Here is a 57,671-nt window from a genome sequence, read left to right on the forward strand (position 1 = left end):
GCCGTAGCGCACCTCGGCCAGGTCGCCCAGGCCCTGCTCGGCGATGGCGCGCTGGGCCCAAGACGACTGCTCACGCGACAGCGTCACGCCCGTGGCCGCGACACCGTGCCGCGCGGCGTAGCGCACCATGCCGCCCCACCCGCATCCGACATCGAGAAGCCGATCGCCGGGCTTCAGCCGCAGCTTCTCGAACACCAGTCGGTACTTGTTCTCCTGGGCGGCATCGAGCGAGGCGTCGGGTGTCGGATAGCACGCGCACGTGTAGGTCATCGAGGTGCCGAGCACCCACTCGTAGAAGGTGTTCGACACGTCGTAGTGGTGATGGATCGCCTCGGCGTCGCGGTGCTTGCTGTGGCGCAGGCCGCTCGTCACGCGGCGCAGACCGGACGGCGCCTCCTGCGGGGGCGGTGCGATCGGCCGCAGATGCTCGACGCCCATCGAACGGATGATGTCGACCATCACCCGCGCCGGCGGTCGCTCGAAGACGAGGTCGTCGGACAGTGCTTTGAGCAGCTCGTAGGGATCGCCGAGGTGCACTCCGTGGATGTCGAGGTCACCGGCGATGTACGCGCGGGCGAAGCCGAGGTCGCCGCGGGCGGTGGCGAGGTAGGTGGTGCCGCGCGGCGTCTTCAGATCCAGACCGTACGGAGCATCGGGGTCGCCGGCCGAGCTGCCGTCGTAGGCGGTGAATCTCAGGGGCAACCGACCGCCCGAGAGGATCTCGAGGATCTCGGCGAGGGTCAGCTTCCCGGATGCCGCGCCCGATGCCGCGCCCGAAGCCGTGGCATCCGCTGTCTTGTCCTTCGAGGTGGTCATCTGCGTTGCACCGCCTTCGCGTAGAGGTCGAGCAGGCGTGAATCGGGATCGTAGCGGCTCTTCACGGCGCGGTAGGCGTCGCCGCCGTAGAGGTCGTCGAACTCCTCGCGCGAGTAGAACGCGTCGGAGTAGAGCGACTTGTGCCCGGCGAGCTCGGTGACCTTGCGTTCGATCATCCGGTTCGTCTCGCCCTCGCCCTGACCGACCGGCACCGTCGACCAGAAGCCGACGTTGACATACGTGCGACCCGGCTGCAGCGGATACAGCGGCCAGTCGCGACCGTCGCGCACGCGCAGGGGGCACAGCCAGATCGGCTCGATCGGCACGGCGTCGAGGAACCAGTCCAGGAACTCGGCGCATCGCTCGACCGGCACCTCGACGTCCTGCACGACGCGCTCGCGGGGTGGGCGGCCCTTGAGCTTCTCGAGTCGATCGCCGATGTCGAACCTGCGCTCGAGTCGCATCAGCTTCCAGTAGAAGCTGCTGCGCCGGTAGCGCCGCGGCCAGAGCCGACGAAGAGCGGGATGCTGCGCGCCGAAGGCCTGGGAGCACCAGAACCAGTCGGCATCCCACCGCCACAGGTAGTCGTGGATCGTGAGTCGATCGGTCTCGGCGCCGTCGTCGTGCCGGATGGACCGGTAGTAGATGTGCTGTCCGGTGTAGTCGCTCGTCGGGCCGGCAGAGGCCGTCTGCGTGCCGAGGCACAGATAGCTCTCGTCGGCGCTGAACACGACCCCGTCGAGGTAGTCGACCCTCGAGCCTTCGTGCCGGCCGGTCTCGACGATGCGGTCCATTGCGGCGACCAGCTCGGCGACCGTGTGGAACCGCACATGGGTGAGCGCGACGAACGGTTCGACGGGCTCGAGCTCGATGCGCAGGCGCACGGCATAGCCGAGGGTCCCGTACGAGTTGGGGAAGGACCGGAAGAGATCGGCGTTCGCGTGAGGTGAGGCGGTGACGATCTCGCCCGTGCCGGTGAGGATGTCCATCTCGAGCACCGACTCGTGCGGCAGCCCGCGGCGGAACGAGGTCGACTCGATGCCGAGGCCGGTGACCGCCCCTCCGAGCGTGATGGTCTTCAGCTGCGGGACCACCAGCGGTGCCAGTCCGAACGACAGGGTCGCCGAGACGAGCTCCTCATACGTGCACATCCCCGCGACGTCGGCGGTGCGGGCGTCGGGATCGACGGAGATCACCGAGGTGAGTCCTGACGTGTCGAGACCGGGGGAAGGCGAGCTCGCCCGCGATCGGAACAGATTCGATGTGCTCTTGGCAAGCCGCACCGAGTCGGTCGGACCCAGGGCGCGGAAGCTCTCGAGAAGACGCTCGACGCCGTCGGCGTGAGCGGTCCGTGCGTCGATCACGGGAGCGGACACGCCTTCACGCTACCCGGGGCCGCCGGAGCCGGCCAGGGCATGCGCGGCACGTCGACGATCGTGATCTCGGAGCTCGGAACGCGACGACACTTCCGAGTGCAAGGGTGAGGACATGCCCACGGTACCTGCCCGTCACGCTCAAGGGGCCCTGAGGCGGCATCAGTGCCGAGTCGTCGCGCTCCACCGGTCGACCGACAGCGTGTGCCACGTCTCGAATGTCACTGCGGATGCCGCGGCGACGTCTCCCTCGCTCATGAGGTCGATGAGTCGGTCGTGCCGCTCATGCGATGCCCTGCCGTCCTCGAGGAATCGGTCACGCTCGGCGCGACGCACCACCGGACCGAACTGGTCGAGCACCGACTCGATCGCCCGGTTGCCGAGCGCCGCGACCGGAACGGCGTGCAGTTCCTCGTCGGCGTCGAGCGCGGCCGCGATGTCACCGGCGTCGAGCGCTGCGGCGAAGCGGCGGTTCGCCGCCCGCATCTGCTCGACGTGTGCGTCGGTCAGTTTGCCGGCCATCTCGCGTACGGCCAGCACATGCATCGCGGCGACGACATCGCGAGCATCCCGGACAGCGCGGGGGTCGATCTCGCTGACGGTCGTCGAACGGCCGGGTCTGGTCACCACCAGTCCGCTCGCGCTCAACCGCAGAAGCGCCTCGCGAACCGGTGTCCGACTCACACCGAGCCACTCGGCGAGCTCACCGTCCTTCAACTGCTCCCCGGGCAGGAAGGCGCCGGCGACGATGGCATCGCGCAGACGGTGGAAGACGTCGTCGCGAAGCAGGGTGCGATCTACGCCCGGGATGGAATCGGGAATCGGCATGCAATATGTTGCGCACACTGGCGTGGCTCGGACAAGTCGTGCGCGCTGTCACTCATGGTCGAGCAGCAGGCAATATATTGCGTATTGATTCGCGGGGCGGACCGCGCCGCCGGTCGACCCTCCGAGCCATCTCCAAGGAAGCCATCATGGACAGCATCGAGCAGCAGCTCACCGACGGTCGGACCGGTGCTCCGGGAGGTTCAGCGCGAGTCGTGGCCGTCGGTCAGCACTGCGATAATCGGAGCGATCTGCGCTCGCCGGGGGGACTGGACGAGTCGGCACGCCAATGGTCGTTCCTCAGCGACAGGCGTTCACCGTCGACCGTCGCTTCCACGACATCGCCCGCGGCCCAGAGCGTCTCACCGGAAAGGGGATCGATGTCGCGGAGCGGCCGCAGTGCCACCACAGCCATCGCCATCGCGGCATCCGTCGCACTGCTCGCGTCGCTCGGCGGCTGCGCGGCCGGCGCCCACGGCGCAGACGGCGGCGTCTATCGCGTGCCCATCTCGGCGCCCGGCAGCCAGATCGACCCTCTGACGGCCTCCGACCAGTACGCGCTCGCGATCACCGGTCTCGTGACGGAGCCCCTCGCGAGCCTCGACGCCGACGGAGTGCTCCACCCCCGACTGGCGACGCAGTGGTCGGCATCTGCCGACGGCCTCACGTGGACGGTGGAACTCCGCCCCGAAGCCCGCTTCAACGACGGCGAGCCGGTGACGGCCACGGACGTGGTGTGGACGTTCGAGTCCATCATCGACGAGGAGAGCCCTTCTCCGGGGCAGACGTCCTTCGCAGGCGTGCTCGAGGCGATCGAAGCGACCGATGAGTTGAGCGTCGACTTCGTGCTCTCCCGGCCCTTCTCCGACTTCCCGCTCCTGTTTACGGGGCCGAACACCGGCATCCTCCCCGACGGGTACACGCCCGGCAGCTGGCTGGAGGAGCCTGTCGGTGCGGGACAGTTCCTGCTCACCGACTACACCATCGGGCAGGGGGCGACCTACGTCAAGAACCCCGACTACTGGAACGCGGATGAGATCCTTCTCGACGGGGTGGAACTCAAGATCTACGCCGACGCCCAGGCGCAGCTGCTCGCGTTCCAGGCGGGAGACATCGATCGGATCGGCCTCACCGCGGAGGTGGCGTCGACGATCGACCTCGCGGACTACGACGTCATCTCGTCGGGCTTCAACCGGTTCGACGCCCTCGTCTTCGATGTGACCGCACCGCCGTTCGATGATGAGACTGCGCGCCAGGCCGTCGCCTGGGCCATCGATCGCCCGGCCCTGATCGAGGCGGTGTACTTCGGCAACGCCGATGTGGCCAACGACACGACGTTCTTCCCCGATTACGAGCCGAAGCCGCAGGGCCTGCAGCAGCGCACCCAGGACCTCGACCGTGTGGAGGAACTGCGTGCCGGACGCACCTTCCGTTTCACCATCACGACGTCGTACCAGCTCCTCGGCGAGGTGATCCAGCAGCAGCTGAACGCCGTACCCGGATTCGACGTCTCGCTCGATGTCATGACGACCGAGGAGTACTACGCCGACGGCGATGTCGTGCCGTGGTTGCAGGCGCCGGTGACGGCGACCAGCTGGGCGAAACGGGCGCCCACCCAGTACCTCGCCGCGATGTATGCGGCCGGATCGGACTGGAACGCGTCGCACTACGACAACCCCGAACTGGAGGAGCTCGCCGCTGGATTCGACGCGACGACCGACCCGGTCCAGCGGCAGGCGCTGGTCGACGAGATCGGACGAATCCAGTGGTCTGAGGTTCCCGCGATCATTCCGGCATACTCGAAGTCGCAGGCTGTCCAGTCGACGCGCGTCGAGGGGGAATTCGCCGGACCCCTGGACTTCTACACGGGGTACGACTTCTCGGGCATCTCGGTCGAGAGGTGATGCCACGGTGACGACGACGACCCGGCGGGTTCGGCCGGCGCCGACGCCCGCGCGAGGACGTCTCACCCGCACATTCGGGCTGCTCGGTCGGCGTGCTCTCCAGATCCCGGGCGTCTTGCTGATGGTCTCCGCCGCGCTGTTCTGGCTCATCCATGTCGTCCCGGGCGACCCGGGCCGCAATGCGCTGGGGCCCTATGCCACCGAGAGTCAGGTCGCTGCCTGGAACTCGGCTCATGGTGCGGAGGCCGGCCCGCTCGAGGGCTACGTGTCGTGGCTTGCGGGCTTCGCGACCGGCGACTGGGGTGTGAGCCTGGTCTACGACGTGCCCGTCCTCGGGCTGGTGATGGGCCGGTTCGTCAACTCGGTGGCCCTCGGCGTGCTGGCTTTCGCTCTGCTCGTGCCGCTCGCGATCGGGATCGGCGCGCTCCAGGCGCGTACCGAGGGGTCGCGCGGGGATCGCGCGACCACGGTGACGCTGATGACCCTCGCGTCCGTTCCCGAATTCGTGATCGGGGTCGTCTTCCTCATCGTGTTCGCGGTCGTGCTGCCGATCGCCCCGGTGCGAGCGACGGACGGACTCGGGAGCGGCGTCGTCTTGCATGTCGGGGCGATGCTCTTGCCGGCGCTGACCCTGGCGCTGGGCACCGTGTCGATCGTCGCGCGCACTGCGCGATCGAGCATCATCGACACCACGCGCGCGCCGTTCTACCGTGCTGCGGTCGTGAGGGGCCTCTCCGGCGGAGAACTGTTCCGCCGGCACGTCGCGCGCAACGCCCTCGGTCCCACGATCGCGGTCCTCGGGCTCTGCCTCGGCGTCTTCATCGGAGGCAGCGCGGTGGTGGAGACGCTCTTCGGCTATCCCGGACTCGGCGAGCTCCTCGTGACCGCGACACAGCGCAAGGATCTGCCCGTGCTGACGGCAGGTGTCATGGTGACGGGCTTCGTCTCGCTCGCAGCTCTTCTCGCGACCGACCTCGCCCTCGCGGCGGTCGATCCTCGCGTGCGGCTCTCGGAGGGGTCATGACCTCTGCCGATGCGGTCCTGCGCGAGCCGCGGCGCCCGCGGGCGCCCGCCGGAGCGGACTCGGCTCGCGAAGAACGTCGGGCGGCCGGCGGGGTGCTGATCCGCCGCCCGACGTTCGTGGTCAGCGCACTGATCGTGCTGGCGTGGATCCTCGCGGCCATCGGCTGGCGCTGGCTCGGGATCGATCCCTATGCCGATACGGGCGCGAGCCTGGCGGCACCCAGCGCCGACCACTGGTTCGGGACCGATCGCATCGGTCGAGACGTCTTCGCCCGCGTGCTCGCCGGATCCGAGTCCGTGCTGGTGGTCGCCCCCGCGGCGACCCTCGTCGCCACGGTGCTCGGCACCGTCGTCGGTCTCGTCGCCGGATACCGGCGCGGCTGGATCGACGCCGCGCTGATGCGGGTGCTCGATGTGCTCATCGTCGTTCCCGTGGTCGTCGTGCTCCTGGTCGTCGTCACGGCGTTCGGTCAGAGTCTTCCGGTGCTGATCCTGGCGATCGGCGTCCTGCTGTCGCCGCTGATCGCCCGGGTCGTCCGTGCGCAGACGCTGATGGAGACGGGCAAGGAGTACATCGAGAGTGCCCGTCTTCAGGGGGAGCGGCCGTCACGGATGCTGCTGCACGAGCTGCTGCCGAATGTGTGGCCGCAGGCACTCGTGCAGGCGACCCTCTGCGTGGGGATCGCCGTGTTCGTGACGGCGACGCTGTCCTTCCTCGGCTTGGCGGCGACGCCGCCGTCGCCGGACTGGGGGCTCGCCGTCAGCGAGAACCGCGCGTTCCTGCAGGGTGCGTGGTGGACGGTCGCGTTCCCGTGTGCGGCGATCGCGTCACTGGTCGTCTCGGTGAATCTCATCGGAGACAACGTCAAGGAGGTGCTCGCGCCGTGAGCGTCGTCCGCGTGCGGGGCCTGTCGATCGATCTGCGCTCGCCTCGGCGGTACCGTCGGGTCGTCGACGAGGTCGACTTCGACATCGATGACGGCGAGACGTTCGGGATCGTCGGCGCCTCGGGCTCGGGCAAGAGCACGATCGCGTGGGCGCTGGCCGGGCACTTCGCACGGCACGCGCGGGTATCGGCCGATCGCCTGGAGATCGACGGTCTCGACGTGCTGAGCCTCGACCGCGCAGCGTTGCGGCGTCACCGGCGTGCTGGCGTGGCGATCGTGCCGCAGGAGCCTCAGCGCGCACTCGACCCGACAGCGCGCATCGGCCCGCAGGTCGCGAGGGCGATCTCGAGCGCAGAGGACTCCGCGCGGCCATCGGTCATCGAGGTCCTCGCCGAGGTCGGCCTCGACGAGCCCGAATCCATCGCCCGCAGGTTTCCGCATGAGGTCTCGGGTGGACAAGCCCAGCGCATCGTGTTGGCGATGGCGCTTGCCCGCCGACCGGGGCTTCTCATCCTCGACGAGCCCACCGCCGGATTGGACGCGGTGTCGCGGGAAGCGGTGCTCTCGACCATCGGCCGGACGGTGCAGCGGCGGGGGAGCTCTGTGCTGCTGATCAGCCATGACCTGACGCTCGTCGCGGCGCACTCCGATCGGGTCGGCATCCTGGTCGATGGACGAGTGGTCGAGACGCGACCCGCCGAGTCGCTGTTCTCGGGCCCACGACACCCGTGGACGCGCGGTGCGGTCGCGATCGAGCGGAGCCGAGACGCCGCCGCGCGCCGAAATGCACGCTCCGCCGGCAGGACCGTGGTCGACGCGGACGGGGTCGGCGTGCGGTACGGAGGGCGGCCTGTCCTGGAAGGCATCCGCCTCCGCATCGAGCGCGGTGAGACGCTCGGGCTGGTCGGTGAGACGGGAAGCGGGAAGACCACGCTCGGGCGTGCGATCGCCGGCCTGATCCCGCACTCGGGCGAGGTGGTCATCGATGCGCCCGACGTGCCACCGCCGGTCCAGATCGTGTGGCAGAACGCCGACGCCTCGCTCAACCCTCGGCGAACCGTCGGCCAGACACTGAGCCGTGCCATCCGCCTGCTCGACGGGCAGACGACACCGTTGCTGCTCGCGGAGCGGACGGGTTTGACGGCCGATGCGCTCGACAAGCTGCCGCATCAGCTCTCCGGGGGCGAGAAGCAGCGGGTCGCTCTCGCTCGGGCCTTCGCGGGACGATCCGCCGTGGTGGTCTGCGATGAGCCCACGTCGGCGCTGGATCCGCACAACCGCGAGCTCATCCTCGATCTGATCGTCCAGCTGCAGGAGACCACGGGAGCCGCGTGCCTGTTCATCTCGCACGATCTCGCGGTGGTCCGGCGCGTCTCCCATCGTGTGGCCGTCCTCCGCGACGGACGGATGCTCGAGACCGTGTCCGCGGCGGGTATGGACGTGGATGCACGGCATGCTTATACCCGGAACCTCATCGCCGCGACGCGTCGCCTCGCGTCCGCGGGCGCAGCGAGCCCGCACGGGTCGAGCAACGGCGTCGATTCAGCGGCGATGGACGGTTCGGGGCCATCGTCGGTCAGCCCGGACACGGGAACGTCGACGTGCCGGTGAGCCGGCCGGGCGGGAAAGGATGACGACGCAGTGCACGACGCGACAGCGCGGATGAACCTCAGCGACTCCGACAGGGCGAGAGCCGAGCTGGAGCGGGCGGTGCAGGGCGGGGATGCCGAGCAGATCGCGCGCGCCGCGATGATCAACGTGTGGCCGCTGCTGACCTCGCATACGCAGCTGCTGGTGTCGACGGTCTCCGCGCTGGACGCGCACACCCTCCAGCGGTACCCGGTGCTGCGCATCGTGCATCCGATGACGGCTGTGCTGGCAGGCTCGTCCCGGTCGTTCAAGCCCGAGATGTACTCGGAGCACGCCCGCACGATGAGCGCGGAAGAGATCGACTTCGTCGTGCTCACCCAGATCATCGCGTATCGCACGAACGGCGACGTCGACGCCGCGTTGCTGTATGCGAAGCGTCTGTCGGATCGCATCCGCGACGTCCAGCACGAGTCACGCGACCGACTCGACGGACCGCGGTGGTACTTCCATCACCAGATCGCCGCAACCTATCTCGCCGCCGGCGACACCGGACGCGCGCTGCAGGAGCTCGGAACCACACGCCATCTCGCACGGTTGTCTGCGCAGCCCGACGCGGAGCGTGCCGCTTTGGGACGCATCGCGCTCGCCCATGCGGCGCGGGGGGCGCTGGGTGAGGCGGAGCTCGCCCTGCGGGAGGCGCAGGGCCGCCCCGACCCCACGCCGGCGCACGCATCGTCGTGCATCTCGACCGAGAACGTGGCCGCCGCGATCATCTCGGTCGATCGGCTGGCCGACGACGTCGAAGAGCGATTGACAGCGCTGCCGGCATACGAGTCCATCGAGTTGGCGTGGCCGTTGGCGCTTCTGGCCAAGACGCGGATGCTGCTCGCCTGGCAGCGGCCCGACGACGCGCTCGAGGCCGTTCGGCTCGCGCGGATCGCGCATCCGATTCAGCCGGGTTCACTCGCCGCGGACGCCGTCCACGCCACGACGATCATGTCGCTGATGGAGGCGGACGAAGTGCCCCACGCGCGCACCGTCGCCGAGCAGGCCGCGGTGAGGTCGGGTGTCCTGACCCGCCTCGCCACGGTGCGGCTGGCATTGCGGGAAGGAGACGTGTCGGAGGCGAACCGCCTGCTCCGGGTGCTCGACCAGGATCACAGCAGAGGGCCCGCGCAGCGCGCCGAGACCGCGCTGCTCTCGGCCTGGCTCGAGTTCCTGCGGACGGGCGCACTCGATCGCCAGGCCGTGGCCCAGATGGAGCGGGTGGTCCACCGCCGCGACAACCGGCGACTGCTTCTGAGCATCCCCCGTCAACTCGTGGACGCCGTTCGCGCGGGACTGCCCGGCGAGCGCATCGGCGCGTTCGATGCGGCCGTCGGAGACCACGCGCGCGTCGAGATCGAACCGCTCCCCGACCTGACCGCCGGCGAGCGACGCGTACTCGGGTCGCTGCGGGACGGTCGCTCGACCGCGCAGCTGGCGGCGGACTTCCACGTTTCGCCGAACACGATCAAGTCGCAGCTGCGCTCGATCTATCGCAAGCTCGGATGCTCGAGCCGAACCGAGGCGCTGCGCGTCGCCGAGCGGCTGCGCCTTCTGGACGCGGCAGACGATCGTTGAGCGCCCGGCGCATGCGTCAGCGCAGCGTCACGCGCGTGCGTGTGCATCGAGTGCGGCATCCGCCGCGCGTCTGCCCTCGTCGATCAGGCGGGGGATGTCGCGCATCGTCCACTGCGCCAGTCGCTCCATCTCGGGCTGGATGAGCACGACTCCCGGATCGGATGCCAGCTCGGCGGTGCTCGCCACCGTCCGCATCATGCGCACCGTCTCCCACCTCGCGTGCAAGCGGACCACGATCAGCCGATTCGCGCCGAGGGCGCGCGCGGCCCGATAGGGCACGTTGTCGACCATCCCGCCATCGGCGAGCAGGCGACCGTCGATCCGCACCGGCGGAAGAAGCCCGGGCACGGCGATGGTGGCACGCAGCGCCGCACTGAGCGGACCTCGGGAGATCGTGACGGCTCGGCGCGTGCGCAGGTCGGTCGCCACGGCTCCGAAACGGCGGGGCAGCCGCTCGATCGGTGGGTCCTCGCCGAGCAGACGCGTGATGCCCGCAGTGATCGGACGGGAATCGAGCAGCCCCCAGCGCGGCGACAGGGTCCATCGCGCGATACGACCCCAGCGGAAGTCCAGGGCGATCTTCTCGATGGCCTTCAGGTCCATGCCGGCGGCATAGGCGGCGCCCACCAGCGCGCCCGAGCTCGTACCGGTCACGACGTCGGGGTGGATCCCGCGCTCGAAGAGGGACTGCAGCGCACCGACGTGGGCGGCGCCGAACGCTCCGCCGCCACCGAGGGTGAGTCCGAGGAGCGAGGGTTCCGTCGCGTTCGCAGGCGACGGGTCGAGGCTCACGGCGAGACAGTACCACCGCGGCGGGCTTCATCCGCTGACGACGGCGAGCGAGTGAAACGAGGGCGATGGGCGGGGGATGCCGGCGGTCAGATAGCGGGTGATAACCGGCCAGAGACCCGATTCCGCCGCCGCGGGGACAGTACGTTACAGGCGGCGCGGCGATGCTGTCGGCGCGCCGACCATGATCGTGATCTGAAGGGTATCCAGATGTGCACCTCACTGCAGTACACCGGCGTCGACGGGTCGCCGTACTTCGGCCGGACGCTGGAGCTCGACATCGATGAACCGTGGGTGCTCGCATATGTGCCTCCCGGCCTGGAGTTCTCGAGCCAGGCGCCCGACAGCGACCCGGTGAACTTCTCGGGCAAGCACGGGTTCATCGCCGTCACGGCGCCCGCCCGCATGCCCACGAAGGAGCAGCCGCTGACGCCCAGTGACCTCAAGGTGATCGAGGGGCTCAACACCGCGGGTGTGACCTTCAGCCTTCTCGCCTATCCCTCGTCGGGCGCACCGGGTGAAGCCGCTGCCAAGACGCTCGCGGCGATCCAGGCCTGGGATCTGGGGGCGTGGGTGCTCAGCCAGTTCTCATCGGTCGCCGAGGTCAAGGAGGGGCTCGCCCGTCAGGACGTCTATCTCACCAGGATCGCGCTCGTCGGCGATGCCGTGTTCCCCTTCCACCTGGTGGTGCACGACAAGTCCGGTGCCTCGATCGTCATCGAGTGGCACGAGGGCGTCGAGAACGTCTACGACAACCCGACCGGAGTCATGACGAACGGTCCGACGTTCCCCTGGCATCTCACGAACCTCGGCAACTGGACGCACCTGACGAACGTGGACCGCTCGAACGCGACCTTCGGCTCGCTCCCGGTGCATCAGCCCGACTCCGGCATCGCGACGGCGGCGCTGCCCGGATCCCACACCTCGGTCGATCGCTTCATCCGTGCGGTGTTCTACTCCACGTTCGTCGAGAAGGTCGACGAGCCCGCCAAGGCACTGACGACGCTCTCGCGCATCATGGACAACTTCGACCGGCCGCGCGGAGCGACGACCAGCCCGCCTCAGGGTGCCGGCGGTGAGGGCGTGACGTTCCAGGGGATCGACCACGGGCAGTCGGGCCCGCCGACCGAGTACACGGTCTGGACGAACATGTCGGACCTCGCGGGGCAGAAGTTCTTCTTCCGTTCCTACGACGCGTTCAACTGGACGTCGTTCGATCTCGCCGCGATCGCGGCCGAGGCGAAGGGGCCCCGGGTTCTGCTCACTCCGCGACTCGACCCGATGGGGGGCGACGGAACCGCCGCGCTGCTGGCCGGATCCGCAGCCTGAGCATCCCCAGCCTGACGGCGGTGCGCGAGATGCGCGCCGCCGTCAGGCTTTCGCGTCCTGTGCGGGGATGAAGACCCGCTTCACGATCAGGAGGATGGACGCGGTCACGGGGATCGCGACGAGGGCGCCGAGAAGACCGAGCAGTGTTCCGCCTGCCAGTGCGCCGATCACGACCAGCGCACCGGGGACCGAGATCGCACGATTCATCACCCGCGGTGTCAGGACATACGCCTCGAGCTGCATATAGACGAGGTAGGCGATGGCGAACACGAGCGCGGGAAGCCACCCGGTGAACAGCGCGAGCACGGTCGCGATCCCCCAGTACAGCACCGACCCGATCAGGGGGATGAGCGTGATGCAGAATGCAGCGAGTCCCATCAGCAGCGGTACGGGAAGTCCCAGGACGAGGTGCAGGACGAAGGCGACCACCGAGTTGAGCAGGGCGAGCACGACCATGCCGTTGAGGTAGCCGCCGACCGAGCTCGCGATCTCGTCGGTCATCTCGGCGACCTCGGTGCGGCTGCGCGCCGGCACCAGCCGCACGAAGCCGGCTTTCATCTGGGGGAGTGCGGCGAGGAAGTAGAGGCTCAGGACCAGCGCGATCAACGCGCCCGAGATCACCCCTGCGGCGGTGGTGCCGACGTGGAGGACGCCCTGACCCACGGTGGCGACATTGCTCGGCTGAGTGATGAACGAGGTCGCCTTGTCGATGAGTGAACTCGCCTCATCGCCGAACGTCGAGTCGAGCCATTGGTAGAGCGACGTCTTCTGCACGTCGGAGACCCAACCCGGCAGTGATGTGACGACCTGGGCGATCTGGGAGAACACCCGCGGCGCGACCAGGACGATCACCCCGGTCACGACGACGGCGAACGAGGTGTAGACGATGACGATGCTCCAGGCCCGCGAGATGCCGCGCTGTTGCAGGCGGCCCACGATCGGCGCCAGACCGAGCGCGGCGAAGAGCGCGAACGCGACGGAGATCAGCACGCCCGTGAGCTGCGAGATCGCGGTTCCGAGGACGTAGGCGAGCAGGCCGCCGATCGCGAGAGACAGACCGGTCGTGATCGGCCTGTCCAGCCGCCAGGCCGCGATCCGATCCCGTGGCGGTGGTGACAGCTCATCGGTCATGTCATGTTCCTCTCGTGGGGGTCTCGCCGCGCCATCCGCGCGCCATCGCGACCGCGTCTCGGCTCAGTCCGGCGCCGAGCATCATGCCGATCGCGATCGCGAGCAGCGAGCCGAACGTGCTCAGGATGGTGCTCGACGCCCCCGCTGTTCCGGATGCGGCTTCGCTGATGCCGATGAATCCCATCGCACCCGGGACGAGCAGCCAGTACGCACAGGTGAGCATGACGGCCGGTGGCGGAGCGATGCGCAGGAGGGCGACGAGACGAACGGCCGGGACCACGATGAGTGCGCCGATGAGCCCGGACAGTTCGGCGCCGACCAGGAGATGGCCGAGCAGCTGCGCGGAGTACGCCACGACGAGGGCGTAGAGGATCCACACGAGCGAATGCTTCGGCGCCGTCGAGTAGAGGTAGTAGCCCAGGCTGACCAGCGCGATGCCGACCCAGGGCGCCCAGACGCCGAGAGGGTCCGCGTTCGAGCTGGGCGAAGGCGGCTCTCCGGCGACGAGCAGGCCCGCGTACACGCCGAAGGCGAGCAGGCCCAGGCGTGCGATGCCGTAGACCATGCGACTGGCGCCCGCGATCACCTGTCCCGCGGTGAGCTCCACGGCGGCGATCGTGAGGGTCAGACCCGGCAGGAAGGAGAGCAGCGATGGCGCGACCAGGCGCAGGACGTCGTCATGAACGATGGGCCGCGCGAGCACGGCGACCATGAGGGTCACGGCGAACGCGGTGGCGACGGGAAGGATCAGCGAGAGCGTCGGGAATCGTGAGCCGAACCGCACGATCGTGCCCACGACGACGCCGAGGATCACGTACACCGGCAGTGCGGATGCTGTGGGATTCAGCACCAGACCGAAACCCACGGTGAGCAGCGTGTAGCCGAAGATCCCCAGCGCCGCGCCGAATCTCGATGGTGATGTGCGCGCCGCCTCGACCTCGGCGGCGACGGACGCCGGGTCGGGCCGCTCGGCCAGCGCCCGCCGCACGGTGTGGTCGACGGCTCCTGCCTGATCCAGGCGCAGTGCCGCGCTCGGCGCCGGGAAGATCGACGTCTGCGTGGGCGTCGTGCTCAGATCCTCGACGAGGACGAGGGTCGGCAGCACGAAGATCCGGATGTCCGTTCGCCCGTAGGCGGCGGCGATCCGCTCGAGCGTTCGCTGAACATCGCTCGTCGCCTGCGATGCGGCGAGCAGCGTCGCCCCGAGGTCCCCGAGGAGGTCGGGCACGCTTCCGGTGGGCCCGTCGTCGGTGGACTCCGGTGCGGGTTGGCGCAGCGCGCTCACGACGCCCCGCAGCCGAGCGCGCAGGCCCGCCATTCCGGTCACCACTCACCCGGGCTTCCGGCGGCGATGTCCTCCGGCGCGAGCAGGTTCAGACGGGCGGCGACACGCAATGCCTCGGCACGCGACGAACATCCGAGCTTGCGATACACCGAGCGCAGCTGTGACTTCACCGTGTTGGGTGAGACATGGAAGGTCGCGGCCAGTGAGGCGGTCGTGTCATGGACGGACAGTCCCTGCAGCACCCGCAGCTCGCTGCGCGTGAGATGCGGTGTCGTCTCGAGCTCGGCGTGTGACAAGTCGCTCAGCGACGATGCGGTCCTCGCGCGCTCGGTCGGCGGGAGGGCGTCGATCATGGCCGCCACCAGCTCTCGCGGTGCGGATGCGAAGACTCGCCGTGTGTTCCGCTGGCGGGCCAGGTGTGCAAGATGGAGCGCCGTCGCGCGCTCGAGTCGACCGACCTGCGCGACGTCCATCCATCCGGCCAGGACGGCGAGCTCGGCCCGTCCACCGGGGCCGAGTGCGCGGTCGGCCTGCAGGTTCCGCAGTGCGCCTCCCGCGTAGTCCCATCGCGAGGTCAGTACCGCGAGCCGGATCTTCGCGAGCTGTGTCAGGTGCCCGGTGGCGGCGCCCGTCTCCGCGGCGCGCTGCGCCAGCCGCAGCTCACCGTTGGCGCAGTGCGCCTCGATGAGCATCGCGGCGATCACGTCGGAGGCGAAAGCACCGTGCAGCGACGGGTGCGCCTCACGTGCGAGGCGGACCGCTTCGAGCGCATCGTCCGGGCGGTGCTGGGCGATCATGGCGCGTGCGCGGGCGAGCAGGGCGAACGGCCAGGCGAGTTCGATGCTGTCGTACGGCTCGAGCACGGCGAGACGGGAATCGAGGTCGGGATCGAGCCGGTCGACGGCGACGAGCGCCGCAGCCGCCCGCTCGGTCGACTCCGCCGGCCGAACGTGCGCGTGCGTCGGCTCGGGTTGTCGTGCGACCTCCTGCAGTGCGGCCTCCGTATCGTCGAGGGAGCCGCGCACGGCGTGCGCGAGCGCCGCGCGACCCAGCGGGAGCCGCTCCGCGTCCTGCTGGCGAGCGAGCGCGCCGAGTTGTCGCGCGGTCGCGAAGCTGAGCAGCGCGCGTCCCGCTGCGCCGGCCGCCAGGTAGGTCGAGCCGATCTCGTGGTGGAAGTACCAGAGCGGACCGTCGACGTGCTCGCGTGAATCCGGCCTGTCCTGCTGGATCCGCTCGTCGAGGCGGCGGGCGTAGATCAACGCCGCCGCGACGTCTCCGCTGAAGCGGAACGAGACCATCTGGACGAGCGTGAGCATGTCCAATTCGTCCGGCGACATGCTGCGCGCCTCGTCGGAATAGATGAGCGGCTTGAAGGGTCGACTCGTGCGCGCGAGAACGGCGGTCATCGGGTGAAAAGCGCGCAGGACGGGGTAGCGCTCCAACACACGGCTCGGAAGCGACTCGATCGCGGCGATGAGCATCGGGTAGTGCGCGCAGATCAATGGCCAGACGTTGGCCTGGGCCGACTCGGCGACGAACTCCGCACGACCCGTCGCGAGCGCGCGCTGCAGCTCGCTGTGTGCGCGAGCTTCGTCGCTGAGGTTCATGCGCCCTGCGCTCCGGTGCCTCCCCGCCGCGATGGCCCGGTCATGGGGCCGAGCGCGCAGACTCGACGGCAGCGAGCGTGAGGAAGCGCAACCCGTCCGTCTGGCGGAACTCTCCGCTCACGTTGCCGGCAAGACCATCCACGACGGCGAGACCGCCTCCGAGGTCGATCATCCGCTCACCGGAACCGTCGCTCAGGTCGATGCCGTCCAGGTCGACCCAGACGATGTTCGGCCGCGTCGACGACTCGAAGACGTAGCGTCGACGCGTGAGATCGGCGACGACCTGCCAGATCGTCTGCGACACGTCCGGGCGTCCCGGGTCCGGCATCCGGAACGGCTGCGCCGTGTTGCGGATGACGCTGAACATCGATGCGATCGCTTCGACCTGTGAGCGGGGTGCGGGCAGTCGCTCCACGTAGTACGTCGCGCGGGCGAACCGGTCTGACGCTGCAGTGGTGCCGGGGAGGGGGCGGTCGCCTCCCCACGCGTCGATCTCCCGAAGCAGCTCCAGCTGCCTGTCGTACGTCGGCGAGTTCGTCATCACCCGGTAGCTGCGATCGTGATGGACACGCAGCCCGCCGTCGATGTATTCGAAGATCGCCGAGTCGCCCGTGGCGTCGTCCAGGGCGAGATGGATCGCCGGGACCTCGCCGCTGGCGGGATCGGTCAGCGGCACGACCTGCACCTGATTCTCGACGACCCAGTCGACAGCCTCGGCCACGGTGGCGAAGACGTCGAGGAAGTACTGCAGCCACACGGCCTGGCTCAGTGCTGGTCGGTTCCGGTCCACTTCCCCGTACTCCGACTCGGCGAGCCAGAGCACGTGTCCGGCCAGTCCGACCTCGTTCATGCCGTCGACGCTGATCATGTCGAAGGCGGTCGTGACGACGCTGCCGTAGCGTGCCCGCCAGCGAAGCGCGTCGGTGATCCCATCGCTGCGGTCGACGCCGCGCGGCAGCGCCCACAGGTTCGTCGCGAGGTCGCGGTGATAGTCCATGCTGCGTCCGACGACGACGGCGCCGCCGGCGTCGGGCCAGACCACTCGAGTGCACATGCGCGAGATCCTTTCGAGGATGTCGATAAGGGGGAGGGAAGTATGCCGAAGAAGGTATTTGCGCTACTTCTTGCGCGGACGGAACCAGGGGAAGAGCGAGCCGATCACGACTCCGGCGATGAGGACGGCGAGGAACCAGCCCCAGGCAGGCATCGTGAACTGGAGGAACAGGAAGCGCAGCGTCGCGGGTCCGACATTCGAAAACACGAAGGTCAGAGCAGCAATCGATAGGAGGATCGCCGCGATCGCCTTCCCGCTGATCGCGGTCTTCGCGGGTGCATCGCCGGCGGCGGGCGAAGACGCTTTGGTGTCCATCGGATGGTTTCCTCTCGGCGGAGATAAGTGCCGGCAGGTGCATATTGGCAGCTGGCGGCGGTAGCTTAGCAACGTCGAACCCGACCGCAACCAGGCGGGTGAGCGGTGCTCGGGCAAGGTGACGGACCGGGTGATGACCCGGATGAGGAGCGGGGGGAATTCGGAGGCGACGGGGCGTCCGACGGTCGGGCGTCGTCCTAGTGTCGCCGCTGTGACGAGTATTCCGAAGGCACCCGGCAGGATCATCGTGCGCAACGTGCGGGTCTTCGACGGTGTGGGCGACAAGACCCTCGACGGGGCGGATGTGCTGCTCGAGGGCGGGCATGTCGTCGCCGTCTCGAGCTCTCCCTTCGCTCAGGATCAGGCCGACGGGGTGCTCGAGATCGCGGGAGACGACCGGGTCCTCATCCCCGGCTTGACCGATGCGCACGTCCACCTCATGGGCAATGCGAACGCCATGGCCGACTTCCTGGAGGGTCCGACAGGAGTCCTGTACGGGAACACGATCGCCGAGGCCGGCCGTATGCTGCGCCGCGGATTCACGACGGTCCGCGACATGGGCGGCGACACGGCACCGGTGAAGGCGCTCATCGACCGAGGTGAGTTCGAGGGGCCGAGGATCTTCCCGAGCCAGGCGATGATCTCGCAGACATCCGGCCACGCGGACTTCTCGTTCGTCTACGACGTGCCCGAGGAGTTCGGCGGGCGACCTTCCCGCACGGAGGACATCCACTTCACGCGCGTCGCCGACGGCGTGCCCCGGGTCCTCACAGCGGTTCGCGAGCAGCTGCGCCAGGGAGCCAGCCAGATCAAGCTCACCCTCGGCGGGGGCGCCGCGTCGATGTACGACCCCCTCAGCACGCTGCAGTACACCTTCGACGAGATCCGCGCCGCGGTCGAAGCAGCATCCGACTACGGCACCTATGTGGCCACGCACGTCTACACGCCCGCCGGCATCACGCGCGCGATCGATGCCGGAGTCCGCTCGATCGAGCACGGGCACCTCGCCGACGAGGCCACGGTGCGCCGCATCGCCGAGGCCGGGGCCTGGCTGTCGATGCAGCCCTTCGCCGAAGAGGACCATCACTACCCCGATCCGGTGCGTGCCGCCAAGAACACCGAGATCTGCCAGGGGACCGCGCAGGTGTACGAGTGGGCGATCGCCCATGAGGTCAAGACGGCGTGGGGAACGGATCTGCTCCTCGAGCCCCAGGCGGCCGCACGGCAGAGCGCAATGGCCGCGCGGCTGGCCGAGTACTACAGCAACGTCGACGCGCTCAAGATCCTGACCTCGGGCAACGCCTCGCTGTTCGAACTGGCAGGAGACCGCAACACCTACCGCGGAGGCAAGCTCGGCGTGATCGCCGAGGGCGCATGGGCCGACGTCATCCTGACCGAGAAGGACCCGCTCGCGGACCTGTCCGTCATCGCGGACCCCGACGCGAACTTCGCAGTGATCATCAAGGGCGGGCAGGTCGTCAAGAACACACTGTGACACGCCGCGGGGACCCGAACCCGTCGGAGGCTCGTCGCTCCGACGCGCTTCATCCGGCGGCCCCGGAACCGAAACCGACGAACCAGAGAGATCAGGGAGCGAAAGTGACCAACACCAACACCAGCAAGGCCCGGCAGACGACCAACGTCGACCCGGTCCTGAGCGTGAATCCCGTCTTCGTCCGCCCGGGGGAAGCGACCGAGTTCGACAAGTTCTCGCTGCCGCCGGGACCGAGCCTGCCCGAGACGGCGTATCAGATCGTGCACGACGAGGCGATCCTCGACGGGAACTCGCGACTGAACCTCGCGACCTTCGTGTCGACGTGGATGGACGACGAGGCCAAGAAGCTCTACCTCGAGTCGGCCGACAAGAACATGATCGACAAGGACGAGTACCCGGCGACCGCGGCGATCGAAGACCGCTGCTGGCGCATTCTCGCCGACCTGTGGCACGTGCCGGACAAGAACGACACCATCGGCACCTCGACGATCGGCTCGTCCGAAGCCTGCATGCTGGGCGGACTCGCGCTCAAGCGCCTGTGGCAGGAGAAGCGGCAGGCCGAGGGAAAGCCGACCGACAAGCCGAACCTCATCATGTCGGCCGCCGTGCAGGTCGTGTGGGAGAAGTTCTGCAACTACTGGGACATCGAGCCCCGCTACGTTCCCGTCACCCCCGACCACATCATCCTCGACGGGTACAACCTCGAGGACTACGTCGATGAGAACACGATCGGCGTGGTCGCGATCCTCGGTCAGACCTTCACCGGGCTCTACGACGACGCGGTGGCCATCTCGAAGAAGCTGGACGAGATCCAGGAGAAGACGGGTCTCGACGTGAAGATCCACATCGACGGCGCTTCCGGCGCGATGGTCGCCCCCTTCTGCCAGCCCGATCTCGTGTGGGACTTCGCGCTCGACCGCGTCAACTCCATCTCGACCTCGGGTCACAAGTACGGTCTCGTCTACCCGGGCGTCGGGTGGGTGGTGTGGCGCAACACGGCCGTGCTGCCCGAGAGCATGATCTTCCACGTCAGCTACCTCGGCGGTGACATGCCGACCTTGGCGCTGAACTTCTCACGCCCCGGCTCGCAGGTGCTGTTGCAGTACTACCAGTTCCTCCGCCTCGGATTCGAGGGCTACCGAGAGGTGCAGCAGAACTCGATCGACGTGGCGACCTACCTGTCGAGTGAGATCGCGAAGATCGGTCCGTTCGAGCTGGTGAGCAAGGGCGACACGATCCCCGTGTTCGCGTGGGTCCTCAAGGACGGCTACACCGACAAGTGGACGCTCTACGACCTCGCCGACCGACTGCGGATGAAGGGCTGGCTCGTTCCTGCCTATCCCATGGCCGACGACATGTCGGACGTCGTGCTCCAGCGGATCGTCGTGAAGGTCGGGCTCAGCCGCGATCTCGCCTCGGCTCTCCTGTCCGACATCAAGGGCGAGGTCGAGTACCTCGACTCGCTCGAGGTCGCGCTCCCCGACTCGGCCAGCGCGGGGTCGCACTTCCACCACTGAGCGTCGTCGCGGCGGGGTGCCCGTGTGGTGCCCCGCCGCCGCGCTCCCGCGAACGACACACGCCACGAGGAGAAGCGATGAGCGTCGCAACCGTGAACGCCGAGAAGCCGCAGGGCTTCCTCATCCCCACTGTCGCAAAGCAGTGCTGGGGGTTCATGATCGGGTCGGCCTGCTTCGCCATCGGATCGGCGCCCGGCCTCGGTGCGATGCTCGGCGCGAACGGCGCGAACATCATCTTCTTCGTCGGCGCGTGGTTCTTCACCGCCGCGGGTCTCATGCAGCTGTTCCTGAGCGGAGCCGTCTCGGTGCCGGTCGCCTATGCGCCCGGTCGCATGGTGCGGGCGGAGTGGCTCACCGCGGCGACCCAGACGTTCGGCACCCTGATGTTCAACGTGAGCACATCGGCGGCCCTCTACGCCAAGTCCATCTCGGCGCAGGAGCGTTTCGTCTGGAATCCCGACGCCGGCGGCTCGGTCGCCTTCCTGGTCAGCGGTGTCCTCGCATTCGTGGCCTACGCGCACGTCGCCAAGCTGTGGAATCCCGTCACACGTCACTGGTGGGCGGTCACGATCAACTTCCTCGGATGCGTCGCATTCGGAATCTCCGCCGTCGGCGCGTACATCCTTCCCGACGGCGACGTCCTGGATTCGGGCTTCGCGAACTGGGGGACGTTCATCGGCGCGCTCTGCTTCTTCGCCGCCTCGTTCATCACGCTGCCCCAGTGGGATCGTCGAACGCGCGCTCGTCGCCCCCGTGCGGGCGAAGGCGACGCACCGGTCGCCCGATGACCGAGTCAGTCGTCGGTCCGCGCGTGAAGGCCGTCGCCGGGATGGACGACGAATCCCTGGCGATCGTCATCGCGGCCGTCTTCTTCGCCGCCACGGCGATCGTCGCGCTGCTCGTCTTCGGCGGTCGCGAGCTGCCGATCGACGGGAGGGGCTCGCTCGGCGAGTTCACCGCGCTGGCGGGCGCTGCGGCCGCCGGCGTCTCCTTCGTCGTGTCGATGGTTCTGCCCCGGCGCCGGGCCCGCCTCTCTGCGGTGGGGGTCGGCTATCGATGGTTCGACGTCGCGGCGCTCGCGCTGGCCCACGGTGCGATCGCGCTTCTGGGGTGGATCGGCGCAGCGAGCATCATGGATCACAGCTTCGTCGGGGCGACGGTGTTCGCGACGCCGGCGAGCATTCTGGCGGCTGCCGCGGCAGGCCTCAGCGCCTATCTCGCCTTCATCAGCGCTGCCAACACCTCGGCGGGACAGCTGTCCATCGTGCTGGCCGTCTTCCTCGTGGTCGGAGTCGTCGCCGCGATGCTGAGCGCGACCGATCCACAGTGGTGGCAGATGAACCTGTCGGCTCTCGGCATCACCCATGACATCTCGTCGCTGACGTTCAACGTGACCCTGATCATCTCGGGGGTCATCGTGACCACCATCGCGCGCGTGGGGACGGCGGCACTCCCGGTGGCGACGGGGGTCGAGCGCCGGCGCCGATTCGAGGTCCGCATCCTGTTCGTTCTGATCGGCGTCCTCCTCACCTGCGTCGGCATCTTCCCGGTCGACCGATTCCTGTTGCTGCACAACACGGTGGCGACGGGAATGGCGGTCGCGTACGCGGTGCTCGTGCTCGGGCTGCCGTGGTTCCTCCCACGCATGCCCCGGGTGTTCATGATCCTGGGTTTCGTCTACGTCGCGGTGATCATCGCCCTGGCCGTCCTCTTCTTCACCGGGATCTACAACCTGACGGCGGTCGAGCTCGTCTCGGCGATGCTGATCTTCAGCTGGATCATCCTGTTCCTGCGCAACGTGCAGTCCATCGACGGGGGAGCGGTCACGGCGGCATCCCCCGCGATGGCCGAGCGGGCCGGCTGATGCTCGTCGTCCTGGCCGATCTGCTGACGATCGGTGTCGCGATCGCGATCAGCCCGCTGACCATCGTCGCCGTGATCCTCATGGCGACATCCGGCAAGGGACGCACCAACGGCACCGCCTTCATCCTCGGGTGCTATCTGTTCGCCGTCGTGTTCGTCGGCGTCCTCGTCCTGCTCGGCCGATCCAGCGGCACCGACGAGCCCGATTCGGGGTCCCACCTGCTCGTCGACGTCGTCGAGATCATCCTGGGCCTCGGGTTGCTCGCGCTCGCGGTCCTGCAGTGGCGCAACCGCGCCTCGACCGATCCGCCGAAGTGGATGGCGCACATCGACGGACTCACGATCGGGAAGGCCTTCCTCATCGGAGTCCTCATCTCGGGCCCGCTCTCGCCGAAGGACCTGCCGCTGCTGGTGGCGGCGGGCGGCCGGATCTCACAGGCTTCGCTGCCGGTCGAGGAGATCGTCGCAGTCGTGCTCATCTTCGGGGTCATCGGCGTCGCCGCCGCCGCCGTGCCCTGGCTGATCAGTGTCGTCTCGCCCGGGAAGGTCGAGCAGCGGCTGACCGGCATGCGCGTGTGGCTCGTGTCGAACCACTCGGTGATCATGACCGTGCTCTTCGTCATCCTGGGCGTCAAGCTCGTCGCGTCCGGCGTCATGGACCTGGCGGGCTGACCCGTGTCGATGGCAATCCTCCTCGTCGTCGTGGTCGGCGTGCTCATCATCGTCTTCGCGAACTCGATCGCGAGCCGCACCGGGGTGGCCGGCCCCCTCATCCTCGTGATGGTCGGTGTCGTCATCAGCTTCCTCCCCGCGGTCCCGGCGATCACGATCCCGCCCGAGGTGATCCTCGTCGCCGTCCTTCCTCCGCTGCTGTTCTCGGCTGCCGTGTCGGCGCCGGCGATCGAGTTCCGCCGCGACATCACGGCCATCGGCGGACTGTCCGTGGTGCTCGTCGTGATCAGCGCACTGCTGCTCGGGCTGCTGTTCTGGTGGCTCATTCCCGGCCTCGGGTTCGCGCTCGCCGTCGCGCTGGGGGCCATTCTCAGCCCGACCGATGCGGTGGCGACGTCGATCGTCCGTCGGCTCGGCGTTCCCCGTCGGGTGGTCACGATCCTCGAGGGGGAATCCCTGCTCAACGACGCCTCTGCGCTGGTCCTGCTGCGCACGGCGGTGGTGGCGGCCGCCGCGGGATTCTCCTTCCTCACGACCCTCGGATCGTTCGCCTGGGCCGTCGTGTCCGCGATCGTCGTGGGGGCGGTGGCCGGGCTGATCGCGCTGCGCCTGCGGCACTGGACGACCAGCCCCACTGCGAACACCGCACTCGGGCTGACCGTTCCGTACCTCGCCTACCTGCCGACCGAGGCACTGGGCGGCTCCGGACTCGTCGCCGCGGTCGTCGCGGGCGTGGTGTGCGGTCAAGGCTCGGTGCGGTGGCTGACACCCGAGCAGCGGATCTCCGACGCATCGACGTGGCGCACGATCGAGTTCCTCCTCGAGGGCGCGGTCTTCCTCATCATGGGTCTCGAACTGTTCGCCATCGTGCAGGGCAACGGCGGTGGTGCACAGCGGCTGCTCAGCGGCCTCGGGATCGCAGCGCTCGCCTTCGTGCTCATCGTGCTGGTCCGCGCCGCCTACGTCATGCCGATGCTGCGTCTGCACGCACGTCGGGCCGCCGGCCGCCGCCGCACCCGGCTCGAGGCGGCTCGCGGGGCGCAGACGGGACGGCGGCAGAAGGCCACCGGACGCATGCGCGCCGATATCGACTACTTCGATTCGTCGCCCTTGACCTGGAAGCACAGCACGATCGTGGTGTGGGCGGGTATGCGCGGAGCGGTCACGCTGGCGGCGGCACAGACCCTTCCCGCCGAGACTCCGCAGCGCGACCTGCTCGTGTTCATCGCGTTCGCCGTCGCCGCCGGCAGCCTGCTCGTCCAGGGACTCACCCTGCCGTTGCTGGCGAAGATGCTCGGGCTGCGCAAGTCGGGAGGCGCGGGACCACCGCGCGACGAGATCCGTGAGATCGACGATGACCTCCGCACCACCGCTCGCGCTGCCGTGGAGAGCGGCGCCATCGCCCGGCCCGACGGCACCGCGTTCCCACCGGAGCTGGGTGCCGACGTCCTGTCGCGGTTCGTCGCAGCCGACACCCCTGCTGGCGATGCGGCATCCGTGCATCAGCTCGAACTCGCCGTGGTGGACACCATGCGCGCGCGCTTGCACGAGCTCGGACGATCGGGGAGGTACAGCACGCCGGCGCTGCGCTACATCCTCGACGAGCTCGACGCGTATGAGATCAGCGTGAAGCTCCACGTCGAAAGCGAGGAATGACATGACGTTGGAATCCGCGCCGATCGCGGGGATCGTCCTGGCTCTGCTGTCGGCGGCGACCCTGGCGGTCGGCAACCTCCTGCAGGCGCGCGGCGTGCGCATCATGCAGACGAAGACGGCCGGGGGAGCAGGCGGCTCGAAGGTCTCCCACCTCGTCCGCAATCGTTGGTGGCTGATCGGCGGGGTGCTGCTGGGCGCGGCGATCCTGTTGCAGCTCGCCAGTCTCACGTTCGCCCCCCTCATCGTGGTGCAGCCGATCGGCGTCACGGCTCTCGTGTTCACCGTGGTGCTGACCGCCGTCTTCGCGCATCGGTCGCCGTCGGCGGCCGTCGTCCGATCGATCACGGTGTGCGTGCTGGGAGTGGCGGCGTTCGTGACGGTCGCGGCGCTCGTGAGCACCCAGCATGCGATCACGGACGTCCAGCTCGTGGCGGTGCTCACCGTCCTGACCGTCGTCCTGATCGTCACGGGAGTGCTGTGGGCGGTTTCGCGCCGCCGCCGGGTCCCTGCGATCACCTGGGTCCTCGTGGGCGGTGTGCTCTCGGCCTTCGTCGCGACCCTCGGCAAGACCGTCATTCTGCGAGTCCAGTCGGCGCTCCACCACGACGACTTCAGGCTGGATGCCGCCAACGTGCTGACGATCGGATGTCTGGTGGGCATCGGCGTCGCCGGGGGCTTGTCGATCTACTTCGTGCAGTTGGCGCACGCGTCGAATCGTCCCGAGGTCGTCGTGGCCGGACTGACCGTGGTGGACCCGGCGGTGGCGGTCGTGCTCGGCATCACGATCCTCGGCGAGGCCAGCGGTGCTCCGCTGTGGTCTGTGTTCGCGTTCATCGCCGCCGGTCTGGTGGCGGGCTTCGGTGTCATCTCGTTGTCGCGTGCGGACCGCGAGACGGTCGGGTGATCGGGGGAGGATGCGAAGGATGACGGCACGGGCGATTCCGCGGGTGTAGTGCCCCGTCGGCCTCGGTGCGCATGTCAGCCTTGCCCCGACTCGTGCTGAAGTGCACGACATGCCCCGGTGCTTCGGAGGCGTGGGACCGCAGAGGAATGGATCTGCCGCGATGCAGAATGAACAGTCGGACCGGGTGATCGCTGCGCTCGAAACCGCGCGGGAGGGCGCTGACGTCGACCTGCTCGCGCGCGTGGTGCACGAGAACCTCTGGACGCTCTACGACCGCCACTACGAGATCCTGCTGCAGGCGATCAGCGAATTGCCCGGCCGAACCCTGGAGCGATACTCCGTTCTGAGGGCGCTGCATCCGATGACGCCGGCGCTCGCCGCATCGAGCGCGCCGTTCGACGCGTCGTCGCTCGACGATGTCGAGGCAAGCGAAACGGTCAGGGACATGATCGTGGTGCTGCAGATCCTCACGTCGCGATGGAATGGCGACCTCCGCGGGAGCGCGGAGTATGCGCGCGTGCTCCGCGCGCGCATCTACGACTTGGCCGTGCCCGACCGGGCTGAGCGCGGCAGCAATCTGTGGCTGCTCCATGGTGCCGTCGGCTCAGCGCTTCTGCTCGCCGGCGACACCGCGGGCGCGGTGCGGGAGTTGTCGACGGCGCGCGAGGTGGCGCGCTGCTCCGGCTCCACCAACGGTGAACGGAGTGTGCTCGGCCGACAGGCCTTGGCGGAGGTGCTGCGCGGAAGTGTCGCGGACGCGCAGCGATCACTCGCCGCGGCCCGCGCGCTCCCACCTCTGACCGCGGCATACGCGCCCGAAGCGCAGGCGGAGACGATCGCGGACCTGCTCGTTTCGCTCGAGGCGGGTGGGATCGAGGAGCCCGAGCGAGTGCAGCAGCTTCTGCATCTGGAGCCGACCGCCTTCACCTGGTCGTTCGTCGCACTCGCCAAGGCGAGGTACTTCCTGCTCTCGGGCAGGCCCTTCGAGGCGATCGAAGCAGCCCGGGTCGCCGCCTCGACGCACCGCACGCAGGACGGTACGCTGCCGGCGGACATCCTCGCACGCGTCTACATCGAGTCGTTTCTCATGCTGGGCCGCGAACGGGCCGCGCAACGCGCCGCGCTGGTCGTGAAGGAACCCGGCCCCCTGGCGGTCACCGCGCTCGCCCGGCTCGCGCTCGCGCGCGGCGACCTCGACGCGGCGGCGCGGTACATCCGCGATCTCTCGTCCGAGGCGTGGTCGTCGCCGGCCAGAGAGGCCGATCTGGTCTGTCTCAGGACGTGGGAGGTCGTGGCGCGCGACACCGTCGGGCCTGAGTCCGCACGGCGATTCGCGTCTCTCGTGACCAATCCTCATGCGCGACGTGCTGTGCTGTCGACGCCGCGGTGGGTGGTCGAGGCGATCGTGGCCGCGATGCCGGACGACCAGCGTGCGATCGTCGACGCGGCGATCGAGGGACTGACGTTCCCCGAGCTGGGAAGGTCGACGCTCAACCTCACGGCGAGCGAGCGACGCGTGTTCGCGGCACTGGCCACCCACGCCCGCGTCGCGGACCTCGCCTCGGCCCTCTTCCTCTCGCCGAACACCGTCAAGACGCACCTGAGTTCGCTGTATCGAAAGCTCGGAGTGTCGTCGAGACGCGAAGCGATCGAGATGCACAGCGTGCTCATCTCCGACCCCGAGGCCGAGCCACAGGTGATGGTCGGGTGATCTTGGGGATGAGGACTGCGACCGCAGCGACGCCCCGACGGTGAGGCGTCGCTAGCGTGGCCAACGGCTGGCCACAGAGATCGCACGAGCCGCACGGCATCCGACGGATGTACGTCAGACCAGGAGAGGCGGAGTACCGGTATGCGCAACGTCTGGCGTGTGTTCGTCCGCGACGCGAAGCGACTCGGGCGCGTGCCTCTCGCCCTCGTGATCATCGGAGGGGCGCTCATCACGCCGTCCCTGTACGCGTGGTTCAACATCGCGGCGTTCTGGAACCCTTTCGACAACACGAAGTACCTGAACGTCGCAGTCGTCAACCTCGACGAGGGCGGCTCGAGCACGGTCACCGGCGAAGTGAACGTGGGCGACCAGCTGGTCGCCCAGCTCAAGGAGAACGACGATCTCGGTTGGCAGTTCCTGTCTGAGTCGGAGGCCATGGACTCGATCCGCAGCGGTGACAGCTACGCCGCCTTCGTCGTGCCGAGCACGTTCACCGCGGATCTGCTGACGCTCATGTCGGGCGACTTCACAAAGCCTCGCCTGCAGTACTACGTGAACGAGAAGCTCAACGGAATCGCGCCTGAGATCACCGACACTGGCGCCACCACGATCCAGACGCAGATGATCGACGCGTTCAATCAGCAGGTGGCCGATGCCGTCGTGACCGCGATCCAGACCGGCGGGTCCGAAGCCGAGGATGAGCTGATCGACATCGAGGCCGGCATCATCGACGACCTCGACGACGCGGCGGCGGCCATCGCTCAGACGCGATCCCACCTCGAGGTCCTGAAGGCCGATCTCGACAGTGCCGGCCGGGGTCTGGAGGCCGACGCCGGCACCCTGCGGAATCTCGATGTCGCATTGGGCGACGTGCAGGCGACCCTGCGCGATGCGCAGGCCCTCGCGGATCGTGCGCAGACCGATCTCCTCCGTCTCGCGGGCGACGCGACCACGGGCTATGTCATCGGGTCCGCCGAAGTCGCACAGGGGGCCGCGGCCGCGCTCGCCGGGATCGGCGAAGTGAGCGCTGCCGTCGATTCGCTCTCGGCCGCCGTCTCGGCCCAGCGCACGATCCTGGAGGAGGCGGAGTCACTCCTGATCGGGTTGGCGCAGCAGTTGGAGCAGACCTCCGCAGCGCTGGTCAGTCTCGATGCCGACCTGGCCATGCTCGAGGCGGACATGGGCATCGCGGTGAGCGACCTGCAGGCGCTGGGCGGCGCGGCGCTGTGGCAGCAGCTCGAGTCTCTGAGCTCGCTGAACGCGGAGCAGATCGCCGAGTTCATGTCGACGCCGGTCATCGTCGACCAGCACACGATCTTCCCCACCCACGCGTACGGGTCTCAGATGGCGTCGCTGTTCATCAATCTGTCGCTGTGGATCGGGGCGTTCGTCCTGGTCGTGATCCTCAGGCTCGGCGTCGACGACGAGGGCGTCCCCGGCCTGACCGAGAGGCAGGGCTACCTCGGCCGGTGGCTCCTGTTCGCCGCGATCGCCGTCGCGCAGGCCGTCACTCTCAGCATCGGCAATCTGATCATCGGCGTGCAGCACGTCGATGTCGCGGTCTTCATCGTCACCCCGGTTCTCATCGGTCTCAGCTATCTGAGCATCATCTACGCGATCTCGGTCACGTTCGGCTACATCGGCAAGGGGCTCGTCGTGATCCTCGTGATCATGCAGATCCCGGGCGCCTCGGGCATCTACCCGATCCAGCTCATGCCGGACTTCTTCCAGCAGCTCTACCCCTTCTTCCCGTTCACGTACGGCATCGATGCCATGCGCGAGGTCATCAGCGGCTTCGCCGGGTTCGCCTACTGGAGATACATGGGAACGCTCCTCCTCTTCGTCGCGCTCGCGTTCTTCCTCGGTCTCGTCCTGCGCGCGAGCGTCTCCAACCTCACGCGTCTGTTCACCCAGGAGGTGGCCGAGACCGAGCTGTTCACCTCTGAGAGCGGGGCCCCTGCCGGGCCCGGATACCGGCTCGACCACGTCTTGCGCGCCCTGGCCGACCGTGCAGGCTACAACCAGCGGCTCGCCAGACGGGCGCTGCCCTTCGCCCGCTCGTATCGAAGGGTACGGACCGCGATCGTCGCGGTGGGTCTGGCCGGCATCCTCGCGATCGCCGTGCTCGCCGTCGTCTTCCCCGACGAGAAGACCTCGTTCGTCGGCCTGTGGATCCTCTGGTTGGTGATCATCTTCGTCGCGCTCGTCGCGCTCGAGTACATCCGCTACAGCCTCAAGCTGTCGACGGAGGTGGGCGAGATGCCCGACGCGGAACTGCGTCGGGAACTGGCAGAACTGGAGGCCCAGCGGTGAGTGGCATCTGGCAGCTCTTCCGCGCCGACCTGCGCCGGGCGACGAGCAAGGTCATGTCGGTCATCGTGCTGTGCGGTCTCATCGCGATTCCCTCCGCCTTCACATGGTTCAACGTGATCGGAAGCTGGGAGCCGTTCGACAACACCCGCAATCTGAAGGTGGCCGTGGCGAGCGTCGACAAGGGGTACACGAGCCCGCTCCTGCCGCTCCACGTCAACGTCGGAAGCATCGTCGAGTCGGCGTTGCGCGCGAACGATCAGCTCGATTGGGTCATCACGACCGAGGACGAAGCGATCGCCGGGACCGAGTCGGGTGAGTACTACGCCGCGATGGTCCTGCCGGAGGACTTCAGCGAGCGGATGCTCACGTTCTACACCGACGGGTCTCGTCGAACCCACGTCGACTACTACACCAACGACAAGTCGAATCCGCTCGCCCCCCTCATCACCAGCGAGGGCGCCGATGACCTCACCGCGAAGATCAACGCGGAGTTCACGGAGGAGCTCAGCGACGTCGCGCTCAGCCTCGTCTCGTCTCTCGCGAAGTCATTGTCCGACGGCCAATCGGAGGCGGCGCTCACCCGGATGGAAGCGCACATCAGCGACGTCGGCGTCCAGCTTCGCGCCGCGTCCGGCACTGCGAGCATGTTCACATCGCTGCTCGAAGCCAGCGTCCCCCTCGTCGAGAGCGCCTCCCACCTGCTCGACGCCGTCGACTCGGAGTTCGCGGCTGCGACGGGCACGGTGCAGGAAGGCATCACGGCCGCGGAGCAGTCTGAGGCCGCGATCGCGCGCGCGACCGGTGCCCTCACCGACGCGCTCGGCGCGAGCCTCGATCAGTTGAACCGGTTCGGCTCGGACATCGACCGCATCTTCTCCGGTCTGGACGCCGACGCAGCGGCGAGCGCGGAGCTGACCGATCGAATGGCGGACGACCTCACGATCCTCATCGACGACCACGTGGAGCTGCGCGACCGGCTCGTCACCGACGTCGGCCCGCGCCTTCCCGAGGAGGACCTGCCGGCGTTCGACGCCATCATCGAGAGCCTGGACCGCGCGATCGATCAGGAACGGGTGCTGGAGTCCCGGCTGCGTGAGACATCCGCGGGGATCTCGGCCGGCAACGCGGACGCGCAGCGGTTCCGGGCGCAGATCGAGGAGCGCATCGTCGAGGCGCAGACCGCGATTTCGAACGCGAGCACGGTGTACGCCAACGACCTGCGGCCCACGCTCGAGCAATTGGCCGTCACCCTCACTGCCGTCGGTGGCGCGCTGGGCTCGCTGGGCGGGGACGTGAGCGCGGTGAGCGACTCCGCCGGCGACGTGGTGACCGTGCTCGACAACGCGGCAGAGGACAACCGGGTCCTCGCCGACACGCTCGCCGCGGCGGCCGACGAGGTCGATCGCGTCGTCCAGACACTCTCGGTGGCGATCGACACCGGGGACTTCAGCCAGGTCAGTGCGATCATCGGCGCGAACCCGTCGGTTCTCGCGGCCGCGATCGCCCAACCCATCGGACTGGAGCGGATCGAGGTCTATCCCGTCGTGAGCTTCGGCGCGGGCATGGCCGCGCTCTACACCGTGCTCTCGCTGTGGGTGGGCGCGCTGCTGATCGCGGTGACCCTCCGTGTGGATCCGCCGACGCAGGCGGTCGACGGTGGCCCGGAACTGACGATCACCCAGCGATTCCTCGGCAGGTACGCTATCTTCGCACTGATCGGGCTCGCCCAGAGCACTCTCGTGTTCCTCGGCAACATCCTGCTCGTCGGGCTCCAGCCTGTGCACCCGCTGCTGTTCATGCTGACCGGCTGGGCGACGTCGCTCGTGTTCACCTTCATCATCTATACGCTCGTCGTCTCGTTCAGCGACGCGGGCAAGGCACTCGCGGTGTTCCTGCTCGTCATCCAGGTGGCGGGTGCCGGCGGTGCGTACCCGCTGGTGCTGCTGCCCGAGTGGTTCCAGAACGTCAGTCCGTTCCTCCCGGGAACGCATGCGATCGATGCCTTCCGTGCGGCTCTTGCCGGGATCTATGACGCCGACTACTGGATCTCGCTCGGCTGGCTCCTCGCCTTCCTGGTCCCGATGCTGCTGCTGGGCCTCGTGCTGCGGCGACCGCTCATCGACATGAACGAGAAGATGGACAAGATGCTGCAGTCGACCAAGCTCATGTAGGTGATCGGTCCGCCGCGCGCTCGGCAGATCGTCCCTGTGCGAGACTCGGGATCGTGCAGCCGGACGACGTCGTCGACTTGACTGCGGCGCTGATCGGAATCGACTCGGTGAGCCCGAGTCTGGTCCCCGGCGCCGCGGGAGAGCGGCGGATCGCGGACTACGTGGCATCCTGGCTCGAGAACGCCGGATTCCGCGTCCGCCTCGTTCCTGCCGTCGCCGATCCGCGCCGCATCAGCGTGGTGGCGGTCCGCGCCGGCACGGTCGTCGGTCGCACCGTGGTGCTCAACGGGCATCTCGACACGGTCGGTGTCGAGGAAATGGTGCACCCGTTCGCCGCGCGCCTCGACGGCGACCGCCTCACCGGGCGCGGATCGAGCGACATGAAGGGCGGTCTGGCGGGACTGCTGGTGGCGGCGAAGCAACTCGCCCGGCAGGATGCCCCGGGAACGATCATCGTCGCCTTCGTCGCCGACGAAGAAGACGGCAGCGTCGGGGCCGAGACGGTCATCGACGTGGTCCGGTCGATGGGCATCGTGCCCGACGTGTGCCTCATCGCCGAACCCACCGGGCTCGACCTCGCGATCGCGCATCGCGGCTACGCCGTGTTCGATGTCGACCTGCGCGGAAGGGCGGCGCACTCGTCGCAGCCCGAGTCCTCCGTGGACGCACTACGGGCACTGGGAGACCTGCTCGGCGAGATCGCGCGCTTCGATCACGGGCTGACGCTCACCCCCGCGCACCCGCTCCTCGGTCACGGCTCCCTGCGAGCGACGACGGCGCGATCCGGAACGGCGACGTTCACGATCGCGGCGAACGCTCACGTCGCAGTCGAGCGACGCACGCTGCCGGGCGAGAGTCCGCAGCGCGCCCTCGGCGAGGTGCAGGGCCTGGTGGACTCGGTCGTCGCGAGGACACCGGGGCTTCGCGCCGACGTACGGAGGGTTCTGGATCGGGATGCCTGGCAGGCGGGCACCGCGGGCGATGCCGCCGCGTTGTCGCAGCTGCTGGCGACATCACTCGCGTCGGCGGGCGTGCAGCCCGGACGGTTCGGTGCGCCGTACTGGATGGAGTCCGCGCTCTGGGAGGCCGCCGGCATCCCCACCGTCGTGTGCGGACCCGCCGGCGGCGGCCTGCACGCCGTCGACGAGTGGGTCGACGTCGGGCAGCTCCGGGCGTTTCCCGTGGCGGTGGCCGACGCCGTCGGCCGCTTCCTCGGTCAGCGCGCGTGATCAGCCCTGCGCAGGACGTCGGGGCCGGCCCCGTGCAGGACCGACCCCGACGTCTCCGGTCTGCCGGTCAGTCCGCCGGCAGTGTGATCCGCTCCGGGATCTGCTCGTAGTCCTCGGGGTCGATCGCATCGATCGAGCCGTCGGCGATCGCCGTGATCAAGCCCTTGAGCCCGATCTCGACCTGCTTGGTCAGGAAGCCGTTCCGCTTCTGACCGTCGGACTGCGTGTTGCTCGACGTCTCGAACAGCACCGTCGCGCTGCCGCGCAGCGCGAACGACCCGAGCGCTGTACCTGGCAGGTTGATGCTCTGCGGGTACAGCGTGACGTGGCCGAAGCCGGACGCGCCGTTGTCCTGGAGGGCATCGTAGACCGCGACGTTCGCTTGACGCGAGGCGTCGTAGTCGAAGTTCGGCCAGTCGCCGAATGCGGCCGGGTCGGCGATGAAGCGTCCCGAGATCGACAGCGGCGACATGTTGTCGGTGCCAGCCTGCTGGTAGCACGGCCACTGGTTGTGCAGGTCGACGAAGTAGTCCACGATGCCGAACTCGTCCTCGATGTTCGCATACACGTCACGCGCCGTCTGCGCCTCGGGGGTGATGAACCAGCCGGTGTCCGCGCTGTTGCCCGGGAAGTCCTCGGGCTGGGGTACGTAGTCGAGGTCCGGGTTGAAGTCGCGGTTGACATCGAAGCCGGGCACCCTGGAGTTGTAGTTCCACGCCGGGTCGACACCGGCCAACTGCGGGAAGTCGGCGACGACGTCATCCCAGCTCATCGCGTTCTGGCGGGTGTCGTGCTCGCCCCCGTCGGCGTTGAGCCGGGGGATCGCGACGATCGTGATGTTCTCGCGGATCTCCGCCGCGGCGGCGGAGCTGCCGCCGAGCTCCTTGAGCAGCGAGAGCAGGGCCTCGGTGCCGTGGTTCTCGTTGCCGTGGATCTGCGACTGCACCATCATGACGGTGTCACCGGTGCCCACCCGCGCCTGATAGATCTCGCGTCCTTCGTTGCTGTAACCGGCGACCTCGACGTCGACTCGGCCCTTGCTCGTGGACTCGATCTTCTGGAGTTCCTTGGTCAGCTGATCGTGGCTGACGAAACCGGCACGCGGCCCGGCGGATTCCGTACCGCAGTGCGAATTGACCGGAATCGCGGTCGCGGCCGGGGCGAGCGCGATCGCCGAGCCTCCGACGAGCGCCGCACCGGCCAGCGCGGCCACTGTCAGTCGTGTCTTCCTATGCATTGATTCTCCACTTTCGATCGGCTCCCCCGTGGCCACCATGCAATCGCATGCCGCTGTTGGAATGAAAAGCTCTGATGCGATTCACAGCGATTCGGTGCGCCGAACAGGCTGGTTCACCCTCGACAAGGAGAGACAGAACGCGATCACGCTTTGCGATCGCAGCGGAATGTCAGCCGGTGGTGCGCGTCAACCACGCGTCGAAGGTCTCGAATCCGATCTCGGCGCCCTCGCCCGCGAGCAGGGTGCCGTCGCGCTGGGCCTTGCCCGCACCACCGAGGAGCGATACGGCCGGGATCCACCCGCGGTGCCCGGTCGCGCGCGCCCATCGCCTGATCATGTCGACCAGCGACTCCTCTCGCGGACCGGCGATCTCGACATGGCCGTCCCGCGCGCGCGACTCGGCGAGATCGACCAGTCGTGTGGCGACTTCGCGCGCAGCGATCGGCTGTGTGCGCATCTTCGGTGCGATGTGCACGGGGCCGGCCTTCGCAGTCGCGAACACCTGTCCGGCGAACTCGTGGAACTGCGTCGCCCGCAGGATCGTCCAGGGCACGGGCCCGGCTTCGATCATCACCTCTTGGGCGCGCTTGCCGGCGTAGTAGTCGAAGGGGGCACGATCGACGCCGACGATCGACAGCGCGATGTGGTGCTCGACGCCAGCGCGCTCTTCGGCCGCGAGAAGCGTGCGGGTGACGCCCGCGAAGAACCGCCTGGACTCGTCCGCGTCGAGGGTGCTCAGGTTGGTGGCATCGATGACTGCATCCGTGCCGACGATGGCCCCGTCGACGTTGCTGCCCGTCGTCAGGTCGACGCCTCGAGACCGGGACAGGACGACCGTTTCGTGTCCGCGGGCCCGGGCCTCGTGCACGACGAGACCGCCCATCAACCCCGTTCCTCCTGCAATCGCGATTCTCATGTCCACCTTTCTGTTCGGGGCGGCCTACGCACGCCCGCTGTTCCGACGAGGTGGCCGCACGAAGTGTGAGGCTCACGGTCGAGCGCCCTGCGTCGTCGTATCGTCAGGGACAGCGACGACCGACCGGCCGACGGTTCGGCCGGTTCGAAGGACGGAGGCACGGGGTGACGGGCGACGAGGTCACGGCCGCGCTGGAAGCCGAGCGCCCCGCGCTGCGCGGGCTGGCCTACCGCATGCTGGGCAGTCTCGGCGACGCTGAAGACGCGGTGCAGGACGCGTTCGTGCGCTGGGTCCGGCTCAGCGACGACCAGCGGGCGGCGATCGACAACCCGGGCGCGTGGATGATGCGTGTCACCTCGCGCATCTGTCTCGACATGCTCGGATCTGCCCGCGTGCGGCGCGAGACGTACGTGGGATCCTGGCTCCCCGAGCCCGTGCCCGTCCACCTCGATGCAGCGCGGGCGGCGGACCCGCTCGAGAAGGTCGCCCTCGACGATTCGGTGAGCATGGCGCTTCAGATCGTGCTCGACACCCTCACACCTGCAGAGCGCGTCGCATTCGTTCTGCACGATGTGTTCGAGATGCCGTTCGCTCAGATCGCCGAGACCGTGGGACGTTCCGTGGAGGCGACGCGGCAATTGGCGTCATCGGCTCGACGGAAGGTGCGCGCGCGGACCGATCATGCCGCCCCCCGTGAGCGGCACGACGCGATCGCGGCCGCGTTCGCTGCGGCGACCGGCGCGGGCGACTTCGACGCGCTGATGACGCTTCTCGATCCGGGGGTGACCCTCACGTCGGACGGCGGCGGCAAGGTCAGCGCCGCGCGACGCCCCGTGCGCGGCGCCGTCAAGGTCGCTCGCTTCATTCTGGGTGTCCTCACGCAGCGTCCGCACGCGCGCGCCGATCCGATCATGACGGCCGACGGACTGGGGTTCGTCGTCAGCGAGAACGGCGTGGTCGACACCGTCATCGTGCTCGGAGTGCGTGCGGACCGGGTGACCGACGTGTGGCTCGTGCGCAATCCCGACAAGCTCACCAGTTGGCGCTGAAGCCCGAGGCGGGCACACCGTGACGGCGTGCCCGCCGTCACTGATCGCGGGCTGAATCCCGCGGCCCGGCGAACGGTGCGAGCGCGTCGCGGAGCGCCTCGAGGTCGGCGACGGTCATCCCGGTGAGTGCCATGATCTGCTCGGGCACGCGTTCCGCCCGCGCTCGCAGTTCCCTGCCCGCGTCGGTGAGCGTGATGTCGAGCACGCGCTCGTCCTCGGGTCGTCGCATCCGATCCACCAGGCCCTGGGTCTCGAGTCGCTTCACCAGCGGCGAGAGCGTCGCCGGCTCCATCGCGAGCGCCGTCGCAAGATGGGACAGTGATCGCGGTGCCCGCTCCCATAGGGCGAGCATCACGAGGTACTGCGGGTGGGTCAGACCGAGTGGGGCGAGCACCGGGCGGTAGATGCCGACGACGTTGCGCGCCGCGGTGACAAGCGAGAAGCAGACCTGGTTGTCGAGCTTGAGCAGATCGTCGGCCATGGCGGGATGCTATCGCGAAATACTTAGTACACTGATGATTGTGACACGAAGCGATTCGCCCCCTCCCTCGAAAGCCAGCCTGCGGCGGCGTGTGCGCGAGGCCGGAGGGCTGTACGCCTTCGTCAACGGATGGCTCGTGCGCGTCGCGGGGCCGGCGTCCGTGGGGCCGTACGATACGGAACCCGAGCCGACGCGCACCGAGCGGCCGTGCCCACTGTGTCGTCAGCCGATGAGTGCGCACTCATTCGACCGCTCGGGGCCGAAGCCGCTGATGACCTGTCCGCGCTGACCGCTTCTCAGGATCGACGACGGCCCCTGCCGTCGCCTTTTTGACCGGCCGGGACCGCGTGTCCGCGCACGAACCGGGTGCGCTGGTCGGTGTGCCCGGCTCGACGTCGGCAACGGCCGCGGCGCAGCATCCGCGAGAAGCAGAAAGTGCTTGCGAATGGCTCAGATGACTGACATCGTATGTTTCAGGTGAGTCGAGGGTGTCCACCGTGGTCGCCCCACCGAGAAGAAGAAGAGGGCATCGATGCTCCCCAAACGACACGGACGTCGCGGGATCTCCACAGCACTCGTCGCGAGCGCGGCCATCGGATCGATGATCGCGACCGCGACGGTCGGCGCCACAGCCGCCGCAGCAGCAGAATCCGAACAACGCATCCACGTGGCCGTCGACGGCAGTGACAGTGGGGCGGGAACGGCCGCCGACCCGGCGTCCCTCATCCGTGCGCAGGAGCTGGTGCGCGCGCTCAACTCGGATATGTCCGCCGACATCGAGGTCGTCCTCGCGAACGGCACCTATCGGCTCACCGAGCCTCTGATGTTCGACGCATCGGATTCGGGCAGCAACGGCTACTCGGTGCGATGGACGGCGGCCGATGGCGCGACCCCCGTGATCTCCGGCGCCGTTCCGGTGTCGAATTGGACACTCGCCGACGCCGAGACCGGCATCTACGCCGCGTCGGTGCCCGCCGATGCTCAGACGCGCAACCTCTACGTCGACGGCGAGAGCGCCGTGCGCGCCCAGACCCGGTTCTCACGGCCTGCGCAGAGCGCGTTCACGGCCGACGGTCTGACCATGACCAGTCAGATGGCGTTTCTGCGTGCGCTGTCTGCCGCCGAACTCGCGGAGGTCGAGCTGCGCGGGATCAACTCCTTCACCGACCGGTACAGCGGCGTCGACGGGCTGAGCCCGGACGGCACGGTGCTCGAGATGGCGAATCCGGCATGGCACAACAACACGTGGGGCTGGGACCATCTGGCCAGCCCGTTCCATGAGAGCGGCTTCTACGCCGAGAACGCGCTGGCGTTCCTGGATGCCGAGAACGAATGGTTCCTCGACACGGCCGCCGACACCCTGTACTACAAGCCTGTCGCGGGCGCCGACATCGACTCCCTCGAGGTCGAACTGCCCCGGCTCGAGACGCTCGTGTCGATCAGCGGCACGACTGACGACCAGGTCCACCACCTCAGCTTCGACGGGCTCGCCTTCACAGGAGCCACGTGGAACGAGCCGACGGAGACCGGCGGATACGCCGACCAGCAGACCGGTGGCTATCTCTCGGTCGGCGACGACTACCCCGAGGGCGGATACCCCACGTTCGAGTCGTCGCGTCCCCACTGGCGACAGGTTCCCTCGGCCGTGCAGATCTCAGCCGCAACGGACGTCACCATCACCGAGTCCGCGTTCTACGGACTCGGCGGAAGCGGCTTGGGAATCGGCAACGACGCGACGGCGCACCTCTCGGGCGTCGGACTGGGTACCCAGCGCATCACGGTGCACGGCTCGACGTTCACCGAGATCGGCTCGAACGCCATCACGATCGGAGGAATCGAGCAGCAGGCGCACCATCCCGGCACCCTCGCCGATGGCACTCGAGACCCTGCGGTCAGCGATGCGACCGTCGCGCGCATGACGGTGTCGGACATCACGATCACCGAGAACCGCATCTGGGATGCCGCCGACACCTACACCAGCGGAGTCGGCATCCTGATGACCTACACCGCAGACTCGGTCATCGCGCACAACGACGTCACCGACATGCCGTACGGTGCGATCAACACCGGCTACGGGTGGGGCGCGAACGACGCAGGCGGGTCCTCTGACTACCTCAATCGCGGACTGTACGACCACCAGCCGATCTTCACGACTCCGACGACGGCACGTGACAACCTCATCACCGCGAACTACACCGCGCGCTTCGGGCTGCGGCACACCGACCTCGGCGGGTTCTACAACCTGTCCGCGAACCCTGGATCGGTGTGGTCGGAGAACTACATCGTCGAGCCCCGCAACCGGGCGTTCTACCCTGACGAGGGCTCGCGAGACCTCACCTTCAACGACAACGTCGCGGTCAACGGCGACTGGTTCGGTGCGAACTTCCGTGCCCCGAACACCGGCAACTTGTCCGGCGCGGGAAACTGGATCTCTGAAGGAAACACGATCGTCCGCGCGAACCGGAACACCCTGGTCGAGGCGACCAACTTCGCGCCTGCGGATGTGGTGAACTGCGAGATCACCGACATCCGGTTCCATGCCGGCGTCCCGGTGGAGCGCCGGACGGGGACCGATCCCGACCGTCCCGGCAGCGCGTGCCTGGACACCTCGGTCGAGACCGTCGCGGGCGAGAGCATCGTGTCGGCGGGCTTCGCAGACCTCGCGGCGGACCACACCGGATTCGCTATCGGCGCCGATGTTCCCGACGGCTGGTCCGTCACCGCGCTGGATCCCGATCCGGCCACCTCGGTGACGACCGGGACGACCGCTTCGCAGCGGTGGTCGATCGCCGCGCCGAGCGAGCTGACAGACGCGATCATGACCGCACCCGTCACGATCACCGCGACCTCCGACACGGTGTCGGCGGTGGGTACCGAAGAGGTCTCCGTCGGCGGTGCTGTGCAAGCGCCCTTCAAGGACACCGGCAACGGTGCGTACCTGGCGGGCCAGTACGGCGACGAGTTCGCACTGTGGCAGGCGGGCGCCGACATCTGGGGCGTGAACCAGAACGACGACGACTACGCAGCCATCTACGTCGAGGATGCCGTGGGCGATGGTGACTCGATCACCGTGAAGGTCACGGACCAGGAGCACATCAACGATTGGACCAAGAGCGGCCTCGTCCTGCGCAACGACATCGCGACTCCGTTCTCACCCGGCGGCTACCTCGTGCTCGTCGTCACTCCGGCCAAGGGCGTCATCCTCAGCTCCGACACCGACAACAACGGCACGCTGGATCACAATGTCATCGCTGCGGGCGTGAAAGCCCCGGTGTCGCTCCAGCTGAGTCGGGACGGCGATGTCGTGACCGCGAAGTACTCCAAGGATGACGGTGCCACCTGGACGACCGTGGGCACCCGTACGACCGTGGGGGCCGATGCGGTGCAGGACGCGGGCATCGTGCATGTTTCCCATGACGTCATCACCTATGGTCGGGCCGACTTCACGGATCTGTCGGTGTCGAGCCTGGGAGACCCGGGCGACCTCGTCTCTGTGGACGTGAGCACTGCGCACACCTTCGTCTCGATGGGTGACACCGTGGCGTTCACCGTGACCGGCGAGGATGCGGACGGCAGGGTCGTCCCGCTGGACGCCGGCGACATCATCCTCACGAGTGACAACCCGGCCGACGTCGTCGAGGGCACCCGCGTCACCTTCCCGGCGGAGGGCGAGCGAACGATCACCGCGACCGTGGGGACGGTCTCGGCGTCCGTTCAGGTCGAGGTGGGCCCTGAAGCGATCGACCCCGGGCCGCTGCTCACGTACAGCAACGTCGATGCGTCGTTCTCGCAGGGTGACGGATCGTACGAGGTGACCGCGGCGGGTACCGACATGTTCCAGGGCTTCGGAATCGTCCAGGATCAGTTCGGCGCTCTCTACGCACCCGATGCCGCCGGTGCCCAGTCGGTCGTGTCGGTCCGGGTGGCCGAGTACGACTCGATCCGCCGCAACAGCAAGGCCGCACTGGTGTTGCGCAACGACATCACCGCACCCGGGTCCGCTGCCGGGTATGTGTCGATCGCTGCACAGCAGGAGAGCGGCGTGACACTGTTCGCGGACTCGAACGGAGACGGGTATCTCGATCACTACCAGGGCTTCGGCAACGCGAAGATCGAACCCGTCCACCTCCGCCTCGCGCGTGACGGCGATGTCGTCACCGGGTACGTATCGGAGGACGGCGTGACCTGGCAGCCCGTCGGCGATCCGGTGACGCTGGTGAATGCCGACGAGTCGCTCGACGTCGGGTTGGCCTACGTCTCCGCACATGCGGCGACGGCGGGGACGGCGACGTTCGACACTCTTCGTGTGGCCAACGAGAGTGTGCCGGTGGTCGATGAGGAGCGGCCTGTCGTGGAGTTGCGCTCTCCGGCGTCGGCCGGCCCGTTCCCGGTGGTCGACATCGAGATGACGGCGACGGACGATGTCGGGCTGTCCCGCATCGTGGCGAACATCTATCAGGACGGGAAGCTCGTCAAGAGCACCCAGACGCGCGTCGAGGGTGGCGCCAAGTCCGGCACCCACTCGGCGACGGTGTCGCTGCCTGACGGGGAGTACTCGATGAAGTACAACGCTGAGGATCTGGCCGGCAACATCGCCCGCACGCGCACGGTGACCTTCACCGTGGACGCCACGGCGCCGGTGGCGTCGGTCAAGTCCGGCGAGGGGTTCACCGTCGTCAGCGGGACCGGGTATGAGAAGGTCAGCTTCAAGCTGTTCGACGCGGGAAAGATCGACAAGGTCGTGATCAACGGCGTCGTGAAGGACCTGACGGACAACACGTGGTCTGATGTGAACTTCGTCAGGCCCGGGGTGTTCGGCGCTGTTGCGGGTGAGAACGTGCTCGTGGTCTACGACGTGGCCGGAAACTCGTCCACCAGGTCGTTCACGCTGGTCGGCTAGCGCGAGTGTCACTGCACCCCCGGCGTCTTCGGATCCGGGGGTGCAGTGACGCGTCGACGCCAGTCGCCGTCGGCGACGGATCAGGCCGGGCTCACGAGCTGGACGAGGTTGCCGCAGGTGTCGTCGAGCACCGCCATGCGCATCGGGCCGGCCGGGCCGGGCGGCTGCACGAAGACCACGCCCTCGCCGGTCAACTCGCGGTACGCCTCATCCACGTCTTCGACCGCGAAGGACGCCGCGGGGATGCCCTGCTCGGCGAGAGCCCGCGAGTACTCCTTCGCGGCCGGATTCTCGTCGGGCTCGAGCAGCAGCTCGACGCCGTCGGGCTGGTCGGCGGCGACGACGGTGAGCCATCGGTACTCGCCGACGGGAACATCGTGCTTCGCGACGAACCCGAGCGTCTGCGTGTAGAAGTCCAACGCCTTCTGCTGGTCGTCCACGAACACGCTCATCACATGCAGTCGTGCCTTCATGACTGGGTTTCCTTCCGATCGACGGGCCACCGCTCCGTGATCTCGCGCAGCGGTTCGGTGTCGGCCCGATGCACCTTCGTGCGGCCGACCTTCGTGGCATGGACGAGGCCGCTCTCCTCGAGCACCGAGAGGTGCTGCGAGATCGCCTGCCGAGACGACTCGGTGCCCGCCTCGGTGAGCACGCTGCAGATCTCGAACAGCGTCACGCCGTCACGCTGGACCAGCAGGTCCAGGATCCTTCTGCGGGTCGGGTCGGCCAGCGCGCGGTACACATCAGCCACGATCACACGATAGGCAAGTGAACACTTGCATGTCAAATGCGCGTTCGTCGTGCCTCTCCGCAGGCTAGCGACCCCCGAAGGTCGCGACGTAGCGCTCGGGCTCGACGCCCCGGTCGAAGCGGCGCCCCGAGATCGACGTGGGCACGATCCTGACCCAGCGGTACTTCAGCGTCGGGATCCACGGCCGAAGCGGAAGCTCATCGGCCTGATCGATCTCGCGCTGCAGCCGCAGCTGCGCCGCGGTGCCCTTGACGATCACGCTCGCAGCAGATGTCCCGTCGAACTCATCGACCTCGAACGCGACGTGCGGGTTCGCCGTCAGATCGTCGAGCTTCGACCCGGGAGCGGTGCGGAACAGAAGGCGCGGACCGTCGGCGACGTAGTTCACGGGGAAGATCTCCGGCATCCCGTCGACCGACAGGGCGAGTCTTCCCAACTCGCCGCGCGCCAGCAGCGCCCAGCAGGCTTCTTCGTCGAGTGTCGACACGAGGTCGACGTTCGCGGTGGCCATCGTCTCGTCCTTTCTGCGCGCATCGGTGCGCGAGATCACGGGTGGATCGGTGCGAAGTGCGGGATGGGCCACGGCTTGTCGTCGTGGCGGTCGCCCGTGGCATTCGAGCGGTCGCGCCGGGGGAAGCGGCGCCCGGTGATCGCCACGGGGCTCAGTCGCACGTAGTTGTGTTTCGCCGTCGGCGACGAGCTGTCGAGGTCGAGGATGCCCGACGCCTCGATGTCGGCGTCGGTGTCGAGCCGATGTGCGTCGGCCTGGATGACGACACTCCAGTACGCGCGTGCGTCCGATCCGTCCACCTCGAATGCGACAGCCGGATGCTGCGCCATGAGCCGCAGCTTCGTGCCGGGCGCGGATCGCAGATAGACCGCGCCATCGTGCACGCGGAAGTCGATCGGGAACACCTCGGGTCGGCCCCCATCGGTTGCGATCGCCAGGCGTCCCACCTCACTGGCCGTCACATAGCGCCAACACTCCGAGGGTGCGAGCTCTTCCACGCCCGAGGCCGCAGGGGCGGGCGATGCGGGATCGATGCGCGTGAGATACGGATTCGCCGCGGTGACCATGGTCTCCCTCCTCCTTCATCGAGGGTCTGGCACCAGACTGCGCCGATCGCAGCGGTCGGGGTAGGGCCATTGGTCCCGCGCGCCGGCCCAGGTCAGGCGGAGCCCGGGGCGAGCCCTTCGCCCCAGGCTCGCGCCCTCACCAGTTCGCCGTCCACCAGCGGCCCCTCGTACCCCGATACGAGGAAGCTCTCGCGGGCCACGGAGCGGAAGCCCCGCGCTCGCGCGGCCTTGACGAGACTCTTCGACGCAGCGCCCGGAAGGAGCGGTACGTCGGCGCGGGTGTCGAAGGCGGCGAAGTCGTGCGGATGCGGCTGATCGGGGAGCCCTGTGATCCACTCCCGAATGCCGAAGGATGCGTCCTTGTCGTCGGCGCCGCGCGCGACCGCGTCATTGCGGGTGGTCGTGCGCGACATCGAGAAGGCGTGGGTCGGACCGCCGACGACGAGAAGGTCGACGTCGGTCGGGACGGTGCGCGGTGCGTCCGCGACGTCGGTTGCCGTGACACCGGCGCCTGTGGTCCTGAGGCCGTCGGCGATCGCCTCGGCGACCTGACGGGTGTTGCCGAACATGCTCTCGTAGATGACCAGTGCGTTCATGATGCTCCTCCCGCCGAGGCATGCGCGCCCCGATGCACACAGGTTCCCGCGCCGCCGAGACGGCGGACAGGGCCGAACGTCCCGTCGGATCAGCGGCCTCGATCGTGGTCGCGGTGTTCGGCGCCGTAGACGGCAGCCTGGGTGCGACGCTCCATCCCCAACTTGGCCAGGAGGGCGCTGACGTAGTTCTTCACCGTCTTCTCGGCCAGCCCGAGGTGGTCCCCGATCTGCCGGTTGGTCAGTCCGTCGGCGATGAGGTCGAGCACCTGGCGCTCACGATAGGTCAGGTCCGCCGTCGACACATCGCCCGGCTGCGAGCGCGGGGCCGATGCGCTCGCGGCGCGCTGCAGCGAGGCCGACGACTGCACACTCCGGCCGTTGGCGACCGCCCGGATCGCATCGACGAGGGCACCGCTTCGCACGTCCTTGAGCACGTATCCGCTCGCGCCGGCCAGGGCGGCCGCTCGCAGCGCTTCGTCGTCGTCGTACGCGGTCAGGATGAGGCAACGGATGCCGCTGTGCCGGGAGAGCACCTCGCGGCACAGCGCGATGCCGCTGCCGTCGGGCAGCCGGACGTCGAGCACCGCCACGTCGGGTTGCGTCGCCTCGATGCGCCGCAGCGCGTCGGCGACCGTCCCCGCCTCGCCCACGACCTCCAGGTCGCCGGCGGTGTGCAGCAGCTGGGCGATGCCGCGGCGCACCACCTCGTGATCGTCGACCAGGAAGACGGTGGTCATGACTCGTCCTCGTCGACCGGAACCCGCCACGTCGCGGTGGTCCCTCCGGTGGCGGCGGTGACCCACTCGAATGTGCCGCCGCGCAGCGCCGCCCGCTCGCCGAGGTTGGCGAGACCGCGTGACACCGCGTCGGCGGGCATTCCCATGCCGTCGTCGGTCACCGTCAGCGCGACATCCTCGCCCACCCGCAGGACGATATCGACCGTCGTCGCGTCCGCGTGACGGACGACGTTCGACAAGCACTCCCGCAGCACCGCCGCGAGATCCTCGGCGAGGTCGGGACCCACCAGAGTGTCGATCGCACCCGAGAAGCGGATGCGCGGCGCGGATGGCAGGCGGTGGGCGGCCTCGGCGGCGATCTCGAGCAGCCTCTCCCGGGTGCCGCCGCTGTGAGCGCCGTCGCCGGTGCCGAGCGCGAAGATCACGGTGCGGATCTCTTTGATCGCCTCGTCGAGTGCATCGATCTGCTCGGTCACCGCCGCGGCCGTGCCGTCATCGGCCGATGACGCGACCGCCTGCAGCGCGAGCCCGGCTCCGAACAGGCGCTGGATGACGTGGTCGTGGAGGTCACGCGCGATGCGAGCGCGGTCGCGGGCGAGTTCGAGCCGACGACGGTCGTCGCGCCCGCGCACCACCTCGATCGCGACACCGGCCTGACCGGCGAACACGAACCCCATCTCGAGCTCATCGTCGGTGAATGCTCGTCCGCCGTCCCGGCGGGCGAGCGTGAGCACCCCGAGAGCCTCGCGGCCCGACAGCAGCGGGAGTGAGACGGTCGGCCCGAGCGACGACCGCTCGCTCAGTTCGGGCACGTGAGGGGCGCTCGCGGCGCGCCCCGACCTCAGCGCGCGTTCGGCCAAGGTCCCCTCGAGCGGGATCGTGCGGCCGCGCAGACTCGGGGCATCCGTTCCGGTCGCTGCGACCACGGTGAGCGCCGTCGCTGACGCGTCCAGCGTTCCGAGGATGACGAGGTCGGCCCCGACCATGGGTGCCAGCCGCTCGGTGATGACGTCGAACGCGTCTGCGCTGTCGGCGACGAGCAGAGCGCCCATGACGTCGGCGAGCGCCGCGTTCCAGGCTTCGCGCGTGCGGGCTCGCTCGAACAGGCGCGCGTTGGCGATCGCGATCCCGGCGATCGCGGCGAGCGAGACGATGAGGGCCTCGTCCTCGTGCGTGAAGGCCCCGTCGATGCGCTCTGCCAAGTACAGGTCGCCGTACACCTCTCCGCGCACGCGCACCGGCACGCCGAGGAACGAGTCCATCGGCGGGTGGTGGGCGGGGAAGCCGACCGATCGCGGGTCGGAGCCGAGGTGCTCGAGCCGCACCGGTGCGTCGGCCGCGATCACGGCGCCGAGGATGCCGGAGCCGCGCGGTGGGGCGCCGATCTGCGCCGCGATGTCGCGGGGGATGCCGCGGTGCAGGAAGCGGTCGAGCATCCCGTCGTCACCGAGCACGCCCAGCGCACCGTACCGCGCGCCGACGAGCTCCATCGCGGACTCGACGATCCGGCCGAGGACGTCTTCGAGCTCGAGGCGTTCGACCACGCTGCCGGCCGCCTCGAGGAGGCCGTCGAGATGCCGCCGGGTCGAGTCGGAGTCCGTCGCGCGCACGTCGGCCTCCTTCAGTCGGGTACGCGGGAGTCTACTGAGCAGTGACGGGCGGCACGACGCAGACCGGGATGTCGACCTCGCCGATCACGTCTCGCGCGACCGACCCGATGAGCCCCGCTTCCAGCACGCCACGTCGATGAGTGCCGATCACGACCATGCTCGACCGGGGCCCTTCGGCGCACAGCGCACCGCCGGGTGGTGCGGCGATCAGTCGCTCTTCGATGTCGAGCGTGGGGCGCGCCTGCCTGACGCGGCGCACCGCGTCTCTGAGGATCTGCCGATGGCCCTCCTTGACCTGCAGCGGGGACGCGAGCAATGCCACGGCCCCCTCCATGGTGGGAGTCGGCATCGACCAGGCATGCACGATGCGCAGCCGTCCGCCGCCGGCCTCGGCCTCGCGCGCGGCGAACATCAGCGCGGCATCCGACGAGGCGTCGTCGTCGACGCCGACCGTGACCGGCTCGTCACTGGCGCTCCAGTCATCTGGCACCAGGCACACCGGGGTGTCGGCCCGCGCGATCACGCGTGAGGGCATCCATCCGCCGAGGGCGGTGCGGATCGGTCGCCCGCGGTGCACCCCGATCGCCAGCAGATCGGCATGGTCGGCCTCCATCACCAGGGCCTTCGGCATCGTTCCCCCCACGCGATGGGACTCGACGTGCGAGCCGGGCGATCGATCCCGCACCCGCCGCTCGGCCTCGTGGAGGGCGAGCCGGTTCTTGGAGTGGTCCCCGGCCGGGGCGAGGGCCGACGTCACCATCGCGAGCACGACGGTGCACGTCCGATCCGCGCACCGGTCCGCCACCCACTCGAGCGCGCTCCGTGCGGCCGCGCTCTCGTCATACCCGACGACGATGTTCTGCATGTCCGCTCCCTCCGTCCGCCGGCCGGGACACCGTCCGACATCCGCAGGCTACGACCGGCCGCTGCCGACGATCAGGGTCGAAGGTCCCGGCTCAGCCGTGCCAGCGCCACCCCTCGATGTCGGGCTCATCCTCACCGTGCTCTCGCGTGTACGCGCGCGCGGCGGTGCGGCGGTCGTGCAGTTCCTGGCGCAGGATCGCATGCCGTTCTGCGGCGCCGGGCACCCGGTCGAGTACATCGATGGCGAGTTGGAAGCGGTCGAGGTCGTTGAGCATCACCATGTCGAACGGCGTGGTCGTCGTTCCCTTCTCTTTGTAGCCGCGCACGTGCAGGTTGCCGTGTCCGGTGCGCTTGTACGTCAAGCGATGGATCAGCCACGGATAGCCGTGGAAGGCGAAGATGATCGGCCTGTCGGCGGTGAACAGCCCATCGAAGTCGGCATCCGACAGGCCGTGCGGGTGGGCGTCCTCGGACTGCAGCCGCATCAGGTCCACGACGTTGACCACTCGCGTGGAGATGTCGGGGGCGCGTTCGCGCAGGATCGCCGCCGCGGCGAGCATCTCTTCGGTCGGAACGTCGCCCGCAGCCGCAAGGACGACGTCGGGGCGCTCGCCGTCGGTCTCGGTGCCCGCCCAGGCCAGCGTTCCCAGGCCCCGCGTGCAGTGGCGGACCGCATCGTCCATCGACAGCCACTGCGGACTGTCCTGCTTGCCCGCGACGACGACGTTGATATAGCCCGTGCTTCTCAGGCAGTGGTCGTAGGTGCTCAGCAGGGTGTTGGCGTCGAAGGGCAGGTAGACGCGCACGATGTCTGCGCTCTTGTTGACGACGACGTCGAGGAACCCCGGGTCCTGGTGGGTGAATCCGTTGTGATCCTGTCGCCACACATGGCTGGACAGCAGGTAGTTCAACGACGCGATCGGTTCCCGCCACGGCACCTGCGACGACGCCTCCAGCCATTTGGCGTGCTGGTTGAACATCGAGTCGACGATGTGGATGAAGGCCTCATAGCTGTTGAAGACGCCATGACGGCCCGTGAGCAGGTAGCCCTCGAGCCAGCCCTGGCACTGGTGCTCGCTGAGCACCTCCATGACCCGCCCGGCCCGAGCGAGGTGTTCATCGAGCGGGATGGTCTGGGCGTTCCACTGCTTGTCGGTCACCGCGTACACGGCCGGCGCGAGGCGGTTGGATGCCGTCTCGTCGGGCCCGAACAGCCGGAAGTCCCGGGGATTGCGGCGGATCACCTCCGCGAGGTACTCGCCGAGGACGGCGGTGGCCTGGGCGTCGGACGATCCGGGAGCGTCGACGTCGACGGCGAAGTCGCGGAAGTCGGGCAGGTCGAGATCGCGTCGCAGCAGGCCCCCGTTCGCATGCGGCGTCGCCGACATCCGTCGGTCGCCTCGCGGCGCCAGCGCCACGGTCTCGGGCAGGGGTGCCCCCTCGTCGTCGAAGAGCTCGTCGGGTCGGTACGAACGCAGCCAGTCCGCGAGCTGCTGCAGGTGCTCGTCGCTGTCGCGCGCCGACGGCAGCGGAACCTGGTGCGCGCGCCACGTGCCCTCCACGGGCAGCCCATCGACCTCGACGGGGCCGGTCCATCCCTTGGGGGACCTCAGCACGATCGCCGGCCACGCGGGGCGCTCGGACGAGCCGTTCTCGCGCGCAGCCGTCTGGATGTCCGCGATGCGATCGAGCGCCATCTCGAGCGCGGCGCCGAACCGGCGGTGCACCTCTTCGGCGGCATCCGTCGAATCGAACGAGACGAGGATCGGATCGTGCCCGTACCCGCGCATCAGGCTCTCGAGTTCGGCCTCGGGGATGCGCGCCAGCACCGTCGGGTTCGCGATCTTCCACCCGTTGAGGTGCAGGATCGGCAGTACTGCGCCATCGGTGGCCGGATTCAGGAACTTGTTCCCGTGCCAGCCGGTGGCCAGTGGTCCGGTCTCGGCCTCGCCGTCGCCGACGACGCAGAACACCGTGAGGTCGGGGTTGTCGAAGGCCGCTCCGTAGGCGTGGCTGAGCGAGTACCCGAGCTCGCCGCCCTCGTGGATCGATCCCGGCGTCTCCGGTGCGGCATGGCTCGGGATGCCTCCGGGCGTGGAGAACTGCCGGAACAGCCGCGTCATGCCCGCGGCATCGCGGGTCACGGACGGGTAGCGCTCTGTGTAGGTGCCGTCGAGCCAGGCGTTCGCGACCATGCCGGGACCGCCATGGCCGGGACCGGCGATGTACAGCGCCGAGAGGTCGCGTTCCCGGATCAGTCGATTGGCGTGCGCGTAGATCAGATTGAGCCCGGGGACGGTGCCGAAATGCCCCAGCAGTCGAGGCTTGACGTCCTCTGCGACGAGCTCGCGACGCAGCAGGGGGTTCTCGCGCAGATAGATCTGACCGACGCTCAGGTAGTTGGCGGCGCGCCACCACGCGTCGAGCAGGGGGATCTGTTCGTCTCGCATACCGGCATCCCACACCATCGGAGTCTCGCGTCGCTACCCCGGGCAGCGGTCACCGTCGCCGGGTCTCAGGAGTTCCCTCACCGGTCGATCAGAGGTCGTCCGCCCACTCGAGCCCGGGGGGTGGTTCGTCATCGGTCATCGCCGACGGACGCAGCCGCCGGACGCGTGACTCGAGGTCCGTCACGACGTCGTCGTCGATGAGCTCGGGGGTGTCGCTCTCGGAGGCGACGGCGACGATCTGGCTGGCGGGGCCGACGAGCAGCGAGGCGACCCCTCGTGCTCCGCTCGGCAGGATCACCGGTATGTCGACGCTCGCTGCAGCCCTGACATCTGCGAGCGCCTGACTCAGGCTCATGAGCGAATCGGCGATGGCATCACCGGTGAGCAGCTCACTGCCGGCGTAAACGATCCTCTTCATCACGCGCCTCCCGATTCCCATCAGAGCGCGAACGGGGGCAGATGGGGAGGGGGTTGACGCATACTGCGCCGACCACTACCGACCGTCTCAGCCCGGAAAGCGCCCGAGTCAGCGCACTGCGAACGACTCGTGGCGGTACCCGTCGGGGTCGAGGATGGCCACCGTCGACTCGGGCACCTCCACGAACGTGCCCGGCAGGCTGTTGAGCGGCTCCGAAACGACGACGTGGGCGTCGTCGCCGAAGAGACTGAGACGTTCGGCGTCGGGGTACATCCGCCGCAGGGTCGGCACGTCGACCGAGTGGAAGAGCGACCGTGTGCGGCCCTGCGTCGAGTAGCGGAAAGCCCACAGCGTCACCCCGTCTGACACCGCGAAGGTGCCCTGCACGGGGAACTTCACACCGTGGTCGGCGCCGACGGACTCGACGCGCTGGATGGCCTTCGCCAGAGCCGCCACCGGGTCATCGCGCAGTCCGAAGGTCAGCGCGAGGTGGAACAGCACCTCACTGTCGGTCGTCCCCTGCACGTGCGGGTACAGGTCCGGGTCGATCGCGAACGTGAGATCCCGCTTGACCAGAGGGAAGTCGGCGAGATAGCCGTTGTGCATGAACAGCCAGTTCTCGTACCGGAACGGGTGGCAGTTCGTCTGCTGGATCGGTGGTGCGGCGGCGGCGCGCACATGGCTCAGGAACACCGGACTGCGCACCGCACGGGTGATCTCGCGCAGGTTCTGGTCGTTCCACGCCGGCTCGATGGAGTGGAACGTCGCCGGAAGGCCGCCCTGGGCGGCATCCGCCGGATACCACCCGAACCCGAACCCGTCGCCGTTGACCGTCTCTGCGCCCAGCGGGGAATTCAGAGACTGCTTCACCAGCGAATGCTCGGCATCGAGGATCAAGATCGCGGGTTGCAGCGGTTCTCCGCGATAGGCGAGCCAGCGGCACATGGGCGCATTCCTTCTGTTGTCGGACGGAGGGTTCAGCTCAGCGCGATGAGCAGCGACAGGGCCGCCAGCACGATCGACACGGGCACCATCATGTACCGCTCGGGCTTGCTGCGCGAGATCGCGTTCATGACGATCCCGAGCGTGAAGTACGCGAAGATCACCCACATCGCGATCTGCGAGAACACGTCGCCGAACACGTCGATGGCACCGACCCGATCCCACGCGATCACCGCGATGAGCGCGTAGATCACGATCGACAGGGCGCTGCCGATGCGCAGGCGGGCCGGAAGCACACGGTGCTGTCCGCCCCACGCGAAGCGGCCGAGGGGGGCGCCGAAGACGAGCGCGGCCTGGAACACCGCGAGCAGCGCGAGGGCGACGGTGAGAGCGGATGCCAGGATCACAGCCCCCATCCTTCCTCGCCCCGCACCCGCACGAGCACATTTCCGCGCTTGCGGCCCGTCTCGACGTGCATGTGCGCCTGCGCGATGTCGTCGAGCCCGTACTCGCGGTCGATGACCGCTCGCAGCGCGCCCGACGCGAGCAGATCGCGCACGGCCATCAGCTCGTCGAGGGTCTCTTCTCGGCGGGTGCGTACCGTCACGTAGCGCCCGCCGGCGGCCAAGATGCCTCGCACCCGGCGCTCCCGCAGGGTGCCGACGGCGTCGAAGACGACGTCGAACCGACGTCCGATCGCGGTGGGATCCGTCGTCGTGTGGTCGATCACGTCGTCAGTGCCGAGGCCCCGTACCAGCGCGGCGTTGCGGGCCGAGGTGACCGCGGTCACCACGGCACCCCGAGCCCGGGCGATCTGCACGGCGAAGCTTCCGACGCTGCCGGACGCGCCGTTGATCAGAACGGTGGATCCGCTCGCGACTCCGGCCTCGTCCAGGAAGTGATGTGCGGTCATCGCCCCGACCGGCGTCGGTGCCGCTTCGTCGAACGTCACGTGGTCGGGGATCTCGGCGATGATCCCCTCGGCGTCGACGATCACGTACTCGGCGTGCGCACCGTGCTCGGTGCCCGACGTCGTGCCGAAGACACGGCATCCGGGGGCGAAGCCGACCGCGCTGTCGCCGACGGCGGCGACCGTGCCGGCGAATTCGTGGCCGAGCACGCGCTTGGGCTTCTCGCCGAAGGCACGCACGACCAGCGCGGGCATCTTGCGCAGCACCACGTCGCCGCGGGTCACCGAGGTCGCGTGCACGCGCACGAGCACCTCGCCCGATGCGGGCGTCGGCACGGTCAGGTCCGTCTGCTGGAGGGCGTCGACCGAGCCGGGCCGACGCGTGCGCACGGCCCTCATGGCTGCACCTGCTCGGCCTTGCGCATCCACGCCTCGGTGTCGACTCCCTTGATGAGCAGCCACAGGGCGAAGAGCAGCTCGCCGGGGATCGCGAGCACGATCACGACGATCTCGAGCGGGCCGGCGAGTTCCGGGAAGATCAGCACGCCGAAGCTCTGGGCGAAGTAGCCCAGTCCGGCGAGGCCCAGCAGGATCCCGACGATCTTCGGCAGGAAGCCCGACCGGAAGGCGAGCCAGCCGGTGAGTGTGAGCGACAGGGCGAAGAACAGGCCCCATACCAGCACGATCGATCCGTTCGCCTCCTGGAAGAACTGACCCAGGGCCTCGGCCTGCCCGGCCGAGAAGGCAGCGAGGAAGCCTGCTCCGCTGAGCGCGACGAGGGTCGCGATGCTGGTGAACACGTTGCCGGCGGCCATGACGACGCCCTCCGCCACGCGTGCCAGCGCCGCAGCGAGCGACCCCGCACGGCTGACGGGCCGGAACAGCACGTAGAGCACGGCGGCGACCGCGATCTCGATCAGGAAGATGGATGCCTCACCGGCCATGCCGAGGCGGAACAGCGTCTCGTCGGCGCGGATGCCCTCCGCGGTCGCCGCGGCGTCGCCCGGCACGAACAGCGAGCCCCGCACGGCCGTCGACAGCGGGTAGATGAGGAAGATCGCGAGGTACAGCACCCCGGCGATCCGGGCGAGACGGCGCAGTCGCCGTGGCGTCGAGGCGGCGCCCGCGAGGCGGGCGGTGGTGTCGGTGGCGGTCATGATCGCTCCTTGTCTTCAGGCCCGCTGGGTGCGGGCGTTCCTGCGTTCGTGGCTGATCCATGCGGCGGCACTGGTGATCTCGCCCGCCACGAGGGCGGTGATGAGCGCGTTCGCGACCCAGAAGGGTGCGGCATCCGTGAGGGTGAGGACGAACGCGATGACGGCGCCGGCGGCGAGGATCGCGTACCCCGCCCGTCGGCCGTCGGTGCTCGTGCGCTCGCCGCGGGTGGGTGGGGCGATCGCCGCCATCGTGATGTGGACGGCGGCGAGCAGCACCACCGTGCCGATCACGGCCCATACCGCCACGTCGGTGACGGTGGTCGCCGCGATGCCGACGGATGCCACGCGCTGAGCGACCGCCACGGCGTAGCCGCCGAAGATCACGGCGAGCACCCCCATGACGGCCCAGGCGCTCTTCTCGCGGAAGCTCATGGTGTGTCCTCTCAGTCGGTTTCGGTGAGGTGATGTCCCCACGCTAGGAACGGCGGATACCCGCGGTATTGCGCGATTCGGCCGCGTATTGGGCACCTGCGGCCACGCATGGCACTACGCTCTGGGGGCGAACGGGGGAGTCGTATGAGCGTCGTGGGCGGACCGGTCATCCGGCGCGTCATCGACGCAGCGCGGGATGCCGGAACACGCGACGAGCTGCTTGCGAGCGTGGGGCTCGCGCCGAACATCCCACCGCGTGATGCCGCCCGCGAGGTGGTCGCGGCGGACGCGTACTACGACCTGCTCGAGCGGGTCACGCCGCCGGGCGATCACAGCCTTCCGCTGCGCTACGCGTCGCTGCTGCGAGCCGACGACCTCGGTGCGCTCGGACTGGGACTGAAGACGGCTCCCACCGTGCGTGATGCACTCGTGCGGCTCGTGCGCTACATCCTGGTGCTCAGCGACACTCTCGAGTACGAGCTGCAGGAGGGGCGCCATCCTGCCCTGGTCATGTCGCGGCCCAGCCATCGCCGGGGCGCCCAGCTGGCCAACGAGTGCGCACTCGCCGCCGTGGCATCGGTGCTGTGGACGACAGCGGGCGACGACCTTCCGCTCACCGAGGTGTCGTTCCGACATCCGGGCCCGACATCGTCGGCCGAGCACGAGACGTTCTTCGGATGCCCCGTGCGCTTCGACGCCGAGCGGAATGCGATCGGCTTCACACCTTCCGCGCTCGAGCGGCCGACGCAGCTGGGCGACGAGGGCCTGTCGGCGTACTTCCTCGCCGAGCTCGACGTGCTCAAGCGCGAGACCCGCGACCCGTCGGTGCGGGCGCTGGTCTACGTCGCGGTCGCCGATGCCCTGCCCGACGGGGTTCCGCGGCGGACGGTGATCGCCCGGCGGCTGGGCATGAGTGAACGCACTCTGCACCGGCGTCTCGCCGACGAGGGGGTGACGTTCCAGTCCGTCGCCCGCGCTGCGCAGCTCGACACGGCAGAGACGCTGCTCGCCCAGACGGCGAACTCGCTGGGCGAGATCGCGTTCCTCGCGGGTTTCTCCGACCAGAGCGCGTTCTCGCGCGCATTCCGCGCCCATGCCGGATGCACGCCGATGGCCTTCCGGGCCGCGGCCGCCGGATGACCGGCGTCACATCGTCGCTCAGCCCGACGGTGCCGGGATGGTCGTCACCTCGACCGGTACGACCGTCAACTGCAGGCTCACCGGGTTGGGGACGTCGCCCTGCACGGCATCGGCGAGCGACTGCGCCGAGGGAGGGTCGCCGGGGCCGGTGATGGTGACCTGCACCTGTCCGGGCGAGACCGAGACCGAGGTGATGTCGAACTCGGAGTCGTCGCCGAGCCACTCCTGCACGGTGTTCTGCACGTCGCGCTCGCGGTTCTCGGTCTGCAGCAGACTCTCGGATGTGAGCATGAGGGGAAGCATGATGATGCCCGCGAGGGCGAGGAACGGTGCGACGGTCTGCAGGATCTGGCGGGGCTTGTTGCGCAGTGCGTACGGTCGGGCGAAGCCGGTGATGACGAACACGGCGGCGGCCGCCAGCACGATCGCGACGAAGTTGGTGAGGAACAGCAGCGCGGCCCCGACGGCGTCGTCGAAACGGCCGCCGTTGAGACACACGCCGACCACGGCCAGCGGCGGCACGAGGGCGACGGCGATCGCGACACCGGCGATCCCCGCGGCGACGCGCGAGTTGACGGTGGCGAACGCCCCCGCCGCGCCGGCGGCCAGTGCGATCAGCATGTCGATCGTGTTCGGGCTGACGCGCGAGACGATCTGCGAATTGGTGGTGAACGAGATCGCGACCGGTGCCCATGCTGTGATGCCGTACGCGAGCACCACCGAGACGGCGGCTCCGGATGCCACCAGCAGGGCGGACTCGAGGGCGCGCCGGCCCCACCCGTTCACAATCGCACCCGACAGCCCCAGGATGGGCGTCATGAGCGGGGCCACCAGCATCGCTCCGATGATGACGGCCGTGGAGTCGGCGAGCACCGCGAAGGTCGCGATCGCGACCGAGAGCACGAGCATGACCCACCACGTGCCGAGCTTGGTGAGCCGCTGGGGACGTTCCAGATAGAGGGTGTCCGCCCGTTCCGAACGACCCTTCCGCCCGACATCCGATCGGTCGATCCAGTCCCACAGCACATCGATGATCGACGCCGTGGCGGGATCGACGCCCGTGCCGCGGGACGCGCGCCGGAAGCTCCACGAGATCAGCACGAACCCGATCACGAGCGATGCGGACGCGGCGGCGACGATGACGGTCGACACGATCGACGACGGCACCGTGTACGCCAGGATGCCGGCGATGATGGCCAGTGCGCCCCCGACGAGCCCGGGCAGCATGTCCTGATCGCGACGCTTCACGATCGCGGCGATCACGGCGACGATTCCGCGGACGCCGACGTAGATGCCGAGCACACCGACGGTGACGGTGAGGGTGATGTCGCTCGATCCGGCATACGTGAGCACGCCCATCGCGGCGGCGGCGAGCAGGGCGGCGAGTCCGCGCGGGGCGGTGAGCCAGCGGTTGATGCGGCGGCCGAACCAGCGGCGGCCCGTCATGGAGTAGAAGAGGTCCATGAGGCCGCTGAACACGAGCAGCGAGATCAGGATGAGGGTCACGAGGTTCGTCGTGGCATTGGGCAGCAGCAGCACGACCGTGCCGACGGCGATCGCGACGAGTCCGCGCAGTGCGACGGTGTTCGACAGGGCGTCGACCACCGCGGCGAACTGATCTGGCAGCCGGGCGTCCCGGCTGGTGTCTATCCGTTCTTCGGTGTCCTCGAGCTCCATGGGCGCGCCTCCTGGGATGTGCGCAATCCTATGGGCGTGGCTACCCCTCGGTGGGGGTCGACGTACGCCGGCCGGTGAAGGCGACGACGAGGCGGAACGTCGACCACACCACCCCCAGTACGGCGCCCGCGATCAGCACGAGGCCGAGGTCGGGCTGGAAGAGGAGGATCGTGCCGATGGGCGCACCGATCATGTCGGGCACGAGGCTCAGCATCACCCAGGCGGCGATGATGGTGGTCAGCAGAGGGAACCACAGGCTGAACTGACCGGCCACGCCCGACTTCGCCCGGATCTGCCGACGGTGCAGCCACGCCCACACGATCGCGGCGAGATAGAAGAGCGGCAGCAGCGCGAGCCCGATGAACAGGAGCTGTTGACCCCAGCGCGAGCCCTCGCCCGCATACTCCCGATCGAGACCCGCCGCGGTCACCGCGTTGCGCAGCTGAACCGTCTCGCCGAAGCCCATTCCGCTGCCGCGGTTCACGAACACGACGACGGCGTCGGCCTGCGACGGGACCATGGTGGCGAGGGTCTCGATGCCGGGCGTCGCGCCCGAGTGCCAGACGGTGCCGTTCGCCGTGTCGATGAACCAGCCCAGTCCGTACCACGGCGAGGCCGGGCTCGCCGGGCGCATCATGAGCGCCTTGCCCTCGGCGCTGAGCACGTCGTCCTCGCCGTTCATCATCGTCTGCAGGTAGAGCGCCAGGTCGTCGGCGGTGGAGACGACCCCGCCCTGCGGGGCGGTCGCGCGGTCGGTGTGTGTGTCGGCGGGCAGGCTCCCGAAGAACCACGGTCGGTGGCCGATCGCCATCTCGTCGTGCGCCGCGCCGTCGGCGACGAAGCTGTCGGCCATGCCGACCGGCTCGAGGATGTGCTCGGCGATGTAGCTCTGGTACTCCTGGCCGCTGACGACTTCGAGCATCCGTCCCGCGATCTGGTAGTTCGTGTTCGAGTACTCCCACCGCTCGTCGGGCGCGTAGGCGGGGTCGAGGTCGACGAGACCGTCGACGACCTGCGCGAGCGCCTCCGTATCGTCGGAGCCGTCGTGCGACGCGTTGCCCTGCAGGGTCGAGTACCCGCTGGTGTGGCTCAGCAGCTGGCGCACGGTGATGCCGGCCGCGGGGCCGTCGGCGAAGTCGGTGAGGTAGTCCGAGAAGGGCGCGTCGAGGTCGATCTCTCCGGCCTCGACCAGCTGCATGATCGCCAGCGCCGTGAAGCTCTTCGAGATCGATCCGATGACGA

49 protein-coding genes (2 of these 49 only partly in view) are annotated in these 57,671 nt (G+C 68.7%); 20 read left to right on the top strand and 29 right to left on the bottom strand.

Translation table 11 applies throughout. The features are described from left to right. The 3 genes from ABD663_RS13295 to ABD663_RS13305 form a co-directional block, all read right to left on the bottom strand. Positions 1–816, bottom strand: the 5' portion of a protein-coding gene (locus tag ABD663_RS13295; protein ID WP_344739340.1) for a class I SAM-dependent methyltransferase. It extends 525 nt beyond the left edge of the window; only the first 816 of its 1,341 coding nucleotides appear in the window; it begins with the start codon at positions 814–816; its stop codon lies off the left edge, out of view. Further along, the gene (locus ABD663_RS13300; protein WP_344739342.1) at positions 813–2,192 is read right to left on the bottom strand and encodes an FAD-binding oxidoreductase; all 1,380 of its coding nucleotides are present in this window, start codon (positions 2,190–2,192) and stop codon (positions 813–815) included. Before ABD663_RS13300 ends, ABD663_RS13295 begins: the two co-directional genes overlap by 4 nt. Positions 2,193–2,351: 159 nt before the next feature. Beyond that, entirely contained in the window at positions 2,352–3,017 is a 666-nt protein-coding gene (locus ABD663_RS13305; RefSeq protein ID WP_344739344.1) for a GntR family transcriptional regulator, read from the bottom strand. A 377-nt stretch (positions 3,018–3,394) separates the two neighbouring features. On the opposite strand from ABD663_RS13305, the gene ABD663_RS13310 reads away from it, so the two are divergent. The 5 genes from ABD663_RS13310 to ABD663_RS13330 are packed head-to-tail and all read left to right on the top strand — an operon-like array spanning position 3,395 to position 10,041. Beyond that, the gene (locus ABD663_RS13310) at positions 3,395–4,918 is read left to right on the top strand and encodes an ABC transporter substrate-binding protein (protein WP_344739346.1); all 1,524 of its coding nucleotides are present in this window, start codon (positions 3,395–3,397) and stop codon (positions 4,916–4,918) included. 7 nt (positions 4,919–4,925) lie between these two features. Then, entirely contained in the window at positions 4,926–5,942 is a 1,017-nt protein-coding gene (locus tag ABD663_RS13315) for an ABC transporter permease (RefSeq protein ID WP_344739348.1), read from the top strand. Then, positions 5,939–6,829 carry an ABC transporter permease gene (locus ABD663_RS13320; RefSeq protein WP_344739350.1) on the top strand — a complete coding sequence of 297 codons (891 nt, stop codon included), beginning with the start codon at positions 5,939–5,941 and terminating at the stop codon, positions 6,827–6,829. The genes ABD663_RS13315 and ABD663_RS13320 overlap by 4 nt, the downstream gene beginning before the upstream one ends. Continuing rightward, positions 6,826–8,439, top strand: a complete 1,614-nt coding sequence (locus ABD663_RS13325; protein ID WP_344739352.1) for an ABC transporter ATP-binding protein — start codon at positions 6,826–6,828, stop codon at positions 8,437–8,439. The genes ABD663_RS13320 and ABD663_RS13325 overlap by 4 nt, the downstream gene beginning before the upstream one ends. Positions 8,440–8,469: 30 nt before the next feature. Next, a complete protein-coding gene (locus tag ABD663_RS13330) occupies positions 8,470–10,041 on the top strand; it encodes a helix-turn-helix transcriptional regulator (RefSeq protein WP_344739354.1) in 1,572 nt (523 codons plus the stop codon). Between the two features lie 27 nt (positions 10,042–10,068). Here the strand turns inward: ABD663_RS13330 and ABD663_RS13335 are convergent, their stop codons facing one another. After that, positions 10,069–10,833 carry a patatin-like phospholipase family protein gene (locus ABD663_RS13335; RefSeq protein WP_344739356.1) on the bottom strand — a complete coding sequence of 255 codons (765 nt, stop codon included), beginning with the start codon at positions 10,831–10,833 and terminating at the stop codon, positions 10,069–10,071. Between the two features lie 207 nt (positions 10,834–11,040). Between ABD663_RS13335 and ABD663_RS13340 the strand changes: the two genes are divergently transcribed. Next, positions 11,041–12,159: a linear amide C-N hydrolase gene (locus tag ABD663_RS13340; RefSeq protein ID WP_344739358.1), complete on the top strand. Its 1,119-nt coding sequence runs from the start codon at positions 11,041–11,043 to the stop codon at positions 12,157–12,159. A 42-nt stretch (positions 12,160–12,201) separates the two neighbouring features. Here the strand turns inward: ABD663_RS13340 and ABD663_RS13345 are convergent, their stop codons facing one another. The 5 genes from ABD663_RS13345 to ABD663_RS13365 form a co-directional block, all read right to left on the bottom strand. Continuing rightward, entirely contained in the window at positions 12,202–13,290 is a 1,089-nt protein-coding gene (locus ABD663_RS13345) for an AI-2E family transporter (RefSeq protein WP_344739360.1), read from the bottom strand. Position 13,291: 1 nt separating this feature from the next. Next, the gene (locus ABD663_RS13350; RefSeq protein ID WP_344739362.1) at positions 13,292–14,620 is read right to left on the bottom strand and encodes a threonine/serine exporter family protein; all 1,329 of its coding nucleotides are present in this window, start codon (positions 14,618–14,620) and stop codon (positions 13,292–13,294) included. Further along, a complete protein-coding gene (locus tag ABD663_RS13355; protein ID WP_344739364.1) occupies positions 14,614–16,182 on the bottom strand; it encodes a LuxR C-terminal-related transcriptional regulator in 1,569 nt (522 codons plus the stop codon). Before ABD663_RS13355 ends, ABD663_RS13350 begins: the two co-directional genes overlap by 7 nt. A 40-nt stretch (positions 16,183–16,222) precedes the next feature. After that, the gene (locus ABD663_RS13360; protein ID WP_344739365.1) at positions 16,223–17,236 is read right to left on the bottom strand and encodes a linear amide C-N hydrolase; all 1,014 of its coding nucleotides are present in this window, start codon (positions 17,234–17,236) and stop codon (positions 16,223–16,225) included. A gap of 63 nt (positions 17,237–17,299) precedes the next feature. Further along, positions 17,300–17,551 carry a LapA family protein gene (locus tag ABD663_RS13365; protein WP_344739366.1) on the bottom strand — a complete coding sequence of 84 codons (252 nt, stop codon included), beginning with the start codon at positions 17,549–17,551 and terminating at the stop codon, positions 17,300–17,302. A gap of 211 nt (positions 17,552–17,762) precedes the next feature. On the opposite strand from ABD663_RS13365, the gene ABD663_RS13370 reads away from it, so the two are divergent. The 11 genes from ABD663_RS13370 to ABD663_RS13420 all read left to right on the top strand — a co-directional run bounded on the left by ABD663_RS13370 (position 17,763) and on the right by ABD663_RS13420 (position 33,082). Next, entirely contained in the window at positions 17,763–19,046 is a 1,284-nt protein-coding gene (locus ABD663_RS13370) for a metal-dependent hydrolase family protein (RefSeq protein ID WP_344739367.1), read from the top strand. 104 nt (positions 19,047–19,150) lie between these two features. Then, positions 19,151–20,563 carry a glutamate decarboxylase gene (gene gad, locus ABD663_RS13375; RefSeq protein ID WP_344739368.1) on the top strand — a complete coding sequence of 471 codons (1,413 nt, stop codon included), beginning with the start codon at positions 19,151–19,153 and terminating at the stop codon, positions 20,561–20,563. A 77-nt stretch (positions 20,564–20,640) separates the two neighbouring features. After that, positions 20,641–21,351 carry a hypothetical protein gene (locus ABD663_RS13380; RefSeq protein WP_344739369.1) on the top strand — a complete coding sequence of 237 codons (711 nt, stop codon included), beginning with the start codon at positions 20,641–20,643 and terminating at the stop codon, positions 21,349–21,351. Continuing rightward, positions 21,348–22,427 (top strand): hypothetical protein, encoded by a 1,080-nt coding sequence (locus ABD663_RS13385; protein WP_344739370.1) that lies wholly within the window; start codon positions 21,348–21,350, stop codon positions 22,425–22,427. The genes ABD663_RS13380 and ABD663_RS13385 overlap by 4 nt, the downstream gene beginning before the upstream one ends. Continuing rightward, positions 22,427–23,098, top strand: a complete 672-nt coding sequence (locus ABD663_RS13390) for a GAP family protein (RefSeq protein ID WP_344739371.1) — start codon at positions 22,427–22,429, stop codon at positions 23,096–23,098. The genes ABD663_RS13385 and ABD663_RS13390 overlap by 1 nt, the downstream gene beginning before the upstream one ends. Before the next feature lie 9 nt (positions 23,099–23,107). After that, entirely contained in the window at positions 23,108–24,754 is a 1,647-nt protein-coding gene (locus ABD663_RS13395) for a cation:proton antiporter (RefSeq protein ID WP_344739373.1), read from the top strand. Between the two features lies 1 nt (position 24,755). Then, positions 24,756–25,658: a DMT family protein gene (locus ABD663_RS13400; protein ID WP_344739374.1), complete on the top strand. Its 903-nt coding sequence runs from the start codon at positions 24,756–24,758 to the stop codon at positions 25,656–25,658. A 160-nt stretch (positions 25,659–25,818) separates the two neighbouring features. Next, positions 25,819–27,369 carry a helix-turn-helix transcriptional regulator gene (locus ABD663_RS13405; RefSeq protein WP_344739375.1) on the top strand — a complete coding sequence of 517 codons (1,551 nt, stop codon included), beginning with the start codon at positions 25,819–25,821 and terminating at the stop codon, positions 27,367–27,369. 141 nt (positions 27,370–27,510) lie between these two features. Then, positions 27,511–29,682 (top strand): YhgE/Pip family protein, encoded by a 2,172-nt coding sequence (locus ABD663_RS13410; protein ID WP_344739376.1) that lies wholly within the window; start codon positions 27,511–27,513, stop codon positions 29,680–29,682. Then, positions 29,679–31,853 carry a YhgE/Pip family protein gene (locus tag ABD663_RS13415; RefSeq protein WP_344739377.1) on the top strand — a complete coding sequence of 725 codons (2,175 nt, stop codon included), beginning with the start codon at positions 29,679–29,681 and terminating at the stop codon, positions 31,851–31,853. Before ABD663_RS13410 ends, ABD663_RS13415 begins: the two co-directional genes overlap by 4 nt. A 53-nt stretch (positions 31,854–31,906) precedes the next feature. Next, positions 31,907–33,082, top strand: coding sequence for a M20/M25/M40 family metallo-hydrolase (locus tag ABD663_RS13420; RefSeq protein WP_344739378.1), 1,176 nt, complete (start codon positions 31,907–31,909; stop codon positions 33,080–33,082). A 67-nt stretch (positions 33,083–33,149) separates the two neighbouring features. Here ABD663_RS13420 and ABD663_RS13425 read toward each other — a convergent pair whose 3' ends face one another. Next, a complete protein-coding gene (locus ABD663_RS13425) occupies positions 33,150–34,319 on the bottom strand; it encodes a M14 family zinc carboxypeptidase (RefSeq protein WP_344739379.1) in 1,170 nt (389 codons plus the stop codon). Between the two features lie 169 nt (positions 34,320–34,488). Beyond that, positions 34,489–35,235, bottom strand: a complete 747-nt coding sequence (locus ABD663_RS13430; RefSeq protein WP_344739380.1) for an SDR family oxidoreductase — start codon at positions 35,233–35,235, stop codon at positions 34,489–34,491. 164 nt (positions 35,236–35,399) lie between these two features. Here ABD663_RS13430 and sigJ point away from each other — a divergent pair, with 164 nt between their 5' ends. After that, a complete protein-coding gene (gene sigJ, locus ABD663_RS13435; RefSeq protein ID WP_344739381.1) occupies positions 35,400–36,284 on the top strand; it encodes an RNA polymerase sigma factor SigJ in 885 nt (294 codons plus the stop codon). 37 nt (positions 36,285–36,321) lie between these two features. Here the strand turns inward: sigJ and ABD663_RS13440 are convergent, their stop codons facing one another. Continuing rightward, on the bottom strand, positions 36,322–36,765 hold the full coding sequence (locus tag ABD663_RS13440; protein ID WP_344739382.1) for a MarR family winged helix-turn-helix transcriptional regulator: 444 nt from the start codon (positions 36,763–36,765) through the stop codon (positions 36,322–36,324). A gap of 532 nt (positions 36,766–37,297) precedes the next feature. Between ABD663_RS13440 and ABD663_RS13445 the strand changes: the two genes are divergently transcribed. Further along, positions 37,298–41,665, top strand: coding sequence for a DUF1349 domain-containing protein (locus ABD663_RS13445; protein WP_344739383.1), 4,368 nt, complete (start codon positions 37,298–37,300; stop codon positions 41,663–41,665). Positions 41,666–41,745: 80 nt separating this feature from the next. Here the strand turns inward: ABD663_RS13445 and ABD663_RS13450 are convergent, their stop codons facing one another. The 15 genes from ABD663_RS13450 to ABD663_RS13520 all read right to left on the bottom strand — a co-directional run bounded on the left by ABD663_RS13450 (position 41,746) and on the right by ABD663_RS13520 (position 53,612). After that, positions 41,746–42,138 (bottom strand): VOC family protein, encoded by a 393-nt coding sequence (locus tag ABD663_RS13450; RefSeq protein ID WP_344739384.1) that lies wholly within the window; start codon positions 42,136–42,138, stop codon positions 41,746–41,748. After that, the gene (locus tag ABD663_RS13455; RefSeq protein ID WP_344739385.1) at positions 42,135–42,419 is read right to left on the bottom strand and encodes an ArsR/SmtB family transcription factor; all 285 of its coding nucleotides are present in this window, start codon (positions 42,417–42,419) and stop codon (positions 42,135–42,137) included. The genes ABD663_RS13450 and ABD663_RS13455 overlap by 4 nt, the downstream gene beginning before the upstream one ends. A gap of 64 nt (positions 42,420–42,483) precedes the next feature. Continuing rightward, positions 42,484–42,930 (bottom strand): pyridoxamine 5'-phosphate oxidase family protein, encoded by a 447-nt coding sequence (locus tag ABD663_RS13460; RefSeq protein WP_344739386.1) that lies wholly within the window; start codon positions 42,928–42,930, stop codon positions 42,484–42,486. Between the two features lie 35 nt (positions 42,931–42,965). Then, complete coding sequence (locus ABD663_RS13465; protein ID WP_344739387.1) at positions 42,966–43,496, bottom strand: pyridoxamine 5'-phosphate oxidase family protein; 531 nt, start codon at positions 43,494–43,496, stop codon at positions 42,966–42,968. A gap of 92 nt (positions 43,497–43,588) precedes the next feature. Continuing rightward, complete coding sequence (locus ABD663_RS13470) at positions 43,589–44,092, bottom strand: flavodoxin family protein (RefSeq protein WP_344739388.1); 504 nt, start codon at positions 44,090–44,092, stop codon at positions 43,589–43,591. 89 nt (positions 44,093–44,181) lie between these two features. Further along, positions 44,182–44,829: a response regulator gene (locus tag ABD663_RS13475; RefSeq protein ID WP_344739389.1), complete on the bottom strand. Its 648-nt coding sequence runs from the start codon at positions 44,827–44,829 to the stop codon at positions 44,182–44,184. Further along, on the bottom strand, positions 44,826–46,439 hold the full coding sequence (locus tag ABD663_RS13480) for a sensor histidine kinase (RefSeq protein ID WP_344739390.1): 1,614 nt from the start codon (positions 46,437–46,439) through the stop codon (positions 44,826–44,828). Before ABD663_RS13480 ends, ABD663_RS13475 begins: the two co-directional genes overlap by 4 nt. Before the next feature lie 31 nt (positions 46,440–46,470). Continuing rightward, the gene (locus ABD663_RS13485) at positions 46,471–47,304 is read right to left on the bottom strand and encodes a universal stress protein (RefSeq protein WP_344739391.1); all 834 of its coding nucleotides are present in this window, start codon (positions 47,302–47,304) and stop codon (positions 46,471–46,473) included. 91 nt (positions 47,305–47,395) lie between these two features. Next, a complete protein-coding gene (locus ABD663_RS13490) occupies positions 47,396–49,771 on the bottom strand; it encodes a phosphoketolase family protein (RefSeq protein WP_344739392.1) in 2,376 nt (791 codons plus the stop codon). Between the two features lie 70 nt (positions 49,772–49,841). Next, a complete protein-coding gene (locus ABD663_RS13495) occupies positions 49,842–50,171 on the bottom strand; it encodes a hypothetical protein (protein ID WP_344739393.1) in 330 nt (109 codons plus the stop codon). Positions 50,172–50,279: 108 nt separating this feature from the next. Continuing rightward, on the bottom strand, positions 50,280–51,116 hold the full coding sequence (locus ABD663_RS13500) for a class II glutamine amidotransferase (RefSeq protein WP_344739394.1): 837 nt from the start codon (positions 51,114–51,116) through the stop codon (positions 50,280–50,282). A gap of 32 nt (positions 51,117–51,148) precedes the next feature. Then, positions 51,149–51,520, bottom strand: coding sequence for a hypothetical protein (locus ABD663_RS13505; RefSeq protein ID WP_344739395.1), 372 nt, complete (start codon positions 51,518–51,520; stop codon positions 51,149–51,151). Continuing rightward, positions 51,517–52,422 carry an NAD(P)-dependent alcohol dehydrogenase gene (locus tag ABD663_RS13510; protein WP_344739396.1) on the bottom strand — a complete coding sequence of 302 codons (906 nt, stop codon included), beginning with the start codon at positions 52,420–52,422 and terminating at the stop codon, positions 51,517–51,519. Before ABD663_RS13510 ends, ABD663_RS13505 begins: the two co-directional genes overlap by 4 nt. Next, a complete protein-coding gene (locus tag ABD663_RS13515) occupies positions 52,419–53,180 on the bottom strand; it encodes a DUF4386 domain-containing protein (RefSeq protein ID WP_344739397.1) in 762 nt (253 codons plus the stop codon). The genes ABD663_RS13510 and ABD663_RS13515 overlap by 4 nt, the downstream gene beginning before the upstream one ends. A gap of 15 nt (positions 53,181–53,195) precedes the next feature. Beyond that, positions 53,196–53,612: a hypothetical protein gene (locus ABD663_RS13520; RefSeq protein WP_344739398.1), complete on the bottom strand. Its 417-nt coding sequence runs from the start codon at positions 53,610–53,612 to the stop codon at positions 53,196–53,198. A gap of 144 nt (positions 53,613–53,756) precedes the next feature. Between ABD663_RS13520 and ABD663_RS13525 the strand changes: the two genes are divergently transcribed. Beyond that, a complete protein-coding gene (locus ABD663_RS13525; RefSeq protein ID WP_344739399.1) occupies positions 53,757–54,752 on the top strand; it encodes an AraC family transcriptional regulator in 996 nt (331 codons plus the stop codon). Positions 54,753–54,770: 18 nt separating this feature from the next. On the opposite strand, the gene ABD663_RS13530 is transcribed toward ABD663_RS13525, so the two are convergent. Continuing rightward, positions 54,771–56,429 (bottom strand): DUF389 domain-containing protein, encoded by a 1,659-nt coding sequence (locus tag ABD663_RS13530; RefSeq protein ID WP_344739400.1) that lies wholly within the window; start codon positions 56,427–56,429, stop codon positions 54,771–54,773. Positions 56,430–56,469: 40 nt separating this feature from the next. Then, positions 56,470–57,671: the 3' portion of a serine hydrolase domain-containing protein gene (locus ABD663_RS13535; RefSeq protein ID WP_344739401.1), read on the bottom strand. The gene runs 220 nt beyond the window's last position; the window shows 1,202 of its 1,422 coding nt (coding positions 221–1,422); its start codon lies beyond the right edge, outside the window; it ends in the stop codon at positions 56,470–56,472.

The sequence above is a fragment of the Microbacterium awajiense genome, assembly GCF_039536545.1.
GTDB classification, from domain to species: domain Bacteria; phylum Actinomycetota; class Actinomycetes; order Actinomycetales; family Microbacteriaceae; genus Microbacterium; species Microbacterium awajiense.

Excerpts from the sequence above, each read along its gene's own strand:
- ABD663_RS13305 (WP_344739344.1), bottom strand. The coding sequence starts at position 3,017 with ATGCCGATTCCCGATTCCATCCCGGGCGTAGATCGCACCCTGCTTCGC.
- ABD663_RS13310 (WP_344739346.1), top strand. The coding sequence starts at position 3,395 with ATGTCGCGGAGCGGCCGCAGTGCCACCACAGCCATCGCCATCGCGGCA.
- ABD663_RS13320 (WP_344739350.1), top strand. The coding sequence starts at position 5,939 with ATGACCTCTGCCGATGCGGTCCTGCGCGAGCCGCGGCGCCCGCGGGCG.
- ABD663_RS13340 (WP_344739358.1), top strand. The coding sequence starts at position 11,041 with ATGTGCACCTCACTGCAGTACACCGGCGTCGACGGGTCGCCGTACTTC.
- ABD663_RS13345 (WP_344739360.1), bottom strand. The coding sequence starts at position 13,290 with ATGACCGATGAGCTGTCACCACCGCCACGGGATCGGATCGCGGCCTGG.
- ABD663_RS13355 (WP_344739364.1), bottom strand. The coding sequence starts at position 16,182 with ATGAACCTCAGCGACGAAGCTCGCGCACACAGCGAGCTGCAGCGCGCG.
- ABD663_RS13360 (WP_344739365.1), bottom strand. The coding sequence starts at position 17,236 with ATGTGCACTCGAGTGGTCTGGCCCGACGCCGGCGGCGCCGTCGTCGTC.
- ABD663_RS13365 (WP_344739366.1), bottom strand. The coding sequence starts at position 17,551 with ATGGACACCAAAGCGTCTTCGCCCGCCGCCGGCGATGCACCCGCGAAG.
- ABD663_RS13380 (WP_344739369.1), top strand. The coding sequence starts at position 20,641 with ATGAGCGTCGCAACCGTGAACGCCGAGAAGCCGCAGGGCTTCCTCATC.
- ABD663_RS13385 (WP_344739370.1), top strand. The coding sequence starts at position 21,348 with ATGACCGAGTCAGTCGTCGGTCCGCGCGTGAAGGCCGTCGCCGGGATG.
- ABD663_RS13390 (WP_344739371.1), top strand. The coding sequence starts at position 22,427 with ATGCTCGTCGTCCTGGCCGATCTGCTGACGATCGGTGTCGCGATCGCG.
- ABD663_RS13395 (WP_344739373.1), top strand. The coding sequence starts at position 23,108 with ATGGCAATCCTCCTCGTCGTCGTGGTCGGCGTGCTCATCATCGTCTTC.
- ABD663_RS13400 (WP_344739374.1), top strand. The coding sequence starts at position 24,756 with ATGACGTTGGAATCCGCGCCGATCGCGGGGATCGTCCTGGCTCTGCTG.
- ABD663_RS13405 (WP_344739375.1), top strand. The coding sequence starts at position 25,819 with ATGCAGAATGAACAGTCGGACCGGGTGATCGCTGCGCTCGAAACCGCG.
- ABD663_RS13410 (WP_344739376.1), top strand. The coding sequence starts at position 27,511 with ATGCGCAACGTCTGGCGTGTGTTCGTCCGCGACGCGAAGCGACTCGGG.
- ABD663_RS13425 (WP_344739379.1), bottom strand. The coding sequence starts at position 34,319 with ATGCATAGGAAGACACGACTGACAGTGGCCGCGCTGGCCGGTGCGGCG.
- ABD663_RS13430 (WP_344739380.1), bottom strand. The coding sequence starts at position 35,235 with ATGAGAATCGCGATTGCAGGAGGAACGGGGTTGATGGGCGGTCTCGTC.
- ABD663_RS13440 (WP_344739382.1), bottom strand. The coding sequence starts at position 36,765 with ATGGCCGACGATCTGCTCAAGCTCGACAACCAGGTCTGCTTCTCGCTT.
- ABD663_RS13445 (WP_344739383.1), top strand. The coding sequence starts at position 37,298 with ATGCTCCCCAAACGACACGGACGTCGCGGGATCTCCACAGCACTCGTC.
- ABD663_RS13450 (WP_344739384.1), bottom strand. The coding sequence starts at position 42,138 with ATGAAGGCACGACTGCATGTGATGAGCGTGTTCGTGGACGACCAGCAG.
- ABD663_RS13460 (WP_344739386.1), bottom strand. The coding sequence starts at position 42,930 with ATGGCCACCGCGAACGTCGACCTCGTGTCGACACTCGACGAAGAAGCC.
- ABD663_RS13465 (WP_344739387.1), bottom strand. The coding sequence starts at position 43,496 with ATGGTCACCGCGGCGAATCCGTATCTCACGCGCATCGATCCCGCATCG.
- ABD663_RS13470 (WP_344739388.1), bottom strand. The coding sequence starts at position 44,092 with ATGAACGCACTGGTCATCTACGAGAGCATGTTCGGCAACACCCGTCAG.
- ABD663_RS13475 (WP_344739389.1), bottom strand. The coding sequence starts at position 44,829 with ATGACCACCGTCTTCCTGGTCGACGATCACGAGGTGGTGCGCCGCGGC.
- ABD663_RS13485 (WP_344739391.1), bottom strand. The coding sequence starts at position 47,304 with ATGCAGAACATCGTCGTCGGGTATGACGAGAGCGCGGCCGCACGGAGC.
- ABD663_RS13490 (WP_344739392.1), bottom strand. The coding sequence starts at position 49,771 with ATGGTGTGGGATGCCGGTATGCGAGACGAACAGATCCCCCTGCTCGAC.
- ABD663_RS13495 (WP_344739393.1), bottom strand. The coding sequence starts at position 50,171 with ATGAAGAGGATCGTTTACGCCGGCAGTGAGCTGCTCACCGGTGATGCC.
- ABD663_RS13500 (WP_344739394.1), bottom strand. The coding sequence starts at position 51,116 with ATGTGCCGCTGGCTCGCCTATCGCGGAGAACCGCTGCAACCCGCGATC.
- ABD663_RS13510 (WP_344739396.1), bottom strand. The coding sequence starts at position 52,422 with ATGAGGGCCGTGCGCACGCGTCGGCCCGGCTCGGTCGACGCCCTCCAG.
- ABD663_RS13515 (WP_344739397.1), bottom strand. The coding sequence starts at position 53,180 with ATGACCGCCACCGACACCACCGCCCGCCTCGCGGGCGCCGCCTCGACG.
- ABD663_RS13520 (WP_344739398.1), bottom strand. The coding sequence starts at position 53,612 with ATGAGCTTCCGCGAGAAGAGCGCCTGGGCCGTCATGGGGGTGCTCGCC.
- ABD663_RS13525 (WP_344739399.1), top strand. The coding sequence starts at position 53,757 with ATGAGCGTCGTGGGCGGACCGGTCATCCGGCGCGTCATCGACGCAGCG.
- ABD663_RS13530 (WP_344739400.1), bottom strand. The coding sequence starts at position 56,429 with ATGGAGCTCGAGGACACCGAAGAACGGATAGACACCAGCCGGGACGCC.